Origin of the sequence: Brevibacterium sp. JSBI002 (genome assembly GCF_026013965.1) — a bacterium.
Taxonomy (GTDB): Bacteria; Actinomycetota; Actinomycetes; order Actinomycetales; family Brevibacteriaceae; genus Brevibacterium.
On the sequence record NZ_CP110341.1, the window covers coordinates 2,131,027 to 2,188,542 of the forward strand.

Sequence of the window (57,516 nt, forward strand, 5' to 3'; positions counted from 1 at the left end):
CGTGCGGTCATCACCAGGGCCTCGGCCGGGCCTCACGGCCTAGCGTGGACAGCACACTCAAAGCAGCAGCGCACTCGCCTGCCATCCCCGAGGAGATCCCATGGACCCGTTCACCCTAGGCGCCGGATTCGGCTTCGGCGCGCTGCTCGTCGGCATCATCTTCGCCGTGGTCTGCAGCTCATTCGCGAAGGAGAAGGGCCGGTCGGGCAGCTGGTGGGGACTGTGGGGCTTCCTCACGACGTTCATCGCCCTCATCGCGCTCGTCCTCCTCCCCCGCCGCTCGGTCACCGCCTGAGGACTGTCACCGTCTCCAGGTGCGAGGTCAGCGGGAAGAGGTCGAAGCCGGTGAGGCTCTCGATCCCGAATCCCCCGCCTGTGAGCGCCGCGAGGTCCCGAGCCAGCGTGGCCGGGTCACAGGACACGTAGACCACGGTCCTTGCCGCTGATTCGATGATCGCCGAGGTGGCTTTCCTCCCGGCGCCCGCCCGTGGCGGGTCGAGGATGATGACGTCCGAATCGGGCAGTCGGGCCCGATCCACGCTGAGAGCGAGGAACCTGGCCTCGAGATCGGCGGCATTGTCACGAGCATGAGCAATGGCGGTCTCGACCCCTTCGACTCCGAACAGAGGCGCTCCGGTGGCCCGGGCGGCAGTGATGCCGAGGAGTCCGACCCCGCAGTAGAGGTCGGTGATCGCTTCGACATCAGCAGGCAGTGCTCTGACGACCTCCGAGCTGAGCAGTGCGGCCGCATCCCGGTGGACCTGCCAGAAGCCGTCGGCGCCGACGGCGAACTCACCACCGTCGACCGTTTCGGTCAGAGTGCGGTCTCCACGGATCACGCGCAGGGCGGGAGCGGGCGCATGGGAACGACCGCGACCACGGGGACGACCTCCGCGACCACGACCATGACTCTGCTCCGGTCCGGCCGCCTCGGCGAGGAGGGAGAACGACGTCGGCAGCCAGGACTCGACCTCGTCGAGGACCTGCGCAGTGGGCCGACCACGGACGATGAGCGCGCCATGGTCGCCGGCCCACGCGAATTCGAGTCGGCGGACTCCCGGCACATGCAGTGTCGTCATGTCGAGGTCGTGCAGGGGCCCCGCGGCCAGAGGGGGCGTGGTCACAGGGATGACCGCGTGCGACCTGGGGGCGAGCATTCCGGCGCGGCCCTCATCGTCGACGGCCAGCTGCACACGGGTGCGCCAGTCCGTGCCGTCGGTCTCGCCCGGCGCGGGCAGCACCTCGGCGGCGCGGTCGATATGTCCGATGCGCTGAAGCTGGTCGCCCAACACCTCGGCCTTGAGCGTGCGGGAATGGGCGAGGTCGACGTGGGCGAATTCCATTCCGCCGAACCCGGCCGAATCCGGCACGGCCCCAGCACCGGGGCCCGCAGCGAACCCCGCACCGGAACCGTCGGCAGAATCACCGGGAACATAGTCGAGACGACGATCGGGGACGCGGTGAACCGTAGCCTCGATCACCTCGGTGACAGCGGCGCGGAGGAACCGGGCAGGCGGTCCCGCCTCGGTGCGGACTCGGACCTTCTCACCGGGCAGGGCCCCGGAGACGAAGACGACCTGACCGTCATGTCGGGCGATGGAGGTGCCGCCGGCCGCCGGTGCCTCGATGTCGAGGGTGAGTTCCCGGGCGGGAACCGAAGTGTCGCTCATGCGTGTTCTAGGCCTGTCTGTACAGCGAGGTGTCGGAATCGGGTCCGTCTCCGCCGTACTGTCGAGAGAAGGATTTCAGTCGCCAGGGCACGGACACCACGACGACATTGGGCACCAGCAGCAGTCGGGTGCGCAGTTTGAGAGCCACCTGGTTATGCAGGATGTGCTCCCACCAGCGACCGACGACGAACTGCGGGATGTAGACGATGACGAGGTCCCTGGGCGACCTGCGGCGGATGGCGAGGATATGGGCGAGCATCGGGCGGACGAGTTCGCGGTACGGCGAGCCGAGCACGGTCAGCGGCACCGGCAGCTCCATCTCGTTCCATCGTTTCTGCAGAGCGGCCGCAGCCTCTTCGTCCACGGCCACGGTGACGGCTTCGAGCTGGCTCGATCGGGTCACCCGGGCGTAGGAGAGGGCCCGCATCGTCGGTTTGTCGATTTCGCTGACGACGACGATGGCGTGGGTGTTCGACGGGATCGTCCGGGAGTTCACGTCCGCGTCGGGGGCGAGCTCGCGGGCCACGCGCGAATAGTGGCGGTGGATGGCGCCCATGACGAGGTAGAGCCCGGCCATGGCGGCGACCGCCAGCCAGGCGCCGGCGAGGAACTTCGAGACGATGACGACGATGAGGACGCCTGCGGCGAGCACGCAGCCGACGGCGTTGACGACCTGGTTGAAGTGCATCCGCATCCGGGCCTTCGAATCGATGACCAGGCGCAGCCGTTTGCGCCAGTGCAGGACCATTCCCGCTTGGCCGAGGACGAAGCTGGCGAAGACCCCGACGAGGTAGAGCTGGATGAGCACCGTCGCCGAAGCGGACGTGGCGACGACGAGGACGATCGCCGCCGCGGCCAGCAGCAGGATGCCGTTGGAGAAGGTGAGTCGGTCGCCCTTCGTCGCCAGCTGCCTTGGCAGGAATTCGTCGCGGGCCAGCCGAGAGGCCAGTCCGGGGAAGCCTTCGACCGCAGTATTCGCAGCGGCGATGAGCACGAGCGCGGTGATGAGGACGACGATGAAGAACATCGCCGGCGCATTGTCGAAGATCGCGTGCGCCAGCTGCGCGAGGACGGGCTCCTGTTCGTATTCGGCACTGACCGGGCTGCCGTCGCCGCGGACGAGATAGAGATGCGGGTCGTCGACGTATTTGATTCCAGTGACCGAAGCCAGATAGGTCAGCCCCGTGAGCATGAGGGCGGCGAGCAGTCCCGACAGCAGCAGGGTGTTGCCGGCGTTCTTGCCGCGCGGCTTCTTGAACGCCGGAACCGCCGTGGCCACGGTCTGCACACCGGCCAGTGCGACGGCTCCGGAGGAGAATGCGCGCAGGACGATGAGGACGGTGGCCAGACCGAGAGTCGCCTGATCGCCGATGTTGCTGTGCACGACCGTGTAGTCGGCGGTCTGGGCGTGCGGGGTGTCACCGAGCCCGACGCGGATGAGACCGACCGACATCGTGAGGAACACGGCACCGAGGAACAGGTAGGTCGGCACGGCCAGCAGCATCGGAGTGGCCCGGGAACCGCGCAGGCCGGCGAAGCAGATGAGCAGGATGCCGACGATGGCCACGGGCACACGGTAGGGCGCGAGTGCCGGGAACGCCGTGGTGATGTAGGCGGCGAACACCGTCATCGACACGGCCAGGGTGAGCACATAGTCGACGAGGAGGGCCGCGGCCACGATGAGCCCGCTCCGGAGCCGAGGTTCTTCGAGGCCACCTCGTAGTCTCCGCCGCCTGAGGGGTACGCACGCACGTTGATGCGGTAGCAGGCGACGATCACGAGGATGACGATGCCGACGGCCAAACCGATCCAGGGGGCGACGGTCAGGGCCACAAGTGAGGTCAGTGACAGTGCCAGCAGGATCTCATCGGGGGCGTAGGCCACCGAGGAGAGCATGTCGGAGGCGAAGACGGGCATCGCGATGCGCTTCTTCAGCGCAGGCGCACGCCTGTCCTCACTGCGGAAGGGCCGTCCAACGAGTAGTCTTTTGACGGCATCAGAAAAACTGCTGGCCACGGCAACCAATGGTAGATCACTGCGGGAAGGATTACCCATGCACTTCGTGATTATGGGCTGCGGTCGAGTCGGGGCCTCCTTGGCCAAAGCCCTTGATGCGAATGGGCACTCCGTCGCAGTCGTCGACCGAGACCCCGACGCATTCCTCAAGCTCGGTCGGGATTTCAGCGGTTCGACGATCACCGGAGTCGGTTTCGACCGCGAGACCCTGTCGCAAGCGAAAACTGCCGAGGCCTTCGCCTTCGCCGCCGTCTCCAGCGGTGACAATTCGAATATCCTCGCCGCGCGTGTCGCTCGTGAGACCTTCGGGGTGAGCAATGTCGCCGCCCGCATCTACGATCCCGACCGTGCGCAGGTCTTCGAACGTCTCGGCATCCCCACGGTGCCCACCGTGCGGTGGACGGCCGAGCAGGTGATGCGCAAGCTCGTCCCGCAGGGGTCGATCACCGAATACCGTGAGCCCTCCGGCAACCTCGTCCTGGCGGAGGTGCATCTGGACCCTGGCTGGGTGGCCCGTCCGATCAAGGAGATCGAAACACGGACCAAGGCGCGGGTCGCCTATGTCACCCGCCTGTCCGAGGGCATCGTCGCCCACGATGATCTGCTCCTCCAGGACGGCGACCTCGTTCATCTCATGACTCCGGTCGACCGCCTCGGCGAGATCGAACGGATCCTCGATCAGCCAGTGCGAACCGTGGAGGAAGAAATATGAGGGTCATCATCGCCGGAGCCGGCTCGTCGGACGTTCGGTGGCCAGGGAGCTGCTGGACAAGGACCATTCGGTCCTGCTCATCGACCAGAGCAAGGAGGCGCTGGGCCATGAGCGCATTCCGGGTGCCGAATGGCTGCTCTCCGATGCGTGTGAGCTCGCCGGTCTCGCCGAGGCGGGGCTGGAGGAGGCCGATGTCGTCGTGTCCGCGACGGGAGATGACAAGACCAATCTGGTGCTCTCCCTGTTGGCGAAGACCGAGTTCGGAGTGCCGCGGACGGTCTCGCGCGTGAACAATCCGAAGAACGAATGGCTCTTCGACGACAATTGGGGCGTCGATGTCGCCGTGTCCACTCCGCGCCTGATGACCGCGCTCGTCGAGGAGGCCGTGGAGGTCGGCGGCCTGGTCCACCTCATGAGCTTCGAACGCGGGCAGGCGGGACTGCTGGAGTTCACCGTGCACGAGAACGCCGAGCTCGTGGCCGAGCGCGTCGGTGGGATCACTTTCCCGCTGAATACGGTGCTGGTGGCGATCATCCGCAATTCGCGGGCGTTCGCTCCGAGCGCCGATGATGTCATCGAAGCCGGCGACGAACTGTTCTTCCTCTCCTCCCCCGATCAGAAACCGGCGCTGCTAGCGCTGCTGCAGGAGACGGCGATAGCCGACGGAAACGCTGAGGGCTGAGCACGGTCGTCCGCGGCCGAGATCGCCGGTTCCGCGGCGAACGGCTGCTCGGCCCGCTTCAGACGGTCAGTCGTCGGAGTCGTCGCGCGTCTGCAGGAGTTCGTAGACGGGGTTGTGTGCTGTGAGCACCCCGTCCTTGCCGCAGAACCGTCCTTCCAAGACGATGAGGGATCCGGGACGGATGCCGCTGATCTCCCGGCGCCCGAGGAATTGGGCACGGGCTTCGCCGGTGCCGTCGGCGACGGTGATGTCGAGCCTGGGGCTGTCGGCGCTGCACGACTGAGTGGTCGCTGAGACGACTCCGGCGATGCGTGAGGTCTTTCGCGCCTCTAACTCTTCGACCGGAATGACCCCGGGGATCTGGCTGACCAGTCGCAGATCGGCCCGGGCCTCAGCCTCACGGGATCCGAAGTCGCGCACGAGGCGGGGGATGAGGTTCCGCATCAGCGCTCAGCGGACCTCTGTGATCTCAGGGCCGCGTTCGAAGGGATTGAGTTCGTCCTCGTCGTTCTTCTCCTCTGCCTCGTCCTGGTCGACCTGCGGTGCGGTCAGTGCGATGAGCTCGCGGGGAGCCATCGCTTCCTCACCGCGATCGACGACGACTCCGCGGAAGAGCGCGGAGAGTTCGGCTCGCACCTCGTCATCGGTCACGGCCTTGCCGGAGAACACTGCGCGGACGAACCAGCGAGGTCCGTCGATGCCGGCGAAGCGCATGGCGCGTTTGCCGGGGCGACCGGACTCCGTCTTCGCCGGAACCTCGATTGCCAGTTCCTTGCCGAGAGAAGTGTGCAGTTCGGTCGATTCCCCACCCTGTTTGGTCACGGATTCGGCGAGCTGACCGCGCACCGTGTTCCACAGACCTTCGGAGCGTGGTGTCGCGAACGCCTGCAGCTGGATGCCTCCACCATCGTGGATGAGGGTGACGGCCAGCACTCGCTGCGAATCGTCGTCCGTGTCCAGGCGCACCTGCATGCCGTCGACGACGGGCACCTTGAGCGCGCCGAGGTCGAGGCGGTCATGCTCGGGGTACTCTTCCGAGATGTCGAAGGGGCCCTTCTCGGACCGGTCGAAGGGTGCGGACTTCTCGAGCAGCGCTTCTTCCTCGTCGACATCGTCATCAGTCTCGGTCGCCTCGGCGGACTCAGCCTCGTCAACATCGGCGTCGTCGTCGGCACGATCGGCCGCCTCGGTGTCGGCGTCCTGAGCGTCGAACTCATCGTCGTCGGTGAGTTCGTCGTCGGCACGGACGTCGTCATCGGTCGTCGGTGTGGATTTCTTGAACCGGGAGAACAGTCCCATGAGTCCTCACTTCTCCTTTTCGCTGAGGCCGGCGTCGATTCCGCCGGTGGATCCGAATCCCCCGGCGCCGCGGGCGCTGTCTTCGAGGGATTCGACGATGTCGAAGTCGGCGTGGGCGATCTTCTGGATCACGAGTTGGGCGATGCGGTCGCCGCGCACGACGCGCAGCGGGGTCTTCGCGTCGAGGTTGATCAGCGGCACCTTGATCTCGCCGCGGTAGCCGGCGTCGATGGTGCCCGGCGCATTGACGACCGTGACTCCGTGCTTGCTCGACAGGCCCGAACGCGGATGCACGAAGGCCGCATAGCCCTCTGGCAGGGCGATCGCGATTCCGGTCGGAACGACACGGCGCTCGAACGGTTCGAGCACGAAGTCGATCGCCGAATGCAGATCTGCACCGGCGTCGCTCGCATGCGCGTAGCCGGGCGCGCTCATGCCCGCGTCGAGGAGCTGGAGGTTGATCTTCACGGTTTCCGTCACAAAGATGCACTCTAACGCTCCAGCCTGAGCGTGGCCAAACTTCTCGCTATGGGACAATGGCCGCATGGCAGCAACTCAATCCGGAACCCATGTGGTCTATCAGGAGAAGGTCCGCCCCTCGGTCGGCATGTGGATCCTCGTCGTGGTGGCCGCTCTGTCCACGGCGCTCATGGTCATGCCCGTCTGGCAGCTCGGCACCATCATCCTTCCCGTCGTCAGCTTCGTCCTCTTCGCCTGGTGGCTGAATTCGCTGACGCTGACGATCATCGTCACCGAACGGCAGCTGTTCGTCGGCGAAGCTCATATCGATCGCACGTTCGTTCCGGGTGCGGTCGCCTTCGACGGCGAGGAAGCCCGGCAGGCCCGCGGAGTCGATCTCGATGCCCGCGCCTTCCTCAAGATCCGCCCGTGGGCGAAGTCCGTCGTCCGCATCGATCTCGACGATGAGACGGATCCGACCCCCTACTGGCTCGTCTCGAGCCGTCACCCCCACAAACTAGCCGCCGCCCTCACCCCCTGATTACTACCTGACGGCGGCCCAGCAACCTGGCGCGAGGTTGCTGGGCCGCCGTCAGGTAGTAAGGGGAGAAGAACGGACCGCGACCCTTACGAGGGCGCGGTCCGTTTTCGGGTTTTCGCGAAGAGAAGCGATTCAGCCTGCACAGTCCGTGCAGATGGGGACACCGCCTTCTTCGGTCGCAAGCTGAGAGCGATGGCGGACCAGGAAGCACTCCATGCAGGTGAACTCATCGTTCTGCTTCGGCAGGACCCGAACGGAGAGCTCTTCGTTCGACAGGTCCGCACCGGGAAGTTCGAAGCCTTCGGCTACTGCAGTCTCGTCTTCGTCGATCTTGCTCGCCTGATCCTGGGAACGCTGGGCCTTGAGCTGCTCGATCGAATCGCTTTTGATCTCATCGTCTTGCTTGCGAGGTGCGTCGTAGTCTGTTGCCATATGGCCTCATCGCTCTCTGTCCGGAGGGGGTGCCGAAGAGGAGCATTTTCTCCTCTTCCGAGATGTGTCCCCAGCATTGTGCACTGTATGCTTGCCGTTGGCAAGATGGAATGAGCACCTGATGCGGTGATTCTCGTCACCAGCTTGTCCGCATGGACAGAGCACACATAGAGTTCACGAAATGCTCTGCAAGAATGCTTGTGATGGACAGCACCGACAGCCCGCTCTGTCGGTCGAATACCGGGTTCGTCCCCTGTGGAGGCGGCCCGAGGAAGGACGGATCCACAATGAGTGAATTCGCTGATCAGCTCGACACCCGAATCGATGATGTCCGTCATCGCATTCACGAGGCCCGTTCTGCCGGTGACGACTTCCTCGTCGAAAATCTCATCGACGACCTGCAGAACCTGATGGAATTGGCCGGACGCAACGATGTCGACACCGGTCCCATCGCCGAGGTGATCCAGGCCGAGACGGGGGCCCTGCCGGTCATCCCGAGCCCCGAGGATCACTGAGAGAACGCACAGAGAAGAACCCTCCCCCACCGCTTCGGTGAGGGAGGGTTCATTCGTTTCCCGGGATCAGTTCGCAATGGCCCAATTCGGGTAGGTCGCGCGTTCGATGCGGCCGCGGCAGCAGTCGATGCTGCAGGCTCCGCTGCCGGGCACCAGGGCCTTCGTCCCGGGCAGGGCAGGAGCTTCGACGTCTTCTCCGCGCAGCTGAGCCGCGCGCTCCTCGACGAGGTCGACGAGTCCCCTGACGAAGGCGTCATGGGTGCCGACGGTGTCGACCCGGGTGAAGTCGAGACCGAGTTCTTCAGCGGTCTCCTTCGCTTCGGTGTCGAGGTCGAAGGCGACCTCCATATGGTCGGAGATGAAGCCGATGGGCACGAGCACGACACCGGTCACCCCCTGCTCGGCGAGTTCGGTCATCCGGTCGTTGACATCGGGTTCGAGCCAGGGAACCTCAGGTGAGCCGGAACGTGAGCAGTAGACGAGTTCGGACGGAACACGATCGGCCTCATCGATGCGCCTCATGAGGTGGTCGATGAGCTCTTCGTGCTGGGCCCGGTATCCGTTCGTGGTCACCTCTGAGGCGTCCTGCATGACGTTCGGGATCGAGTGGGTGACGAAGAGGATCCGGTGCTTGGCCGAATCGATCCGCCCGACCTTCGACCGGAAGTCCGCGAGACCCTGGTGCAGGCAGTCGGCGCAGGCGTCGGCGTAGCCGGGGTGATTGTAGAACTGACGGATCTTGTCGATCGAGACGGTGAGACCCTCGTCCTGGAGAGTGTCGATCGTCTTCGCGAAGTCCTCACGGTACTGCCGGCACGACGAGTAGGAGGAGTAGGCGGAGGTGTCGATCGAGAGGAACTGCGTGGCACCGTCCTGTGCCAGCTTGCGCACCTCATCGGTGAGATAGGGATCCCAGTTCCGGTTGCCCCAGATCAGCGGGGTCTCGATCCCACGGCGGTCAAGTTCACCGCGCAGCGCGGCCAGCAGCGCCTTGTTCTGATCGTTGATCGGAGACTTGCCTCCGAAACCGAAATAGTGCTCCCCCACCTCCTCGAGTCGTTCCTCGGGAATCCCGCGGCCGGCGGTGACGTTGCGAAGGAATGGAACCACTTCTTCTGGGGCCTCCGGTCCTCCGAATGACATGAGGATCAGGGCGTCGATGGGTGCAGTCGTATTCACCTTCCCGATTTTACAGACTGCAGAGCCGCTCGGCCCGCTGTCCGCACAGTGAGCCGCGACCACTCACGTTGCAGACGCCGACAGGACGGGCCATCGCCTGCCCTCGCCCGTGTCGTGGCGACGCCGGCGGCGTGGTGGCGACGCTGTCCGAGCCGACGCACGGGTTTCCCTCCCGCACATTTCTCGCACGTGCGTGGCCGGTCTCACAGAATCACTCCGCCGGCTCCCGATCCGCCCCGTGATTTCGCGACTCGCGCGGAAATCTGCCCGGCACGACGCGCCGAACGTGACACGATCTTTAAGAGACGCGACAAAGGAGCTTAAGGCAATGCGTGAACTGATCTTGAACGGAGTCAACGCAGACGGCACACATCTGCTGTTGAACGACGAGAACGGGCTTCAGTACCGAGTCGTCCTCGATGAGGCTCTCTTCGCCGCGGTCCGCAGGGACCGCTCCCACCCCAAGTCCGAGACTCCCGTGCGCCCGAAAGAGATCCAGGCCATGATCCGCGGCGGCATGGACGCCGAGGAGGTTGTGGCCGCCACCGGTGCCGACATCGAATACGTGCGCACCTACGAAGGTCCGGCGATGGCCGAACGCGAACGCACCGCCTACCTCGCCAGCCGCCATCCCATCTATTCCGATCATGATCCCAACGGCGAGCCGACTCCGCTCATCGAACTGTGTCAGGAACGCCTGGCGATGCGCGACGTCGATATCGAGACGATGGAGTGGGATTCCTGGAAGCAGCAGGACGGCAACTGGTACATCCAACTCAGCTTCACCGCCGCTGATCGTGTCCGCACCGCCAGCTGGCATTACTACCGCCGTTCGCTGACCCCGATCGACGACGAGGCGAAGTGGCTCGCCGATTCCGGTCCCACCGACACCGGACCGATCCCGAACTACGGCAGCGGTGCCGAACGTCAGAGGAACACCGAGGAGGTCGATGTCCTCCCGGCGACCGATCAGTCGTCCGCGTCGATCGCCGCAGACGGGCCCGTCCGTCCCACCGCCGGTTCGGCTCCGTCGCAGCAGGCCCGCGATCATCAGGCCGAGACCGGCCGGATTCTGGAGAACCTGCGCAAGCGCCGCCACGCCGAGGAGGAGCCGCGGACCCGTCTGCGTGCAGTCACCGAGGACCCCGAGACTCACCCGCAGGGAGCGCACACCGCTCCGGGCCAGCCCGAAGCCGCCACCGATGACGAAGTCTTCGCCTTCGAAGATGCGGCTGCCTCGGCTGAGGAACCGCAGGAGCCGACCGAGAAGGTCGGCGTCTTCGACGACGAGAATCAGCTCTCCCTGCTCAATGAGCCCGGAGTGAGCGATCACGACGACCAATTCAAGGACTCCGCCTCGGCGAAGGATCCGAAGCCGAAGTCGAAGAAGAACTCACGTGCCTCGATCCCGAGCTGGGACGAGATCATGTTCGGGTCGAAGCGGGACTGACCTCAGACTCTCGAGTGCTCGACCTCGGAATCGCGTGAGCCGAGGTCCGCTGCACCCGGTTCGCCTGTGCCGAGGTCGACGACCTCATCGCCGTCCGAGATCAGTCTCCTGTCATGGGTGACCATGACGACCGTGCGGTCGCCCAGGCTCCCACGGAGATCGTCGATGAGCAGCCGAGCCGTCTCATCGTCCAAGTGCGCCGTCGGTTCGTCGAGGACGATCACATCGGCTCCGGTCAGCAGGGTTCTGGCCACCGCCAATCGCTGTCGCTGACCGCCGGAGATCTCCGCTCCGTGGTCGCCGACCCACCGTTCGAGCCCCTCTGCATCGCCCCAGTCGCTCAGCCCTGCCGCTCTCAGCACGGAGATCATCTCGTCGTCCCCGGGGACCGACCGCCCGGCGAGTGCGAGATTGCCGCGCACGGTGGAGCGGAAGACGTGTGCCTCCTGAGGGCACCAGGCGATTCGGCCGACGAGGTCTTCGGGTGAGCAGGTGAGCATATCGTGGTCGGTCCCGCTCCGGTCACGAGCACGGTAGCTGCCGGACCAAGGGTCAAGGAACCGCAAGAGCACACTCAGGCTCGTCGTCTTACCGGTTCCACTGTCACCGCACAGCACGGTCCAACTACCGCGTTGAGCTCTCAGGTCGAGTCCTGCGACGACAGTCTGATCGTCCCATCCGACGGTGATCTCGTCGAATTCGAGGGCGTCGACGCCGACAAGCTCGGCCTCGGGGCCGGACCGGCGCGACGAGTCCTCGCTCTCGCCGGCCGTCGTTCCGGCAGCAGGAGCCTGCACTTCGAGGTCGTGTCCCGAGACCTCGGCTTCGCGGTCCGCCGCACTGTCTGCATCGGGCAGACAGTCCAGTGCCGATCCCAGGGCGGGCAGCTGGCGGAATGCGTCGAGTGCCGAAGCGAACACTTCGCCCAGGCCCAAGGCCATGAGGGAGAGCACCGCGACGATCTCTGTCGGAGCATCCGTGGACACCGCCAGGATCACTGCGGTGGTGAACGTGCTCAGCTGCAGCCACAGTTGGGCGAGCCCGAAGTTGCGGGCAGAGGCCTTCTGCTTCTTCTCGAGGTCGGCCTCCAAGCCGGCCAACAGGCCGAGGACTGCGAAGTCGACCCGGTTCGTGCGCAGATCGTCCTTGGCATGCAGAGCGCGAGTGAGCACGGACAGGATCCGGTTGCGGTCCTCCCTGATTCCGTGCGCCAACCTGCTCTCTGCCCGGATGACGAGAATCGGGACGATGACGAGGTTGATGGCGCCCACCAGGACGAACCAACCCAGTGACCTCACGTCGAGGACCGCCGCGGTGATGCTCACGCCGATGACGACCATGGTGGAGACGAAAGGCGGGAACAGAGTCCGGGGCACCAGGTCGCGGACGTCGTCGGCGTCGGCGACCATAGCGCGCAGCGCCGAATCCGAGGTCAGCAGACGCCGATCACTCATGCCGACGCGTTCGAAGTGCTCCCACAGCCGTATGCGCAGTCTCGTGAGCGCGGCGAAGATCGCCGAGTGGAGTCTCAGCCGGCTGACATAGAGCAGCACGGAGCGACTGAGCCCGAAGAAGCGCACTCCGACGATGGCGACCATGAGCAGCATGATCGGCGGCTGGTACGAGGCTTCGACGATGAGCCATGCGGAGACGGCAGTCAGGGCGATGGCCGCGAGGCTGGACGCGCAGGCGGTGAGCGCGGCCACCAGCATAGTCGGGGTGAACAGCGGCAGGCTCGAGCCCAGTATCGACCAGCGACGTCGCAGTGCAACTGTCCAGGACTCGCTCCCGGAGTCCTGCGTCGAGACATCCGGGTGCCGCTCGACGCCGGACCGATGCCCGGGCTCGCTGCCCGAACCCGTCCGTTCCGCCCAAGCCGGAGCTTCAGCCCTCGCCTGCGCGGCAGGAGCCTCGGCGGCGTCGGTTCGGGCATTTTCCGCGATCGCGGTCGCCTTCGAGCCCGCTGGTACACCGTTCTCTGCCGCTTCGACGTGCGTCTTCTCAGGGCGGATCTCTGTGTCGGCCAGCGCGCGAACCTGTTCGTCATGGCTGGCAAGGATCACGCGGTGGGTGGCGGCGGCCTCGGCGATCATGTCGATGACGATGGCGGCATTATCGGCGTCGAGGTGGGCAGTCGGTTCGTCGAGGACGAGCAGCTCGGCCCCGTCACCGAGGCGGTGCCGCACTCGCACGAGGGCCAGCCGACGCTGCTGGCCGGGGCTCAGCGCCGCCGTCTGCGCCCGCAGATCGGTGGGCAGTCCGGCAGCCGACAGCGCCGTCCGAGCCTGGTCGGCGTCGAGTCCGAAGAGTGCCAGTTCGGCGCCGATGGTCTCGGCGAACGTGCGTGGAGCCTGCGGCACATAGGCCGCGCCCACCGGGCCGACAGTGGTGTGTGCATCTGCCGGCAGACTGCCGACCAGCGCGCTGAGCACTGTCGTCTTGCCGGTTCCGGACCTGCCGCTGATCGTCGTCACTCCCGGCCGGGTGTCGATGTCGCCAGACCACGTGATGAGTGTGCCGTCGGCATAGCGAACCCACTGGTCCCCCGGACGGCCGGAGTCATCGAGTGCGCGTGACCTCGCAGCCGCCGACGGAGTCCCTGTATCCGCCGACGGCGTCTCCGACAGCAGCGCCCGAGCTCTCTCCCGAGCCTCACGCCCGTTCTCGCTCGCATGATAGCCGGCCCCGAGTTCCCGCAGGGGGATGAAGCATTCGGGTGCGATGAGCAGAACCAACAGGCCATCCCCGAGGTCCATCGACCCGTTGACCAGGCGCACACCGATGACCACGGCGACAAGCGCCACGGAGATCGTGGCGATGAGCTCAAGCGCCAGACTGGAGAGGAACGCGATGCGCAGCGTCGTGAGGTTCGCCTGATGGTAGCGCTCCCCCAGTTCCCGCAGCCGGCGCGCGTGATCGCGTGAACGGCCGAGACCGATGAGGACGGGCAGCCCCTCGGCGAGTTCGGCCAGGTGATCCGACAGCCGCTCCAGAGCAGCCAAGGTCTCCGAGGTCGACTCTGCCGTGTAGCGGCCGATGAGCACCATGAACATCGGCACCAGCGGCAGGCAGACCGCGATGATGACCGCCGAGAGGACATCGCTGAAGACGATGCGCACCAGCAGTACGATGGGCACCACCGCGGCCGCGGTCAGGGCCGGCACCACCGTGGTGAAGTAGTCGTCGAGATCGTCGATTCCGCGGGTGACCGTGACCGCCGCATTCGTCCGCGGGCGTCCCCGGCCGCGCAGCAGACCGGAGAGGATCGAGCGCCGCAGACTCTGTTTCGAAACGGCTGCCAGGCTGGTGCCCAGACTGCGGTCGAGCCAGAGACCGCCGCCGCGCAGCAGCGCACCGAGGGCTCCGAGGACCACCCACAGTCCGGGCGCGCTGTGGCCGATGATGGCTCTCACCAGGGCTTCGGCGATGAGCACGATTCCCACCGACCGGCACAGGGCGGAGAGCACGGACAGTGCCAACCCCCGCCGACCGGTGGGCAGCTCGAGCAGGATCGACAGGGGCGAGCTCACGATCGGATCGCCACCGGCAGCTTGTGAGCTTCGGGGATGTGGGTCTCGGCGATGCGGCCGAGGAACATCCGGTAGCTGAAGATCTGGTAGGCGATGATGATCGGCAGGATCACGATCGTCACGATGAGCATGACGTTCAAGGTGTAGTCCGACGAGGATGCCGCAGCGATCGTCAGCGAGTTCGCCGGGTCGATCGTCGAGGGCAGGACATTCGGGAAGACACCGGCGAAGACCGCGGCCAGACCGGCGATGAGGTAGATCCCGTGCAGGATGAATGCGCGCTTCTCGGCACCGGCGCGGACCGCGACGAACGCGAAGATGAGAGCGGCGATCGCGATGAGCACCGGAACGACGAGCCAGGTCCGCTGGGTGATCGAGAAGGCGAACCAGATGAGGAACGGAATCGCGGCCGGCAGCATGATCCGACCGGCCCAGCGCCGCGACCGCGCCCGGACCTCGCCCTGGGTCTTGAGACCGAGGAAGATGAGCCCGTGGGCCAGGGAGAAGCCGAGGCCGCCGAGTCCGCCGACGAGCGCCGGCCATGACATCCAGGCGAAGGCACCGCCGATCATGTCGCCATGATCATTGAGCGGCAGCCCGATGGTCGTGAGTGCGAGCATCGCACCGATGCAGAAGGCTGTTCCGGCCGATCCCACGGCCAGGGCCCAGGTCCAGAAGGCCTTCCACTTCTCCGAGTGCCCCTTTCCACGGTATTCGATGGCCACGGCGCGGAAGATCAGCGCGAGCAGGCAGATCGTCAGGGGAATGTAGAGCGCGGAGAACAGTGAGGCGTACCAGTGCGGGAAGGCCGCGAACATCGCTCCGGCAGCGGTGATCAGCCAGACCTCGTTGCCTTCCCAGACCGGACCGATCGAGTTGAGCAGAACGCGCTTGCCGCGTTCGCTGCGGCTGAGGAAGGGCATAATCATGCCCACCCCGAGGTCGAAGCCGTCGAGGAACAGGTATCCCATCCAGAGCACGACGATGAGGACGAACCAGATTGTGGCGAGGATTTCCATCGTGACCTTCCCTCAGTACGCGAACGACAGGACGTCGTCGCCGTTGTCGGTGATCGTGGGTTTCGTATTCGTCTGGTCGAGTTCGGGCATCGCCGCGGCGACTCCCCCCTTGACGTACTTCGTGATCAGCCGCAGTTCGACGACCATCAGAATTCCGTAGACGGAGGTGAGACTGATCAGTGAGAACAGCAGCATCGCCGGTGTCACCTCGGGTGACAGCGCCGCCTGGGTGTACATGTACACCCCGTCGAGCTGAGCCGGGTTCGGTGCGACGACGAAGGGCTGGCGTCCCATTTCGGTGAAGATCCATCCTGCCGAGTTCGCCAGGAACGGCGCCGTGATGGCCAGGACGAATCCGCGGCTGAGCCATTTCGACTCGGGCACCGTGCCCTTGCGGGCCAGCCACAGCCCGATGACGCAGACGCCGGCGGCCAGAACGCCGAACCCGATCATCATGCGGAAGCCCCAGTAGGTGACGATCATGATCGGCTGGTAGTCGATGGGTTCGCCGGCGTGGTCGCCGTACCGCGGGTCGTCGGGGATATGGGTGCCGTAGCGCTCCTGGTATTCAGGCAGCAGCGTCGTCACTCCGTGGACCGGGGTATCGAAGTCGCCGTTGGCCAGGAAGGACAGCAGACCGGGGATCTCGAAGATGTTCTGCACTCCGTCGCAGTCGTTCGACGACGGATCGGCGATCGTGAGGACGGAGAATTGGGTGCCGTCGTGGCAGGCCGCCTCGGCGGAGGCCATCTTCATGGGCTGCTGATCGAACATCAGCTTGGCTTGGACGTCGCCGGTGATCGAAACGCCGGCGAAGGCGAGGACGCCGACGATCGCGCCGATGCGCAGGGACTTGATCCACACCGCATGATCCGTCTTGTCCCGCCCGGGAAGCTCCTTCGAAGAGCCCACGACGACCTTGCCGTCGGCACCGACGGTGTCGATTCCGGCCTTGCGCCGGTGGTAGAGGTGGTACCAGGAGATGCCGAGGAGGAAGGATCCGCCCACTGCCAGGGCGCCGAAGATCGTGTGCGTGAAGGCGGCGACGGCGGTGTTGTTGCCGAGGACCGCCCAGACGTCGGTCATCACGGGCCGACCGTCGACCATCTCGACGCCGACGGGGTGCTGCATCCAGGAATTCGCGACGATGATGAAGTAGGCCGAGATCCATGTGCCGATGACGGCGAGCCACAGCGAGCCGAGATGAACCGCGCGAGGCAGTCGGCCCCAGCCGAAGATCCACAGGCCGAGGAACGTCGATTCGAGGAAGAATGCCAGCAGAGCCTCAAGCGCAAGGGGTGCGCCGAAGACGTCGCCGACGAAGCGGGAGTATTCGCTCCAAGCCATGCCGAATTGGAATTCCTGGACCAGTCCGGTAGCCACGCCCATGATGAAGTTGATGAGGAAGAGCTTGCCGAAGAACTTCGTGCTCCGCAGGTACACCTCGTTGCCGGTGCGATGATAGATCGTCTGCAGGACCGCCACGAGCATGCCGAGTCCCAGGGTCAACGGCACCATCCAGAAGTGGTAGACCGTTGTGATTCCGAATTGCCACCGTCCGATGAGGACCGGGTCCAGCTCCATGGATGCTCCATTCAGGTTTCACGCGAGCAATGTTTCTACGTCACGTAGAATTCCACAGTCCGTAGAAGCAATGCCCGAGTGGTTTCATCATTCAAGACTCCCGGTTCCAAGTATGCGCTCGGGCAAGCTCCCCTGACCAGAGCCGCCCCTCTGCCGATGCGCACGCGTCTATGTGGAATTCGACAGACTGTAGAGATATACTGGAGCGATCAGACCGGCAAAGAAATTGAGGGCGAAAGAACTGTGGGAACACTGGGTGAACTCGAACGCAGCGTCATGGACGCCATCTGGGTCCACGACGACGGGTTGAGCGCCGCCGAACTCCGCGAAGTCCTCTCGGATCGCGAGCTCGCGCTGACAACGGTCCATACCGTCCTGTCTCGACTCGAGAAGAAGGGCTTCGTCACTCGCGATCGCAGCGTCCGTCCGCATCGCTACGTCGCGGTATCGACACGTGAAGACCACGTGGTGGAGCTGATGACCGAGATGCTGTCTCAGGCACCGGATCGTCAGGCTGTCCTCGCTCGCTTCCTCGGCACCGTCTCTGAGGCCGATACCAAGGCGCTGCGCAATCTGCTCGGGCGCAATCACTCGACGCAGTCCTGACCCAGGCCGGTCACCTCAATGACCATCGTGGGAATCGTTCTGGCCGTGCTGGCTTTTCTGCTGGCATGGCCTATTCCTGCGGCACTCGCGCGTTTCCGCGGTGACCCGATCTCCGAGGTCGTCCTCTGGCAGGCAGTCGGACTCTCCGGAGGCCTCTCCCTCATCGGCGCCGCCCTCGCCTTCGCGGTCGCCCCGGGAACGACGAGTCTCCCGCAGGGACTCTTCGACCTTATCCGGGGCAAAGACCACACTCAGCTCTCACTCTCGGCCTGGATCTTCCTCATCATCGCCGTGCTCCTCATCGCTCGGCTGCTCGGTTGCCTGATCTTGACCCTCTATTCGGCGCGACAGACTCGCCTGCGCCACGACGAGATCCTGCATCTGCTCAGTGAACCGTCGATCGCCTATCCCGACACACGCATCATCACGACCGACGAAGCCGTCGCCTACTGCCTGCCCAAGGGGCCGCGGAAGGGCACTGCCGTACTGTCGACCGGTCTGCTCAAAGCCCTCGACGAGGATGAGCGCACCGCCGTCATCGCCCATGAGCGGGCGCATCTGGATTTCCGGCACGATGTGCTCGTCATCCCGTTCGCCGCATGGCATCGGGCCCTGCCGTACTTCTCGGCCACGGCGATCGGGCTGAACTCGGTGAATCGGCTCATCGAACTCATGGCCGACGATCAGGCCCGCGATCATGTCGATCCGCAGATCCTGGCTCAGGCGGTGAGATCGGCCGCCGCGATCAGTCCCGACCACCGCAGCGATCTGTCTCTGCAACGCATCCAGCGCCTGTCGCATCCCCTGGATCCGGCAAGGATCCCCGTGCGGCTGATGTCGATCGGACTGGCCGTACTGCTGCTGCTCCTGCCGACCCTGCTCATCGTCACACCGTCCGCATTCGGCATCTGAGCCCGGACCGAGAATCGGTCCGGGCTCAGTTGGGTTGGTGTTGAATCGGATCAGTTGGTGCTGACCCAGTCCGTCGATCTCAGCTGTCGATGCGTTCGGCATCGAGGACGGCGGCGCCGGAGACGATGAACTCCTTGCGCGGCCCGACCGAGGATCCCATGAGGAGTTCGAAGGTGTTCTCCGCCATCTCGGCATCGGCCATCGTCACGCGTCGCAGGGTGCGCATGCTCGGGTCCATGGTCGTCTCGGCCAACTGGTCGGCATCCATCTCACCGAGGCCCTTGTAGCGCTGGATCGGTTCCTTGTAGGTCTTCTTCTGCTTCTCGAGTTTCTTCAGCAGAGCGTGGAGCTCGGCCTCGGTGTAGGTGTAGATGACGTCGTTGGGCGTTCCGCGCTTCGTCACGACCTCCACCCGGTGCAGCGGAGGCACCGCGGCGAAGACGCGACCGGCTTCGACCAGCGGCTTCATGTAACGGAAGAACAGAGTCAGCAGGAGAGTGCGGATATGCGCTCCGTCGACATCGGCGTCGGTCATGATGATGACTCGACCGTACCGGGCAGCGTCGATATCGAAGCTGCGCCCGGAGCCGGCGCCGATGACCTGGATGAGCGCTGAGCATTCGACATTGGCGAGCATGTCGGCCAAGGTTGCCTTCTGCACGTTGAGGATCTTCCCGCGGATGGGGAACAGCGCCTGGTGGTCGGAGTTGCGGGCGGCCTTCGCCGTCCCCATCGCCGAGTCTCCCTCGACGATGAACAGCTCCGTGTTCTCCACCCCATTGTCGCGGCAGTCGTAGAGCTTCGCCGGCAGCGATGAGGCTTCCAGCGCGGTCTTGCGCCGTTGGTTCTCCTTGTGGGTGCGGGCGGAGATGCGCGACTTCATCTCGGCCACGACCTTCTCCATGAGCACCGCGGCCTGCTGCTTCTCTGCACGCTTGGTCGAGGCAAGCACCTCGCCGAGCTGAGACTCGACGGTCTTCGCCACGATCTGTCGCACTGCGGCGGTGCCGAGAACTTCCTTGGTCTGCCCCTCGAACTGGGGTTCGGCCAGCTGCACGGTGACGACGGCGGTGATGCCGGCGAGCACATCGTCCTTCTCGAGCTTGTCCTTGCCGACCTTGAGTTTGCGTGCGTTGACGTCGACTGCCTTGCGCATCGCCTTCAGGCAGGCCTGTTCGAACCCAGCGAGGTGTGTTCCGCCCTGTGGGGTGGCGACGACGTTGACGAAGGACTTCAGCTTCGTGTCGTAGCCCGTCCCCCAGCGCAGAGCGATATCGACGCCGACCTCGCGCTCGACTTCCTTGGACTCAAGATGACCCGAGGAGTTGAGGACCGGGACGGTCTCCTTGAAGGTGCCGGTGTTCTGCAGACGCCAGGTATCGGTGATCGGCGGATCGATGGAGAGGTGGTCGACGAATTCGGTGATTCCGCCGTCGAATTTGAAGACCTCTTCGCGCTCCTCGATGACGGCCCCGGTCTCGTCACGGGCGACGCCGCGACGGTCGACGATGCGCAGTTCGAGGCCGGGCACGAGGAAGGCGGTCTGACGGGCGCGTTCGACCAGATGCGAGTAGTCGAACTGGGCCTTGGACAGGAAGATCTGCGGATCGGCCCAGTACTGGACCCGAGTGCCGGTGGCGCCGCGCTTGGCCTTGCCGACGATGTCGAGACCGGTCGGCTCCTGGAAGGCCTCGAAGGGGTTGTCGGGGCTCGGTGTGCCGGAGGAGTCGTCGAAGCGGCCCGGCACGCCTCGGCGGAAGGACATCTTGTGCACCTTCGATCCGCGGGTGACCTCGACGTCGAGGCGAGCGGACAGGGCGTTGACGACTGAGGCGCCGACTCCGTGCAGTCCGCCCGAAGCGGCGTAGGAGGAGCCGCCGAACTTTCCGCCGGCATGGAGCTTGGTCATGACGACTTCGACGCCGGTCAGTCCGGTCTTCGGTTCGATGTCGACGGGGATGCCGCGGCCCTTATCGGTGACGGCCACCGATCCGTCAGCGGCGAGTTCGATGAGGATCTCGGAACCGTGTCCGCCGAGCGCCTCGTCGACGGAGTTGTCGATAACCTCCCACAGACAGTGCATGAGACCACGGGAATCGGTCGTGCCGATGTACATGCCGGGTCGCTTGCGAACCGCCTCAAGACCGGACAGGACGGACAGGTGCCTGGCGCCGTAGCTTTCGTCTTCCACACAATTCCTCTCGTTCGATTAAATTCTAATCGCTGCGCGCTCAGGACCCTATTCCCTCGGGCTCGTGTCGGGAATCCATCCGGTCGCCCCCGACCATGGGCACTCCTGAGCTGAAACAATGGAGTCATGCCGCATCGCCTCCTCGTCCCGAGTCTCATTCTCACCGCCGCTCTCAGCCTGCCCGGCTTGGCGGCCTGCTCCCAGGACGCAGGTGCCCCCGGACAAACGACTCAGGCGGCCGAGACCACCGGCAAGTCTCCGACTGCCGGCAACGGTGGAGACGGAGGCGACGATGCGAAGTCAGCGGCCGCCTCGGCGAAGGAGGAAGAGGCCGATCTCGAAGGGAAGGTCATTGCGATCGATCCGGGACACAACGGCGGAAATGCGGACCATCCGGAGAAGATCAACCGGCAGGTTCCGGACGGGCGCGGCGGGACGAAGGCCTGCAACACCACGGGCACCTCGACGAACTCCGACTACCCGGAAGCCGATTTCACCTGGGCGGTGGCGAAGAAGCTGGAGAAGTCGCTGACCGACGCGGGAGCCGAAGTCGTGCTCAGCCGCAAGGACAACAAGGGCGTCGGACCGTGTGTGGACGAGCGCGGGACGTTCGCCGACGATGCGGACCTGCTCGTGAGCATCCACGCCAACGGCAGCGAGTCGAGTTCGGTGAAGGGCTTCCACATCATCGTCGCCGATCCCGGCGAGGACGAGAAGACGGAGAAGAAATCGGTGGACCTGGCGAAGTCCGTGGGGAGTTCGATGGGTGAGGAGTTCACTCCGAACAAGGCCTATGGAAAGGACGCGATCAGCCGGCGCCCGGACCTGGCCGGGTTGAACAACGCATCGGTTCCCGCCGTCATCGTCGAATGCGGAGAGATGCGCAACCCGTCGGAGGCTAAGCTCATGGAGTCGAAGTCCGGCCAGAGGAGATACGCCGACGCCCTGTTCGACGGCATCGTCGACTGGTTCTGACCCGGATAAGCGAAACGCCCCTGGGACGATCCCAGGGGCGTTCGCATCAGACTGATCCGATCACGGACCGGCCGAAGTGAGACTCAGTCGAGGTAGTCGCGCAGCACCTGCGAGCGGGATGGGTGGCGCAGCTTGGCCATCGTCTTCGACTCGATCTGGCGGATGCGCTCACGGGTGACGCCGTAGACCTTGCCGATCTCGTCGAGGGTCTTCGGCTGACCGTCGTTGAGTCCGAAGCGCATGGACACCACTCCCGCTTCTCGTTCAGAGAGCGTGTCGAGCACGGAGTGCAGCTGCTCCTGGAGGAGGGTGAAGCTCACCGAGTCCGAAGGCACAACGGCTTCGGAGTCCTCGATGAGGTCGCCGAACTCCGAGTCGCCGTCTTCACCCAGCGGGGTGTGCAGAGAGATGGGCTCGCGGCCGTACTTCTGGACCTCGACGACACGCTCGGGTGTCATGTCGAGTTCCTTCGCGAGCTCTTCCGGAGTCGGTTCGCGACCGAGATCCTGCAGCATCTGGCGCTGCACGCGGGCGAGCTTGTTGATGACCTCGACCATGTGCACCGGGATGCGGATCGTCCGAGCCTGGTCGGCCATCGCGCGGGTAATGGCCTGGCGGATCCACCACGTGGCGTAGGTCGAGAACTTGAAGCCCTTCGTGTAGTCGAACTTCTCGACGGCGCGGATGAGGCCGAGGTTGCCTTCCTGGATGAGGTCGAGGAACAGCATTCCGCGGCCGGTGTAACGCTTGGCCAGGGACACGACGAGTCGGAGGTTGGCTTCCAACAGGTGGTTCTTCGCGATGCGGCCGTCGTGGATGATCCACTTGTAGTCCATCGTCTCGCGCGGGTCGGTCACCTCTCCGCCGTCGAGCAGGTGCTCGGCGTACATTCCGGCTTCGATGCGCTTGGCGAGATCGACCTCTTCGGCGGCGTTGAGCAGTGCCACCTTGCCGATCTGCTTGAGGTAGTCCTTGACCGGGTCTGCGGTCGCACCGGCGGAGACGACCTGCTGAGCGGGCGCGTCCTCCTCGTCGGCATCGGAGACGATGAAGCCACCGGCCTCGGCCACGGCGGCGTTCTTCTCCTTCTCTTCCGAGTTCTTCGTCTCGGTCGCCTCGGCGGGACTCTCCTCTGTGGCCAGAGCGTCCGCGGCCGGTTCGACCTCCTCGGTGGTGTCGATATCGTCGTCGGCCTTCTTCGCCTTGGTCGCCTTCTTGGCTTCCTCGGCGGCGGTGGCCTTCGTCGTGGTCTTCGCCGGAGCAGCCGTCGACTTCGCGGCGGCTGTCTTCTTCGCAGCAGTCGTCTTCTTCGACGCAGCCGTCTCGGTCTTTGCGGCAGCCGACTTCGCAGTCGCCGACTTCGCGGTCGCTGCCTTCTTGGTGCCGGCAGCGGTCGTCTTCTTCGCAGTGGACTTCGACGCCGCAGTGGTCTTGGATCCACCGGTCGAGGTCGTGCCGGCCGTTCCCTCCGACTTCTCCGTCACCGTTGTGGATTCCTTGTCGACTCTGGGCACGTGTTCACCTTTCGCGAGCGTTGAAACTTCCCCATGCATTCGGACAGTACTAAGACCCAAGTCAAGTGGTCCGCGCGCGTCCCGGGCGAACGCAGAGTCCGCCCATCATGCAATGACTGGGTCAACGCTTAATTTTCTCACGTTATTCCCCGCTTTGCGAATCGGCCGTCGATGACTCCGGGACGATCCGTCCGGCCTGTCCCCGACAACAACCTGACCCGCGGATCTGTTCCTCCCGCCTCCTTCTCACGTCGATCTCGCCGAGGCGACCGACCGATCTCGGCGAGGCGGCCGACTGCCCACCCCGATCACGTGGCCCCGGCCCATCTGCGGCGGACCAGCCCTATCAATGACGGCCCCGACCCCTCGTCGCTGGCACCGAACAATAGGACAGCGCCACATCCCGGCGCGATCAGATGTTCGAACGCTGAGTCTCCGTCAGCCAGCGGGGCAGGCATCCCATATTGACCGCGCTGACGATGAGCTCGGCCAGCCCGTGTCCGACTTCGAGCCCGAGGGCGGCGCGCGCATAGTTCAGCGCCATCGTCGACCCGCCCAGAGACCATTCGAACCAGGCGATGACGGCATAGGTGTTGGCTCTGGCCCGTGGGTGGCCGGCCTGCAGGTAGTCCTTAAGGAAGGCGATCGTGAGCATGATGTCGCGCGGCCTGGGCGCTCGTGCTGAGAGCCCGACGAGCTGCTGAGCCGCCCGCGCTTGGGAGACCACACGGCGGCTCATCACGATGAGTTCGTCACCGTCGAGTCCCTTGACCAGGGAGGGTGGGAAGTCTGGGTGGTCGAAGCTGAGGATCATCTCTAGGACGTCGCGCGACCATTTCTCGGCGAGCAGGGTATCGAGCGCCATCACGGTGGGCAGATCCATGAGGTCGTGGATGCGCGCCTCGTCGATTGCTTCCTCATCGCACCGCATGGCGTCCAGGCGCGGGTAGACCTCGGCGAGGATCGCGAACGCTTCGTCCGTGCCCATCCACTCCTCGGCGTGTCCGCGGCGACTGTCGGCGAAGGCTTCGGCGGGCATCGGGGCGATGACGAGGTCCTCCGGATCGGCGACGGGGTTGGAGCCGCCGGCGACGAGTTCCGTGGCACACGCCGAGGTGGTGGCCTCGATCAGCGGCGTGCAGTCATAGCCGTCCTCGTCGATGCGGCCGAAGTGCTCTTGGTTGACCCACCAGGCGCTGAGAGTATCGACGCTTCTGGCGGCGAAGGTGATGGCCAGTTCGTCGATCGCCGCTCGGATGAGACCACGGTGGACCTCCGCGTATTCGGCGTCTGCACCGGCGCCGAAAGCGCTGACCGGCTGATAGTCGTCATCGTAGAGAACGAGGAAGACCCCGGTGACCGTACCGGAGCGCATGACGAGGTCGGCGTACCAGCCGCCGCCCTCGGACAGCGTCTGCGCCGCGCTCTCACGGTCGAAGTCGATGCGCAACGTGGTCGAACTGGTCTGTGAGCCGTTGTGCTCGGTGCCGACGATGACAGCGACGAGGCTGCGACGCGGGGTGTACCCGAGAGTGTGGGGGATGATCCCGATGATGTCCTCGGGTGTGCGGGCCGGTGTCTTCACTGCGTCCTCCTTGAGCGGTTCGGAACCGGCCGTCTGGAGCGGTTCCCGTGCTTGCGGCGAGGCCCATGCCTGGGATGAGCCGCCTGTCTGGGTACCCACTCCAACTGATCAGGCAGCCGCTCCTCCAGGTTCCGGTCTGTGCCTGTGGACGGACCGCACGGGTCCACAGCGCTCTGATGGGCGAGTCGGGCCCGTCATCCCCACGAGAATCTGGGCCGAATTGCCTCAATCGCCTTACTGGCATACAAGTGAGGGGTGGCGAAGAGACGGATATACACAGCTCCTGGTTCTCAAGTGGTCGACATCTCGACGGGGGAAGCCCGGCTGGAGAAGCTCGACGGTGAGGCAGATTCCTATGTGCTCCACGTCAATGGGGTCCCTTCGTCGTCGATCACGCTCAGCGATCCGCGGCGACTGGACTTCGAGTACCTGGACTGGATGCGACGCATCATCGACGTTCAGCTCCCTGACCGGACGCTGCGGGCCGCACACATCGGTGCCGCCGGCTGTGCTCTGGCCCGGGCGCTGAACTCGGCACGACCGGGATCGAAGCAGACGGCGATCGACATCGATGCCAAGCTGCTCGACTTCGCCCGCGACTGGTTCGACCTGCCCCGCTCCCCCGCCCTGGCGCTGCGTGCCGGAGACGGAGCGGTGGAGATCGGCAAGTTCCGGCCCGATACCCTTGACGTCCTCGTCCGCGACGCCTTCGACCACGACTCGGTTCCCGCGTCTCTGCAGAGTTCGGAGTTCTTCGCCGCCTGCGCCGAGGCGGTCAAGGACTCCGGCATCTACGTCGCCAATGTGCCTGACTCCGGTGACCACCACGTCCTCCGGGCAGAACTCCGCAGCCTCGGCGACCGCTTCGCCCATCTTGCCGCCGCCACGGAACCGGCGATCCTCAAGGGCCGTCGACGCGGCAACGTCGTCGTCCTCGCCTCCAATACTCCCCTCGACACGGGTGGGCTCGACCGCACTCTGCGCACCGCCGCCTCCTCCGCGACCTTCCTGGCGGGAGCAGATCTGCGCTCCCGGTTGGGTCTCTGACCTTCCCGCCGGTCCGGGCTGGCTCTGCAGTCCCAAGCTCCTGCACCTTCCGACCCGGCTGGTTCTCTGCTCTCGTGCCTCCTGACCCGGCTGGCTCTCTGCCCTCGCATCTCCCGACCCAGATGCCTCTGCCTACCGTCGTCAGAGCCGGAATGTGAGGTACGCCCCGGTCCGAAATGACGATGCGACTACAGACGCCGGGGAAAGTTCGGCATAATTGAATGCCGACCCAAGAAGGTGAGATGACCGAAACTTCAGAAATTCGTGTCGAGCAGACCAAGCTCGACGAGCTCTATGCCCGCCTCGATGAGCTCCGGGAGGAGACGACGGCCCGCCTGGGCACGGTGAGGGTCTCCGAGGTCGGAGGCAACCACCAGCACCGCACCGAACGCGATGCCTTCGCGACGATGTACGAAGATCAGCTCATCCGTCTCGACGGCGCCGAGGAGGGACTGTGCTTCGGTCGCCTCGACATCATCGACGAAGACGACCCCACCTACATCGGCCGCATCGGACTCACCGACGAACAGCGTCAGCAGATCCTCATCGACTGGAGGGCGCCGGCCGCCGAGCGCTTCTACCAGTCGACTGCCGCCAATCCCGACGGGATCGCCCGCCGCCGTCACCTCGTCACCGCGAACCGGAAGGTCACCGCCATCGAAGACGATGTGCTCGACATCGACGCGCTCGATGACGCTCAGCGATCGAACCTCCAGGGCGAAGGCGCACTCCTCGCCGCCCTCACCACACATCGCACCGGACGGATGGGCGATATCGTCGCGACCATCCAGGCCGAACAGGATGCGATCATCCGCCGCCCGCTCTCCGGCGTGCTCGTCGTCCAGGGCGGACCCGGCACCGGCAAGACAGCCGTTGCGCTCCACCGTGCCGCTTTCCTGCTCTATCGTCACCGAGAGCGCATTGCGAAGTCCGGTGTCCTCCTCGTCGGCCCGTCGACGGTGTTCCTCAAGTACATCGAGAAGGTTCTGCCCAGCCTCGGCGAAACCGGGGCCGTCCTGCTCACTCCCGGTCAGCTGTATCCGGGGCTCGATACGGATGCCGCAGATGCTCCGGCTGTCGCCGAGATCAAGGGTCGCTCCGTCATGGCGCGGGTGCTGAAGAACCATGTTGCGAACTACCAGCGCATTCCCGATCACGATGTCGAGATGCGGGTGCGTTCGCACACGATCGTGCTGCGTCGCAAGGACGTTCAGTCCGCGCGCGATCGGGCTCGTCGCAGCGGGGACCCGCACAATGCTGCCCGCACCGGATTCGTCACCGGTCTGCTGAAGATCCTCGCCGAGGATCTCGCCCGGGAGATGGGGATGGATGCGGCCGGCGAGCGACTGCCCGAGCTGCTCGAGGACCTGCGCTCCTCTGTCGACGTTCGTCGCGCCCTCAACCTCGCGTGGTTCCCCATCGGCCCAGCCGCCGCGCTGCGTTCTCTGCTGGGCAGGCCGCACAAGCTGCGGGCCGCAGCCCGCAAGCTCCTCACTCCTGTCGAGCAGTTGACTCTGCTCGAGCAGCGTCGGGATGAGTTCACGGTCGATGATGTGCCGCTGCTCGACGAGTTGGCCGAGCTTCTCGGTTCCGCCCCGCAGCAGACCCAGGCGCGGGATGACTCGGCACGCGAATACGCCGAAGCCGTCGTCGATATGACCGAGACCGGTGGAATGGTCTCCGCCGAGACCCTCGCTGCCCGCTGGGAGGAGCAGGGACCGACGATGACTCTGGCCGAACGTGCTCTTGAGGATCGGGAGTGGACGTACGGCCACCTCGTCGTCGATGAGGCGCAGGAGCTCTCCCCCATGCAGTGGCGGGTGCTCTTCCGCCGCGTGCCGTCGAAGTCGGCCACCGTCGTCGGCGACCTCGCCCAGTCTTCGCAGGTCGACAATGCCCGCACCTGGTCCTCGATCCTCAGCGAGTTCGTCGGCGATCGCTTCGCTCTCCAGGTGCTCACGGTCTCGTACCGCACTCCTCAGTCGGTGATGGATCTGGCCAACCGCTACCTGCATCGGCATTTCCCGCAGCTCGAGCTCGTAGAGTCGGTGCGCCAGGGAGGATCGGATCCGCGCCTGGATTCCTTCGCCGACGAATCGGAGATGTTGGCAGCCCTCCCCGAAACGGTTGCGGCAGAGGCGTCTGCCGCCGAAGGCGGGAAGATCGCTGTCATCGCTGATGAGAAGCTCATCGAGTCCATCGCCGAGGCGATCGCGGACTTCGATTTCGGACGGTCGGTCACGGGCTTGGACCACCAGATCGCCCTCATCACCCCGCAGCAGGCCAAAGGCCTCGAGTTCGATGCGGTGGTCATCGTCGAGCCCGGCCGCATCGCCCCGCTCGGCGGCGAGGAAGGCGTCGGCAGCCTCTATGTGGCGCTGACCCGCACGACGGAACGTCTCCGCGTCCTGGCGTCCGTGTCGACGGAGCTCACCGAGCTCTTCTCCGCCGCCACGATCCGCCAAGCCGGCTGACCCAAACCCAATTACTACCTGACGGCGGCCCAGCAACCTGGCGCGAGGTTGCTGGGCCGCCGTCAGGTAGTAATTGAGGGGTGAATGTGAAAGGCCGCTTGGGTTCGGCTTCCCCTCCGAACCGCAAGCGGCCGCGCGCCGTAGCGCGCACGTTCAATACTACACAACTATTTCTGTACCGCGGTACTCGAAACGAAGATTTCTGACAGAAATCTCAGCAGTCTCAGGATCCGGTCGGCCGAACCCCCGAGCAGCTCAGTCGGCGAAGTCGTCGGGGGTGGGTTCCCGAGTCTGACCGGACTGCAGCAGCGCATCTGCGCGCAGCGAATCGATCGCCGCCTCGAAGTCCTCGAGCGAATCGAACCCCTGGTAGACGCTGGCAAATCGCAGGTAGGCGACCTGGTCGAGTTCGCGCAGCGGTTCGAGGATCGACAGTCCCACCTCGTCGGCGTCGATCTCAGCGATTCCGCGCGACCGGATGTTCTCCTCCACCCGCTGAGCGAGCTTCGCGAGATCATCGTCGCTGACCGGACGTCCCTGGCAGGCCTTGCGCACACCCGACATGATCTTCTGACGGGAGAACTCCTCGGTGACTCCGGAGCGTTTGATCACCGACAGGCTCGTGGCCTCCATCGTGGTGAAGCGGCGACCGCAATGACGGCACTGACGGCGCCGGCGGATCGCAGCGCCGTCTTCGCTGGTCCTCGAATCGACGACCCGCGAATCGGACTCACGGCAGAACGGACAGCGCATCTCTACTCCTCGAACCTGATGTCGACAGCCCGGCCGTGGGCCGGCAGCTGTTCGCCGGCGGCGAGAACACCGATGTGCTCTGCCACCGCAGACAGTGCTTGTCGGTCATAGTCGATGACCTGGCTGACCTTGATGAATGAGTGCACACCCAGTCCCGAGCCGTGAGCTGCGGTGCCCATCGTGGGCAGCACGTGGTTCGACCCGGCACAGTAGTCACCGAGTGACACCGGAGCCCAGTCGCCGAGGAAGACCGCTCCCCCGTTCGTGATCCGTGCCCCGACCGCTGCAGCATCGGCCGTGTGGACCTCGACGTGCTCACCGGCATAGCCGTTGACGACGGTGATCCCGGCGTCGAGGTCGTCGACGAGAACGATCGCCGACTGCCGTCCGGCCAGAGCCGCCCCGATCCGCTCGGTGTGCATCGCCTCCGGCACCTGCACGTCCAACTCCTTCTGCACCCCTTCGGCGAGATCGACGGAGTCGGTGACCAGCACCGAGGCGGCCAGTTCGTCGTGTTCGGCCTGACTGATGAGGTCGGCGGCGACGAAGCGCGGATCCGCCTGTTCGTCGGCGAGGATGATGATCTCTGTGGGGCCGGCGACCGCGTCGATGCCGACCCGGGAGCGGACGAGCGACTTCGCCGCAGCCACATATGCGTTTCCGGGACCGGTGATGAGGTCGACGGGCTCGAGTTCCTCACCGTCGTCGAAGCCGTAGGCCAGAGCGCCGATCGCCTGTGCTCCGCCCATCGCCCAGACCTCGTCGATGCCGAGGATGTGTGCGGTGGCGAGCACGATCGGGTGCGGCAGACCATTGCTCTGCGGCGGGCTGGCGATCGCCAGCGAGTGTGCTCCGGCCGTCTGTGCAGGCACGACGTTCATGATCACCGTCGACGGGTAGACGGCCAGTCCGCCGGGCACATAGAGTCCGACTCGTTCGACCGGCAGATGCCGGGTGGTGACGAAGGCGCCTGAGGCCAGTTCGGTGCGGACATCGACGGGACGCTGATCGGCGGCGACCTTCCGGGCGCGGGCGATCGATTCTTCGAGCGCGGCCCTGACCGCGGGATCGAGTTCCGCCGTGGCCTCGGCCAGCGCGGATTCCGGTACCCGCAGCGTTTCGGGGCGCACTCCGTCGAAGCGCTCGGTGAAGTCCTTCACCGCGGCCGCTCCCCCACCGGCGACGGTGTCGAGGAGTTCAGCCACCCGTCGTTCGATATCGGCATGGGTCTCGGCGGCCCGAGGCAGCTTCTGCGCCAGGAATCGCTTGTTGAGGGTCTCACCACGGAAGTCCAGAATGTTCACCCGCACCATTCTAGTCTCCACAGCAGCACCGCTCTCCTCCGGCCCGAAGTGCGGACGGGAGGCGGGATCGTCGTTCGCGCCTCAGACGCTCAGGCAGCGGGATCCCAGCAGCGCCTTGAGGTCTCCGTAGAGGCTCGGGTTCGGGTCGACCCGGATCGACCGGTCGAGACGCATCACCGTCTGCCGCCCCGGCTGGGACAGAGTGATGTGGACATCGGTCTGGCCCTTGTTGGACTCGAGGATCTGCTTGAGTTTCGTCGCCATCTCCTCGGTCGCCTTCTCCATCGGCATGATGAGGTTGAGCGGCCGATCGTTGGGGTCGGTGACATCGGGAATCGTCATCGACATCGCCATCAGCGAGGTCGGACGATCATCGGAGGTGCGGATGCGACCGGTCAGGGAGATCACGAGGTCGGTCGCCAGGAGGCTCGCCACCGGTTCGTAGGTGTCGCCGAAGAACATCACTTCGATCTCGGCTTCGAGGTCCTCCAAGGTCACGATCGCATAGGGGCGCCCGGAGTTCTTCGACACCTTGCGGGTGACCTGTGTGATCATTCCGCAGACCTTGATCTGGGATCCGTCATGACGGTGCGACTCCGGATCGACCACCTCGGCGATGGAGGCATCGGATTCGGCGGCCAGCACGCCTTCGAGTCCGTTGAGCGGGTGATCGGAGACGTAGAGGCCGATCATGTCGCGCTCGAAGGACAGCTTCTCCTTCTTCTCCCACTCCGGACGATCGGGAATGGTCACGGAGAAGCCCGGTGAGTCGTCTCCCCCACCGAGTCCGGCGAAGAGGTCGAACTGACCGTTGGCTTCCTGCCTCTTGATGCCGATGACCGAGTCGACGGCCTCCTCGTGGACTTCGACGAGTGAGCGGCGGCTGTGGCCGAGCGAGTCGAAGCCGCCGGCCTTGATGAGCGATTCGATCGTGCGCTTGTTGCACACATGGCTGGGCACCTTGTCGAGGAAGTCCGTGAACGAGGTGTAGGAGCCTTTCTCTCCGCGGGCCTCGACGATGCCCTCGACGACGTGGGCGCCGACGTTGCGCACCGCTCCCATGCCGAAGCGGATGTCCGTACCGACTGGGGTGAAGTGGAGGGCGGATTCGTTGACGTCCGGAGGCAGCACGGTGATTCCGAGCCGGCGGCACTCGTTGAGGTAGATCGCGAGCTTGTCCTTGTTGTCACCGACCGAGGTGAGCAGGGCCGCCATGTATTCGGCCGTGTAATGCGCCTTGAGGTAGGCGGTCCAGTAGGACACGACGCCGTAGGCTGCCGAGTGCGCCTTGTTGAACGCGTAGTCCGAGAACGGCAGCAGGATGTCCCACAGAGCTTGAGCGGCGGCTTCGGAGAAGCCGCGTTCCTTCATTCCGCCGAAGAAGCCGACCTGCTGCTTGTCGAGCTCGGACTTCTTCTTCTTGCCCATCGCGCGGCGGAGGATATCGGCCTGGCCCAGCGAGTAGCCGGCGACCTTCTGCGCGATCGCCATCACCTGCTCCTGGTAGATGATGAGGCCGTAGGTGGTGTCGAGGATCTCTTTGAGCGGCTCCTCGAGCTCCGGGTGGATCGGGGTGACCTCCTGCAGGCCGTTCTTGCGCAGGGCATAGTTCGTATGCGAATCCGCACCCATCGGACCGGGGCGGTACAGCGCCAGGGTCGCGGAGATATCCTCGAAGTTATCCGGCTTCATCATCCGCAGCAGGGCACGCAGACCGCCGCCGTCGAGCTGGAACACGCCGAGGGTGTCACCGCGGGTCAGCAGCTCGTACGCCGCCGGATCGTCGAGGGCGAGGTGCTCGAGGTCGAGATCGAAGTCCCGGTTGGCTTTGATGTTCTCCACCGCGTCGGAGATGATCGTGAGGTTCCGCAGCCCCAGGAAGTCCATCTTGATGAGCCCGAGGCCCTCAGATGTCGGGTAGTCGAACTGGGTGATGACCTGACCGTCCTGGAACCGACGCATGATCGGGATGACGTCGATGATCGGGTCCGAGGACATGATGACACCGGCGGCATGGACGCCCCACTGACGCTTCAGTCCTTCCAGGCCCTTCGCGGTCTCGAAGGTCTCTCGAGCCTCCGGATCGGTGTCGACGAGTTCGCGGAACTCCCCGGCTTCCTTGTACCGCTTGGACTCCGGGTCCTCGATGTCCTTGAGCGGAATATCCTTGGCCATCTCTGCCGGCGGCAGCGCCTTCGTCAGCCGCTCACCCATCGAGAAGGGTTTGCCGAGCACACGTGCGGAGTCCTTCAGCGCCATCTTCGTCTTGATCGTGCCGTAGGTGACGATCATCGCCACACGCTCATCGCCGTACTTCTCGGTCACATAGTCGATGACCTCGCTGCGGCGACGATCATCGAAGTCGACGTCGAAGTCGGGCATGGACACACGGTCCGGGTTGAGGAAGCGCTCGAAGAAGAGTCCGTGCTGCAGCGGATCGAGGTCGGTGATGCGCATGGCGTAGGCGACCATGGAGCCGGCTCCCGAACCACGGCCGGGTCCGACGCGGATGCCGTTGTCCTTCGACCAGTTGATGAAGTCGGCGACGACGAGGAAGTAGCCGGGGAAGCCCATCGAGATGATGATGTCGAGTTCGTAGTCGGCCTGCCGGCGGACGTCGTCGGGAACGCCGTTCGGGTACCGGTAGTCGAGCCCCTTCGCGACTTCCTTGATCAGCCACGAAGTCTCGTCCTCACCGGGAGGGCACGGGAACTTCGGCATGTAGTTCGCCGAGGTGTCGAAGGAGACTTCGCACTTCTCGGCGATTTCGAGGGTGTTGTCGCAGGCTTCGGGGAATTCCTTGAACAGGGTCCGCATCTCTGCGGGGGTCTTGAGGTAGTAGCCGGAGCCGGAGAAGGCGAATCGCGAACCGCCCTGATCGTAGGTGGGTTCGATGAGCTTGGAGCCGGACTGGATGGCCAGCAGCGCTTCGTGCGCCTTCGCATCTGATTCGTGCGTGTAGTGGAGGTCGTTGGTGGCGACCAGCGGAATGTCGAGTTCCTTCGACAGCCGGATGAGGTCCTTCGTCACTCGCTTCTCGATGGACAGACCGTGGTCCATGAGTTCGACGTAGTAGTTGTCCTTGCCGAAGATCTCACGGTATTTCCCGGCGGCCGCCTTGGCCTCTTCGTACTGTCCCAGGCGCAGCCGCACCTGCACCTCTCCCGACGGGCAGCCGGTGGTGCCGAGGAGTCCGTCGGAGTAGTTCTCGAGCAGATCCTGGTCAAGTCGGGGCCATTTCGCCGTCACCGAGTCCAGGGAGGCATACGACGATGCCTTGAACAGGTTGCGCATACCCGTGTTGTTCCGTGACAGCAGGGTCATGTGCGTGTAGAGACCACCGCCGGACAGGTCGTCGCTCTTCTGCGATTCGTCGGTGCGCCACTTCACGCGGGTCTTGTCCCGGCGATCCGTGCCGGGAGTGACATAGGCTTCGACGCCGATGATGGGTTTGATTCCGGCGGCTGTCGCCTGCGACCAGAAGTCGAAGGCGCCGAACAGGTATCCGTGGTCGGTCGTGGCGATCGCGGACATCCCCGATGCCTTCGTCGCCGCCATCAGATCGGCGAGGCGGGCCGCACCGTCCAACATGGAGTATTCGGTATGGACGTGGAGGTGGACGAAGTCCTCGTTCGGCACTGGGCGCCGCCTTCCTGAAGTTGCCGGTGTTGCCGTTCCAGCTTAGTCCATCGGCACCCGCGGCGAGGGGTCCCGAGACTGTTGTTCCTGGCACTTCACGACGAGCCTCAGGTTTGCGCAGGTCCCCTCGGCGCGGCGCTCAGCAGTCAGTCTCCGACACCGTCGGGCAGCGGCAGCGCGCGGGCGCGGCGTCAGTTCGGCCGGATGCGGTCGAGCGCGGTCTGCAGGTCCTCGGGGTACCCGCTTTCGAATTCGACCCACTTCTGCGTGTCGGGGTGGTGGAAGCCGAGTTTGACTGCATGCAGCCATTGGCGTTCCAGACCGAGTTCCTTCGCCAGCACCGGATCGGCGCCGTAGGGCAGGTCGCCGACGCACGGGTGTTTGGTAGCGGAGAAGTGGACGCGGATCTGGTGGGTGCGTCCGGTCTCCAGGTGGACCTCGACGAGCGCGGCACGGCGGTGGGCTTCGATCACCTCGTAGTGGGTGATCGCGTTCTTGCCTTCGGTGCGCACCGCGTAGAGTCCATCGTGTTTGGGGTGTCGGGCGATCGGGGCGTCGATGGTGCCGAGCACTGGATCGGGCAGACCTTGTACGACCGCATGGTAGGTCTTCTCCACCGTGCGTTCCTTGAATGCGCGTTTGAGCACGCTGTAGGCGTATTCGCGCTTCGCCACGACCATGAGCCCCGAAGTTCCGACGTCGAGTCGCTGCACGATGCCCTGACGTTCGGGGGCGCCGGAAGTCGCGATGCGGAATCCCGCGGCGGCGAGCCCGCCGACGACGGTGCGTCCGGTCCAGCCGAGAGCCGGGTGTGCTGCCACACCGACGGGCTTGTCGACGACGACGAATGCGTCTTCGTCGTGGACGATGCGCATTCCCGGCACGGGGTCGGGAACGACCTCCAGAGGCTTCTTCGGTTCGGGCATCATGATGTCGAGCCGTTCGCCGGCGATGACGCGATCGGACTTGATGACCGGACGCCCGGACATCTCCACTCCCCCGTCGGCACAGATGTCGGCGGCGGCGGTTCGGGAGAGGCCGAGCAGCTTCGACATCGCAGCGTCCACGCGCTGACCGTCGAGTCCCTCAGGGACGAGGATGGAGCGTTCAGTCATGAGAGTCCTCTTTCACGCGGGTGGAGTCCGATCCGTCGATGTCGATGCCTCTGAGGCTGACGATGACCAAGGTCACTGCGGCGGCGGAGATCGCGATGTCCGCGACGTTGCAGATGAACAGCGACAGATCGATGAAGTCGACGACGGCTCCGTGCAGGAATGAGGGTTCACGGAAGAGCCTGTCGACGAGGTTGCCGAAGAGTCCGCCCAAAAGCAGACCGAGACCGATCGCCCAGGCTCTCGATCCGAGCTTGCGCGAGATCACGAGGATCGCCACGAAGACGCCGATGGCGATGATCGGGAAGATCCACGTCACGCTCGACCCGAGACCGAGAGCGGCTCCGGGATTGCGGTAGAAGGTGAATCCGGCCAGCGATCCGATCACAGCAACCGGAGGTTGGTCTTCAAGGAGACTTACGGCGAGGAATTTGGTGAACTGATCGATCACGAGCACGACTGCCGCGATTGTGAACAGCAGGGCCATCATGGCGGCGCGAGGTCGTTTCACCCGTGAGGCAGGATCGTTCATTTGGTTCATTCTAGACCACCGCCGAGGCTGCGGGATTCAACCGCCCGACGATGCAGTGTCCGAACACGACGGAGGCCCGGGTACTCCGCAGAGTTCCCGGACCTCGGTCGGTGATGCGCTGAGATCAGAGCTTGTGGTTCGAGGAACCGCCCAGTGGGCCGTTTCCGTCGAGGGTCTCCGGAGCCAGGCTCGTGGAGTTCTCGAGGTCACGCAGCTGATCGTTGAGGTAGCTCTTGAGTCGAGTGCGGTACTGGCGCTCGAAGTTCGAGAGCTGGTCGATCGAGCGCTCGAGGGTCGACTTCTGCGATTCGAGGGTCGACAGCGTTTCGTCGCGCTTGGCTTCGGCCTTGCCGACGATGTCGGCGGCTTCCTTCTCGGCGCCCTTGATGAGCTCGTCGCGCTTGCGCTCACCTTCGGCAACATGCTCGTCGTGGACGCGCTGGGCCAGAGCGATGAGACCATGAGCGTCTCCGTCGCCGCCGACCGCGGCAGCACCGAGACCGGCACCCGCGGCTCCACCGGCGGCCATCGCTGGTGCAGCGGAGTTGTCCTGGGGTGCGGGAGCGGCTTCCTTGACGACCGGTGCCGGGGTCTCTTCGACCGGTGCCGGAGCGGCAGGCGCCTCGGCCGGAGCCGGAGCCTCTTCCTTCTCTTCGGGAGCAGCAACAGCGGCAGGCATCGCCTGAGTAGCGTCGATGTCCTGTGCCGGTGCGGCGGAGGCGCCGCCGGCTTCGAGTTCCTTCACGCGCTGTTCGGCGGTGGAGAGCTTCTGACGCAGTTCGTCGTTCTCCTGATAGAGACGGCGAATCTCAACGACGACCTCATCAAGGAAATCGTCGACTTCGTCCTGGTCGTACCCGTCGCGGAACTTCACATGCTGGAACCGCTTGTTTACTACGTCTTCAGGCGTGAGCGCCATGAGGTCACCTTCGGTCGATCTACATTCATTACGCTGCCGCCCAGAAGGACGGCTTCAACGTCACATTAGCGTAACACCTGCAGTTTTGTCCCGCAGTAATGGCGTGTCTCGCATTCAATGACGAAGTCTTCCGCGTTCGAGGCTAACAACTCGAGCGCACTGACAGCCAATTCCGGTGAGCATATTCACCATTATCCGGTATTCGATCAATCGAATACCCTTCATCGACCGGCACATTCTTCACGCCGTTCCCCATATCCATTCACAGTGGTTCTGCAGCGGAGAACACTGTGATGGCGGGTATCAGGCGGTGGTATGCGAAAGGTTGAAGAACACCGACGCGATGATCTGGATGCCGATGAGCAGGACGATGAATCCCAGGTCGAGCGACACCTGTCCCAGACGGAGCGGCGGAATGATCTTGCGCAGCAGCTTCAGCGGCGGATCGGTGAGTGTGTACACGATCTCGGCGAGGACGAGGAGGAACCCCGTGGGCCTCCAATCGCGGGAGAACACCTGGACCAGATCGAGCACGACTCGCGCCAGGAGCACGTAGACGTAGAGGCTCAGTGCAGTACCGAGGATGTAGAAGATGATGGCCACGTGGGTCCCCCGCGCCTTTCGTTGTTGCTTGAGTTCTGAGGCTTCAGCCTATCGGCTCCAGCTGAGGACGAGTTGAGAGATTCCTCCAGCGCACTCAGCTCTGGTTGAAGAAGCTGGCCTGAGTATCCGAATCGGCTTCGCTCTCGCCGGCGACTTCGATGTTCTCGGGGGTGAGCAGGAAGACCTTGTTCGTCACGCGCTCGATCGACCCGTGGAGGCCGAAGATGAGACCGGCGGAGAAGTCGACGAGGCGCTTGGAGTTGTTCTCGTCCATCTCCGAGAGGTTCATGATCACAGGGGTGCCCTCACGGAAGGCGGCACCGATGACCATGGCGTCGTTGTAGCTGCGGGGGTGGATGGTCCTGATGCGGTTCATTGAGGTTCCTGGCGCCGGGGTGTCTACGGGACGGATCGGTGACGGGTGGATCGGTGTCACCGGAGCCGGAGTCCGTTCCTCGGCTGCGGCCGGTTCGTCGTACTGGTCGTCCTCGTCGAAGGTCTCGACGACCTCGCGATCCCGGCGGGCGGGTTCACGACGGTCGGTGTGCTGGGTGGTCTCGTCCTCTTCTTCGACGAAACCCAGGTATTCCAGCGTCTTCTTGATTGCTGACATGTCTAAAGCTCCTCGGACTTCGGCACTTGCTCACCTGTCGCCCAAACTATCGCACGCGAGCATCTGGGCCGGTGAGTCCTATGGGTGTGTCGCAGTGTTTTCTTCCTGCAGCCAGATGATCCCTGCGAAACGGCCCGTGCGCTTCTGCCTGCGGTAGGAGTAGAGGTCCTCGGATTCCTTCGTGCAGGTGCGCGAGAAATGATCGATGGTCACATCGTTCCGGCGCAGCTGTTCGGCCACGGCCCCGGCGACGTCGAGCGCCGGTGTTCCGGTCACCGACACCGAGGCGGCTGTCGGCTCGATCGCCGCGACCTCGCTCCTCAGCTCGGCTGGGACTTCATAGCAGCGCGGACACACCGAGGGACCGATGACCGCGTGGATGTCCCGTGCACCGGCGTCGTGCATCGCAGCCACCGTTCTGCCGACGATTCCTGCGGCCATTCCCGGGCGCCCGCGTGGACGGCGGCGATGACTCCGGCGTCGGCATCGGCGAGCATGACCGGGGTGCAGTCGGCGACCATGATCGCCAGTCCGAGTCCCGGGACGGTCGTCAGCTGGGCATCGGCCTCCACCGGAGTGTGCCGCAGCTGTGCTTCGTCGTCGATGATGTGCACATCGGTGCCGTGGACTTGGGAGACGAACGAGAGCCGCTCGCCGCTCAGGCCGATGACCTGAGCGAGAGCGGCTCGGTTGGCTGCGACGAGTTCGTCATCGTCTCCGACGTGGCGGGCGAGGTTGAACGAGGAGAAGTCCCCGCTCGAGTATCCGCCGTGCCGGTCGGTGAAGGCGATGTGGGCGGTGCGCCCGCCCGGGATGACGAACCTCGAGCGCAGCATATTACTTGAGGAAGTCCGGGATATCGAGGTCGGAGTCGAAGTTCGAGCTGCTGCGTTCGCCCGGCAGCGAAGCGGGAATCTGGTGTTCCTCGCTGCGGCGCGGGGCAGGTGCAGGCTCGTCGGCTTCGGGGGCCTCGGGCTCGGATTCGGCGATGACGGGCGACTCGGATTCGGTCTCGGCCGGAGCGGCGGCCGGAATCGGCGCGGGGATCTGGTCGGATCCGGCGACCTCCGCATTCGGGGAGGTGTTGTCGAATCCGGCGGCGATGACGGTCACTCGGCATTCGTCGCCGATGTTGTCGTCGATGACGGCGCCGAAGATGATGTTCGCCTCGGGGTGCGCCGCTTCCTGGACCAGGCGTGCGGCCTCGTTGACCTCGAAGAGCCCGAGGTCGCCGCCGCCGGTGATGCAGAAGAGCACTCCGTGGGCGCCGTCGATGCTGGCTTCCAGCAGCGGGGACGCGATCGCAGATTCGGCGGCCTGCACGGCACGGTCGTCGCCGGTTGCCGCACCGATGCCCATGAGCGCGGTCCCGGCATCCTGCATGACCGACTTGACGTCGGCGAAGTCGAGGTTGATCAGACCCGGGACCGAGATGAGGTCGGTGATGCCCTGGACACCGGAGCGCAGGACCTCATCGGCGGAGCGGAATGCTTCGACGACGGAGACGCTGCGATCGGAGATCGAGAGCAGACGGTCGTTGGGGATGACGATGAGGGTGTCGACCTCTTCGCGCAGCGCCGCGATTCCGGCTTCTGCCTGCGCGGAACGACGGCGTCCCTCGAAGGTGAAGGGGCGGGTCACGACGCCGATGGTCAGAGCGCCGAGCGACCGGGCCACGCGGGCCACGACCGGGGCGGCACCGGTTCCCGTGCCGCCGCCTTCGCCGGCGGTGACGAAGACCATGTCCGCGCCCTCGAGGGCGTCGCGGATGGCGTCCTCGGAGGATTCGGCGGCCTTCTTGCCGATCTCCGGATCTGCGCCGGCGCCGAGGCCTCGGGTCTGGTCACGGCCGATCTCGAGCTTGACATCGGCGTCGGAAAGGACGAGAGCCTGCGCGTCGGTGTTGATCGCGATGAACTCCACGCCGCGCAGGCCGACGTCGATCATCCTCTGTACAGCGTTGACACCGCCGCCGCCGGTTCCGGCAACTTTGATGTCCGCTCCGGATTGTGGGAATTCAGCCAAGTCGGTTCCTCGTCTCAAGCGCTTGCGCTCCGCAGGGTCTGCGTGCGCATTCGGTCTGTGTTCTCTGCCCTGAGGCTATTGGGCGGGGCAATCTCACTGCAACCATTCTCGCCGGAGTGTCGGGGTTCGGCCAAACTTCACACCCGGTGTGTCGGGGCCAAACGGAGGCAATCGCGGCGGCTGGACCGTACAGGGCAGCTCACGGCGGCCCGGACCGGTCGCGGCGGAGTGTTCGAGACCGGTTCGGGCCGACGACTGGTCGGGCGGATCTCAGTCGGTCACGGGCACCGAGGGCACGGAGACATCGATCTCGGTGCGTCCCTCGGCGGCCAACTGGGCGGCGGTGCGCACTTTGAGGCTGGAGTCCGAGGAATCGCCGAAGACGACCGTGGCCTTCTGCTTTCCGGTGTCGAGCCGTCCCTTCAGGCTCATGGCGTCTTTGGCCTCGATCGTCACCAGCTGACGCCTGAGCTCCGGTCGCAGTTCGCCCATGAAGCGGATGACCGCGGAGACGGTCTCTCTGTCCGGCTGGTGTCCGCCGCCGCTGAGCACAGTGAGCTTCTTCGGTGCTGTGTCGACAGTGCCGAGGTCGACGGCTTCGGAGTCGTAGAGGCGATAGCCGGATTCGCCTCTGATGGCGATGACGGGCGTGCGGTCGGTGATCTCGATCTTCAGTGCTCGGGGGCCCGCGTAGTGGACTGAGGCCGCTTCGGTCTTCGGGAATTCCTTCAGCACGGCGTCCTCGACGCTGCCGGGGCGCACCTGAGGCAGCGGTCGGCCACCCTGGTCGTCTAGCACGAAATCGCTGACCTTGTCGGTGTCGAGCAGTCGACTGCCGCTCACCTGCACCTTCTGCAGGGACAGCAGGGGTGAGAACCAACCGACGGCAACGAGGGCGATGAGGGCGGCCACGATGCCGATGGCGATGAGGCGTCGACGCCAGGTCCTGAGGCGGCGGGCCCGGATGACTCCGGTGAGGTCCGCGGTGGAGTTGTCACCGGTCCGGGCCGGGGGAAGCGGCACCATGGGCGTCAGCCCTCCAGCGCGCTCAGCAGCTCGGGCCCGAGGATGGTCACGTCACCGGCTCCGACAGTGAGCACGAGATCTCCGGGCTTCACGCGGGCGGCGACGAAGGGGACCGCCTCGGCGAAGGACTCCAGGAAGGTCACGTTCTCGTGTGGGACCCGGTCGGCGATGAGCGCGCCGGTGACTCCGGGCACGGGGTCTTCGCGCGCGGGGAAGACATCGAGGACGACGACCTCATCGGCCAGCCCGAGGGCCTGTCCGAATTCCTCCCGGAATTCCATCGTCCGCGAGTACAGGTGGGGTTGGAAGACGGCCCAGACCCGTCCCCCGTCGGTGACGACTCCGCGGGCTGCGCTGAGCACTGCGCGCACCTCGGTCGGGTGATGGGCGTAGTCGTCGATGACGCGCACGCCGGCGGCGATTCCGCGTTCTTCGAATCGGCGCCGGGTGCCTCCGTAGCCGGCGAGACCCGTTGCCGCGCGTTCGACATCGGCGCCGAGGCTGTGCGCCACGGCGATGGCGGCGGTGGCGTTGAGTGCATTGTGCATTCCCGGCTGCCGCAGTTCGACTTGCAGCTCGCCGTCCCGGCCGGGCAGGTCGAGGACGAAGCTCGAGCCGATCCCGGAGTCGAGGTCACGCAGCACGATATCGGCATCCTCGGACGTGCCGTAGAGGACGACATCGGCTCCCTGGCTGCGGGAGTGCAGGGCGACGTCGTGGGAGCCGGGGTCGTCGGCGCAGGCGATGATCGTTCCGCCCCGGGTCTGGATGCCGTCGCAGAACTCGATGAAGGCTTCGCGCACCTTCTCCGGGGTTCCGTAGTGATCGAGGTGGTCGGCTTCGACGTTCGTGAGGATGCCGATGGCCGGTTCGTAGAGGAGGAACGATCCGTCGGATTCGTCTGCTTCGGCGACGAAGACGTCTCCGGTGCCCAGATGGGCGTTCGTGCCCGTCGTCGACAGCACTCCCCCGATGACGAAGGACGGGTCGACTCCGCAGGCCTGCAGCGCCACGGTGGTCATCGACGTGGTCGTGGTCTTCCCGTGAGTGCCCGCCACAGCCACGGCCCGCCGGTCGACCATGAGCGAAGCGAGTGCTCCGGAGCGATGGAGGATGCGCAGTCCCCGGCGCTGTGCTTCGACGAGTTCGGGGTTGTCCTTGCGGATGGCCGAGGAGATGACGAGGGTATCGGCCTCGCCGAGGTTGTCGGCCGAATGCCCGATCGTGACCGTGGCGCCCAGGGTCCGGAGAACGTCGACGACGTTGGATTCCTTCGCGTCCGAACCGGAGACGGTGACTCCGTTCATGACCATGATCCGGGCGATTCCGGACATTCCCGATCCGCCGATGCCGATGAAGTGGACGGCTCCGAGTTCGCCTACGGGAACGATGTTCGCGGGGCTCGTATTCGCAGAGGTCATGATCAGCCTTCCAGCGCGCGGTTGACGATGCCGGCCATGCGGGCCGCGGCATCGGTGGGGTAGTTGAGATGCAGAGCCGCCTGGCTCATCTGCGTCAGACGGGACTCGTCGGCCAGCAGCGGCAGAACGGTGTCGACGACCGTCGACGGTGAGAATTCGGCATTGTCGACCATGAGCGAGGCACCGGCCGAGACGCTTCCGGAGGCGTTGAGGCGCTGTTCTCCGTTGCCGATCGCCAGGGGCACGTAGACTGCCGGGACTCCGGCGACGGTGGCTTCGGAGACCGTGGCGGCACCGGAGCGGGCGACGAGCAGATCGGCGACCGCATAGGCCCGATGCATTCCGTCGACGTAGTCCACGACGTGGTAGTCCGGCAGTTCGGCCGCTGCCTCCCGCAGGGCCTCGCCCTTCCCGGCTCCAGTGATGTGGAGGACTTGGATGCCGGCCGCCTGGCACGCGGTCGCGGTGGCCAGGAACGCTTCGTTGATCTTCTGCGCACCGGAGGATCCGCCGGTCACGACGAGGACCGGACGGTCGTCGCGCAGCCCGAGATCGGCACGGAAGCCGGCACGCTGATCCTCGTCGCTGCGGTCGAGATCCGTGATCTCTGTGGGCATGGGCATGCCGACGAGGGTCGAATTGCGCAGCTCGGTGTCCGGGAAGGTGATCCCGACCCGCCCGGTGGTGGTCAGTCGGGCGCCGAGGCGGTTGGCCATTCCCGGCTTCGCATTGGCTTCGTGGACGATCAGCGGGATCTTCGCCTGTTTGGCGGCGAGGAAAGCCGGCGGGCAGACGTAGCCGCCGACGCCGACGACGGCATCGATGCTGCGGGAGGCGATGATCTGCTTGACGGCGGAGATGTTGCCGCGGAAGCGTCCCGGGAATTTCAGCAGGGCGGGACTGATCGACCGCGGCATGGGCACCTTGTCGATGGTGAGCAGTTCGAACCCGGAGCGTGGAACGATTTCGGCTTCGAGTCCGTCTGGGGTGCCCAACGCCACGACGTCCCAGTCGGGGTGCTGCCGGCGCAGCTCACGGCCGATCGCCAGCATCGGCGAGATATGGCCGGTGGTGCCTCCACCGGCGAGGAGGATACTCGTCATCTCATTTCCTTTTCTTGCGGGCAAGCACGGCGAGTGAGGATCGCAGGCGATCCTTGTTGGCGGCTATGGCCGCCTCGGCGCCCGGTTCGGTGCGAGCGAACGACAACACCACTCCCACGGCGAGGAGAGAGGCGATGATCGAGGAGCCGCCGTAGGACACGAACGGCAGCGGCAGACCGATGACCGGCAGCAGTCCGGTGACGACGCCGATATTGATTCCGGCCTGCCCGATGATGAGTGCGAAGAAGCCGGCAGTGGCGACCTGGACCATGAGACTCTTCGAACGCATCACCACGCGTACCATGGCGAAGCCGAGGACGGCGAAGATGAGGATGACGACGAGGGTGCCGACGAGGCCCAGCTCCTCTCCGATGATGGCGAAGATGAAGTCGTTGTGGGCTTCGGGCAGCCAGGACCATTTCTCACGGCTGGCGCCGAGCCCGACCCCCAGCCATCCGCCGGAGGCCAGCGAGAACAATCCGTGGTTGGACTGCCAGGCTTGGCCCATGGTGTCAGCGGCGCTCTGATCCGCGTGACCGGTGAGCATCGCCTGGATGCGGTCGAGCCGGTTCTGGGAGCTGAGCACGAAGAAGGTGACCGCCGCGGCCAGCACGCCGCCCAGGAGGATGAAGTACTTCGTCGGGAATCCGCCGACGAACAGGCACACGATGGCCATGGCCATGATGACGAGGCCGGTGCCAAGGTCGTTGCCGGCCACGACGAGTCCGGCGGCGCCGAGGACTCCGGGCACGACGGGGATCATGGCGTGGCCGAAGGTGGTCATCTTCCCCGCCTTCTGGGCGAGGATGAAGCCGAGCCACAGGGCGAGGGCGACCTTGAGGAACTCCGAGGGCTGGATCTGGAATCCGCCGAACCCGATCCAGTTCGCATTGCCCTTCGTCTCTTTGCCGAGCCCGGGGACGAAGACCGCCGCCTGCATGAGGAGTCCGCCGATGATGGCGAACCAGGCGATCCGCTTCCAGAACTGCAGCGGCATCCGGCTGGCGATGTACATGAGGACGAGACCGACCCCGGCGAACATCGCCTGCTTGTTGAAGTAGGCGAATGAGGAGCCTGCTCCCCCGTCGTAGGAGGTGATCGATGAGGCGGAGAGCACCATGACCAGGCCGAGTCCTGTGAGCAGGACGACGGAGGCGAGGATGAGGAAGTAGGTCGTCAGCGGGTGCGCGGAGAGGCTGGAGATGTCACCGCGCAGATGGGTCCATGCATTCTTGAGCACCGAGGCGGTCTTGTTCTTCCCCGCGGCCTTCGCAGGCTTCTTCGAGGCGGCCTTCCCAGCACTCTTCCCAACGGACTTCGCCGGTTTCTTCGCGGTCCCCGCCTTCGGCGCGGAGCCGCGTGTGGCAGATGTCGACGTGCCGGCTCCTCCCGGACGTCTGCCAGCGGTCGTCGTCGGCGCCGTCTTCGCGGCAGATGCCGTCTTCGAGCCAGTCGCTGTCTTCGCGGCAGACGCTGTGCCGGCAGACTTTGCGGTCCGCGCCTGCGAAGCGGTCTTCACGCTCGAGGACCTCGTCGTGGTCGTCGACCGTGAAGTCGTCGACACCGTCGGAGCGGATGCGGAGACAGAGGTCTTCGCAAGCTTGCGGCGGCGGCGTTCATCCGCCTTCGCGGTGGTCTGCCGTCCCATCTCAGTGCTCCAGGTGCGAGTTGACGGCCTCGGCGAAGAGTTCGCCGCGAGTGTTGTAGTTGAGGAACTGGTCCATGCTCGCAGCCGCCGGTGCCAGGAGAACGGTGTCTCCGGCTTCGGCCAACCGTGCGGCCTCGTCGACGGCGGCTGCGGCGACGGCCTCGCCGCGGCGCTTCGGGACTCCGGAGTCCACGGCCAGGGCGGGTTCGATCCGGACGACTTCGAGGTCGGGGATGGTCGCGGCGATGGCCTCTCGGTAGGCCGAATCGTCCGAGCCGATGAGCACGAGTGCCTTCAGCCGTTCGCGGTGGTCGGAGAACAGCGAGGTGAAGTCGGCGCCTTTGGGCAGTCCGCCGGCGATCCAGATGATCGAGTCGAAGGCGGCCAGAGAGGCATTCGCCGCGTGGGTGTTCGTCGCTTTGGAATCGTCGACCCAGCGGATGCCGTCCGCCTCGGCGACGGTGACCATACGGTGGGCGCCGAGCGAATGGTTCTGCAGTCCCGCGGCGATCGCCTGACCGGGCACGTCGATGGCCCGGGCCAGGCAGGCTGCGGCCAGAGCGTTGGCGACCTGGTGCGGGGCGGGCCGCGAACCCGCGACCCCGGAGGCCGTCGCCACGTCGTCGAGCGAGGCGAGTTCGGCGGCCGATGAGTAGCGCTGCGGAATGAAGGCTCGGTCGACCAGCAGGTCCTCGACGACACCGAGCTCGCCGGGGCGAGGCACACCGGTGGTGAAGCCGATGGCCTTGGCCCCTTCGATGACGTCGGCGTCCTCGACCATGTGCAGAGTCACCTCGTCGGCGCAGTTGTATACGCAGGCGAGCTGCGCATTGTGGAAGATCTTCGCTTTGTCTGCCGCATAGGCCTCGGCGCTGCCGTGCCAGTCGAGGTGATCAGGAGCGATGTTGAGCACGGCTGCGGCGTCGGCGCTCATCGACTCCTGCCAGTGCAGTTGGAAGCTCGAGAGTTCGATCGCGAGGACCTCGAGCCCGGGTTCGAGCACGGCTTCGAGCAGCGGGGTGCCGATATTGCCGCAGGCCTTGGCCTTGAGCCCGGCGGCCAGCAGCATCGATTCGAGCATCGTCGTGGTCGTCGTCTTGCCGTTGGTGCCGGTGATGGCGAGCCATTTGGCGTCGTTGGTGCCGCGGATCCGCCACGCGAGTTCGACTTCGCCGATGACCGGGATGCCGGCCTTCGCTGCGGCCGCGAGCACCGGCTGGTCCGGACGCCATCCGGGTGAGGTGACGACGAGGTCGAGTTCGCCCTCGGGCAGCGCTTCGACGTGTTCGGGACCCCGTCGGATGTCGACGTCGAAGACCTCGAGGATCTGCGCCTTCTCGCTCACATCGGCGGTGGCATCGCCGTCGATGACGATGACATCGGCTCCGCGTTCGCCGAGGTGGACGGCAGCGGGGAATCCCGTCACCCCGAGACCGGTGACGAGGATGCGCAGTCCTGCCAGGGATGAACTCGGCCCGTGCAGTGCGGCCGGGATCTCCTTGGTGGTCGGTTCATCAGCCAATGCGCGCCACCCAATCGGCGTAGAACAGGCAGATTCCGGCGATGACGAAGAGTGCCGCGATGATCCAGAACCTCACCACGATCGTCACTTCGGCCCAGCCCTTGAGTTCGAAGTGGTGCTGCAGGGGCGCCATGCGGAACACGCGTTTGCCGGTGGTCTTGAAGGAAGCGACCTGGATGATCACCGACAGGGTGATGATGACGAAGAGTCCGCCGAGGACGATGAGGAGCAGCTCGGTGCGCGACATGATCGCCAGTCCGGCGAAGGCACCGCCGATGGCCAGCGAACCGGTGTCGCCCATGAAGATCTTCGCCGGCGAGGTGTTGAACCACAGGAAGCCGAAGCAGGCCGCAGCCATGGCGCCGGCGACCATGGCGAGGTCGCGGGGGTCGCGCATGTAGTAGCAGGCGTTCGTGGCCTCGGACATGAGGTTGCAGTTCTGGGTCGACTGCCAGGTGCCGATGACGACATAGGCGGCGAACACGACCACCGAGGCGCCGGCGGCCAGTCCGTCGAGACCGTCGGTGAGGTTCACCGCGTTCGAGACGGCGGTGACGATGAGGTTCGCCCAGATGACGAACAGGATGAGGCCGAGGATCGCCGAGCCGAAGGCGAGATCGAGGTTCGTGTCGCGGATGAACGACACCTTCGTCGACGCCGGGGTCTCGCCGAAGGAGTTCGGGAACTGCAGCGCGAACACGGCGAACGAGATTCCGACGAAGGCCTGGCCGATGAGCTTCGGCATCGGGCGCAGACCCAGTGACCGCTGCTTCTTGATCTTGATGAAGTCGTCGAGGAATCCGACGACCGCCAGTCCCGCAGCCAGCCACAGCACGAGCAGGCCGGACGCCGTGGGCACGGAACCGGTGAACAGGTGTCCGAGCAGGTAGGCGAGCACTGCGGCGCCGATGATGACGACTCCGCCCATGGTCGGGGTTCCGCGCTTCGTCGCGTGCGAGGTCGGACCGTCGTCACGGACGAACTGGCCGTACCCCTTCTTGACGAGCACCCGGATGAACAGCGGGGTCCCGACGAGGGCGAAGATGAGAGCCAGGCAGGCTGCGAGCAGTACGGCAATCATTGGGCCCCCGATACTCCGGCGATTTCGTCTCCCAGGTAGCGCAGACCGGCGTCGCGGGAGGATTTGAACAGAACGATGTCGCCGGGAGCGAGTTCGGCGTTGAGCAAGTCCTTCGCCTCGGCCGCGGTGGCGACCCAGGCCGCCTCGTTGCCCCAGGAGCCTTCGAGGTTCGCGGCGTTGAAGATCGGCTTCGCGCCTTCTCCCACGACGATGGTGCGAGTGATGTTGAGGCGCACGACGAGTTCGCCGATGTCCGAGTGCGCGGACACCGATTCGGACCCGAGTTCGAGCATCTCGCCGAGCACGGCGAAGGTGCGTCGCGGGCTGGTCTCCTCATCACCGCGGCCCATCGAGGCCAGGGTCTTCAGCGAGGCCCGCATGGATTCGGGGTTCGCATTGTAGGCGTCGTTGAGCACGGTCACTCCCGAAGGCGAATCGATGAGCTCCATCCGCCAGCGGCTGGCCGCCGAGGAGGTCGACAGGGTGGTGACGATCGACCTGGCCGCGACGCCGCAGGCGTGCGCGATGGCGGCTGCCGCGAGAGCGTTGCCGACGTGGTGCTCGCCGATGAGTGCCAGACGCACATCGCGGGGCTCCTCACCGGGCAGGGTGAGGGTGAACGTCGGATGACCGGAGGAATCCGTGGACACCGAGGTGCCGCGCACGACGAGGTCGTCGCCGCCGACCCATTCGGGCAGGGACTCACGCTGTGAGAACCACAGGGTGGTGACATCTGGAGCGAGCACCTCGCGCATCGCCGACACGCGGGTGTCGTCGGCATTGAGCACGGCGGTGGATCCGGCTGTCAGGGACTCGACGAGTTCGGCCTTGGCCCGTGCGGTGTTCTCGATCGAACCGAAGACTCCGGAGTGGGCGGTGCCCACGGCCAGTTCGACCGCGATGTCGGGGCGGATGAGGCTCGTCAGATAGGCGAGGTTGCCGATCGACCGAGCCCCCATCTCGAGGACGAGGAAACGGGTGGATTCGACCGCCCGCAGAGCCGTCAGCGGGACTCCGACCTCGTTGTTGTAGGAGTTCGGCGGCCACACGGTCTCCGCCTCACCCGAGAGCAGATCCGCGGCGAGGTCCTTCACCGTGGTCTTGCCGACGGATCCGGTGATCGCGATGACAGTGAGTTCGCCATCTGTGCGCAGGCCTTCGATGCTGTGCTTGGCCAGCTGGCCGAGCGCTTCGGTGGCATCGGCGACGACGACGACCGGCAGAGGTTCGTCGTCGATGGTGGGGACGGATTCGCCGATGATCAGGGCCGCTCCCGCCTCGACGGCGGCGGCGGCGAATTCGATGCCGTCGAAGCTCTCGCCTCGGCGGGCGACGTAGATATCGCCGGGTCCGACTTCTCTCGAGTCGGTCACCACACCGGCGGTCAATGGGGTCTCGGGGTCGATGCCGTACAACTCGCCGCCCAGGGCGGTTGCGATTTCGGCTGCAGTCAGTCGCTTCATATCATCTGTGAACTTTACCTGGTTGTGCGCCGCCCAGTCGCATGGACAGCGCTGAGCGTGTCCTGGCCCGGTCGTCGAAATCGGTGACCGTGGTGCCCACGGTCTGGCCTGTCTCATGCCCCTTGCCCGCGATGAGCACGGTCGCCGAGGCGTCTGCTTCGGCAATCGCCTCATCGATGGCGGCACCGCGGTCGGGGACCTCGATGATCTTTTTCACACGGGCCCGTCCCGCATCCACCTCGGCGTCGATTCCCTGCCTGATAGCGTCCCGGATCGTGTCGGGATCCTCGGTGCGCGGATTGTCGTCGGTGAGAACGATCACATCGGCCTCACGCGCCGCTGCCTGGCCCATGCCGAAGCGTTTGCCGCGGTCGCGGTCGCCGCCGGCACCGAAGACGATGATGAGCTCATCGGAGTCGGCGTGGAGCGTCGCCAGCGCCTTCGCGATCGCGTCGGGGGTGTGCGAATAGTCGACGATGGCCCGCGGCAGGATCTCCGGGTGGGATTCGCCCAGCGCCCGCGGTCCGGAGACGTCGATGATCTCCATCCGTCCGGGCACCGTGGCCGCGAAGCTGCGACCGATCGCATCGATCTCTTCGGCACTGATGCCGGCCTCGATGAGCATCGAGGCCGCCAGGGCCGTATTCGTGACGTTGAAATCGCCCGGCAGCGGTGAGCGGAGTCTGATGCTCTCACCGGCGCCGAGGTGGAGCACGAAGTCCGCTTCGCCCGGAGTGTGTTCGATGCGCCACTGGCTGCGTTCGTCGCGTCCCAGAGTGCGCACGGGCACCTGCGCGGCCTCTGTCATCCGCTCGCCCCATTCGTCTTCGACGACGATGACGGCCTTGTCGGAGAATGTGCGGGTGAACAGTTGGGCCTTCGCCTCGAAGTACTCCTCCATCGTGTTGTGGAAGTCGAGGTGATCCTGGGACAGATTCGTGAACCCTGCCACGCTGAAGTGGGCCCCGTCGACGCGGTGCTGGCTGAGCGCGTGGGAGGAGACCTCCATCGCACAGGTGTCGACCTCGGCCGCACGCATCTTCGCAAACAGGGCGTGCAGTTCGGGGGCTTCCGGAGTCGTGCGCACGCTGGGCACCGTATCGCCGGCGATGAGGATGGCGACCGTGCCGATGACGGCGGTGCGATGGCCCAGTGCCGCGAGCATCCCGTCGGCCAGATAGGTCGTCGTCGTCTTCCCGTTCGTTCCCGTGACTCCGATGAGCTCCGGCACCGAGGTGGTCCCGTAGACGGCGGCGGAGACGAACCCGAGCACGGCGCGGGGTGCTTCGACGATGAGAGCTGTGACTCCGGCGAGCAGGTCCCGGTCCGCTTCGTCCGTGCTCAGCGCTTCGGTGATGAGCTGCCAGCCGGCGTCGTCGGTGAGGATGGCGTCGACCCCGCCGCGGATCAGCTCGGGGGCGAATTTCGCACCGTGGACGTTCGCTCCAGGCAGGGCAGCGTAGAGCTGACCCGGTGAGACCGCTCGCGAGTCGTGGGAGACTCCGGTGACCTCTGTGTCGGGGTCACCGTGGAGGGTGCCGGGTGCGATCGGCAGCAGCTGTGAAAAGCGCATCATTTCCATTCTCGAGCGGGCAGGTCGGGCTTCTGCGTCGACGGTGGGATCTTGAGATGCCGCATGGCGAAGCCCGCGACATCGGAGAAGACGGGGGCTGCGGCCTGTCCACCGTAGTAGCCGTTCCGAGGACGTTGCAATGTCACGGAGATCGCGAGTTCGGGATCTTCGGCGGGCAGGACGCCGACGAAGGAGGCGGTGTATCCGTCATAGCCTCCGCCCTCGGCTGCCGGTGCCTGCGCGGTGCCGGTCTTTCCGGCGACTCTGTAGCCGGAGACCTGGGCGGACTTTCCTGTGCCTTCGGCGACGACGCCTTCGAGCATCCGCAGGGTCTCGTCGGCAGCTTTCTTGCTGACGACGCGTTCCTTCTCTCCTGCGGGGGTGGAGATGGTGCGTCCGTTCGGGGAGATCATTCCGTCGACGAGGCGGGAAGGCACGTGGACTCCCCCGTTGGCGATGGTGGAGATGACATCGGTCGTCTGGATCGCGTTCGCGGCCACACCCTGACCGAACATCACGGTGTACTTCGTGCGTCCGTCCCACTCCTCGTACGGATGCAGGATGCCCGAGGTCTCGGCGGGGAAGTCGATTCCCGAGCTGGTGCCGAAGCCGAACTTCTTCATGTATTCGTAGCGCTGGGCCTCGGTGAGTTCCTTGCCCGCCAGCACGGTGCCGGTGTTCGAGGACTCGGCGAGGATTCCGGCGAAGGTGAGCTTCTCATCGGGGTGCTCGTGGGAGTCGCGGAACTCCTCGTCGTTCGGCGCCTTCCACTTGTCAGGGACGGTGAACTCCTGTTCGGGAGTGACGAGTCCCTTGTCGAGCAGCGCTGCGGCGGTGACCATCTTCGCGGTCGAACCGGGTTCGAACATGTCGGTGAAGATGCGCGATCCGCGGTCGGGGCCGTCGACCTTGCCCGGAGAGTTCGGGTCGACGGTGGGAGCATCCGCGGCGGTGATGATGCGTCCCGTCTTGATCTCCTTGATGACGATCGACGCGGATTCGGCTTCGTGCTTCTTCCTCTGCTCTTCGATCGCCTGCTGAGCGTAGTACTGCATCGCCGGGTCGATCGTCGTCTGCAGACCCTGGCCGTCGACGGCGTCCTTCATGTTGTTGTCGCCGAGCGGGATGATCTCTCCGCGTGCTCCGCGTTCGTACTGCTGCTGGCCGTCCTTGCCCGACAGCTGTTCGTCATAGGCCGATTCGAGACCGGCCTGGGCCGTGCCGTCGGAGCTGAGGAACCCGACGAGGTTGCCGGCGACGCCTCCGGCCGGGTACGAGCGCACCGAGTACTCCTCGGCGGAGATGCCGAGGACCTCGAGCTTCTTCACTGCACGCCAGGTCTCCGCGGTCAGCCCCTTGGCGACGGGGTTCCAGCGTTTGTCGCCGACGAGCTTCGGATAGAGCACACCGGGGTCGGTCTTCAGCGGCTTCGACAGCGCTTCGGCCGCGCCCCAGGCTCCGACGAGTTTGCCGTCGACTTCGTACTGGGCGACATTCTGCTGATCGACGACGAGCTGGTAGCGGGAGACGCTGTCGGCGAGCACGGTGCCGTCGGCAGCCAGGATCTGTCCGCGATCGGCAGGCAGAGTCCGGGTGACGAGTCGATTCGACAGCGCCTTCTCCGCCAGCTTCATCGAGTCCATACCCTGGATCGAGACGAGGCGGACGGAGGTGATGAGGAGGACGAGGACCGACACCGCGGCGATGAAGCCCATCCGCCAACGCAGATTGGGGCCACCGCCCTTGCGCTTCTTCTTCAGTCGGGTCTTGGCTGAGCCCATAGCTGGAGTCCTCGGTCCTTGGTGTGGTCGGCGAATGTTTCGGTCAGGCCGTTCCCTGGTCCCGGTGAGCTCGGACTACTTCGGCGCCTCCTGGCTGGGAGCCGCCACGTCCTGGCTCGGGCTGCCCCCGACGACCGGGAGCTTCTCATCCGATCGTAGATTGGGTCGGATGTCATCGCGTGTATCGGCGCGCGGGCCGGGCACGACTGTGGGCTCTTTCTCACCGCTGACGTCGATTCCGGGGGCGTCGATCATCTTCCCGGCCTCCGCGTCGAGGAATTCCGGTGAGGAATCACGGACGAGGCCGAGTTCTTCGGCGGCCAAGGCGATGTTCTGCGGGGACTCGCGGTACGAGTTGTCCTCGACGAGGCGGTCCTTCTGCTCGGCCAGGGCTTCCTTCTCGCTCGTCAGCTGGTCGACCTTGTAGGAGGTGTTGGCGACGAAGATATTGAGCAGCAGCACGGCCACGAGGGTGGCCAGCAGGATCCCCACGCACAGCATGGAGAAGGGCAGACGGGACTTCGGCAGTTCGAACTTGAGCAGCCGCAGCTTGGCTCCGCCCTGCTGACCACCGGCCTCTTCGAGCCGGCGGGAGCGTTCGGTGAAGTGGGGCTGACCCGCGGTCGCCTGGGAATTCCTCACGATCGTGCCTCCCTGGTCTTCTGCACTGCCCGCAGTCGGACGCTTGCCGCCCGCGGGTTGGTCTCTGCTTCTTGCTCATCAGCCATTTCGGCGCCCCGGATGATCTCGGTCAGCCAGGGCTGGTGCTCTTCGGGCACGACCGGCAGATCCGGCGGCGCCGAGGAGGTCGTGGCCGCTCGGAAGGTCTTCTTCACGATCGTGTCCTCCAATGACTGGTAGGACTCGATGACGGCCACTCCCCCGATGTGCAGCGCTTCCAGTGCCGCCGGCAGTGCGGTACGCAGCACCCCGAGCTCGTCGTTGACCTCGATGCGCAGGGCCTGAAAGGTGCGTTTGGCGGGATGCGACTTCTTTTTCGTCTGCGGGATCACTCGGGAGAGCATGGCCGCGAGCTGGTCCGAGGTCTCCCACGGGGTGTCGACTCGGTCGGTGACGATGATCTTCGCGATCTTGCCGGCCAGCTTCTCCTCTCCGTATTCGCGGAGGATGCGGCGCAGCTCGGATTCCGAGTAGGTGGCCAGCACTTTCTCCGCCGTGAGCTCTTGGGTGCGGTCCATGCGCATGTCCAGGGGCGCCGGCCGGGAGTAGGAGAATCCGCGTTCGTCCTCGTCGAGCTGCAGTGAGGACACTCCCAGGTCGAGCAGGATCGCACTGATCTCTGAGATGCCGAGGTCGTCGAGGACGTCGGGCAGCTCGTCGTCGACTGCGTGGACGATATCGATGCGGTCAGCGAAGCGAGCCAGGCGTTTCGTGGCGATGTCGATGGCCTGCAGATCACGGTCGATGCCGACGAGGTGGACATCGTCGAAGGCCGTGAGGACGGCTTCGGCGTGACCGCCCATTCCGAGTGTGCCGTCGACGACGACCGGGGTGAGTCCGGCCTCTCTGGCGGCTCCGACTCCGACGCCGATGAGTTCGACCACGCGCGTCAGGAGCACCGGTACGTGCTGAGCTGTCATTCGTGGGTCCTTCATACGAGGGTGGTCGGGGTTGCGCTGCTGGAGCCAGAACCTTGACCGCCGTGGCCCTGCCACCGGGGAAGTGTGTCAGGACGTCCGAGCTTCGGAAACGGGGAAGTTCCCCGAAACTCGAGCACGGCGGGCAAGGATCAAACCCGAGCAGAATCAGATCACTCCGGGGATCACCTCCTCCTCGCGTTCGGCGAAGGCCTGCTGAGCGCCGACGAGGTAGTCCTCCCAGGTCGGTGCATCCCAGATCTCGACCCGGTTGCCCATGCCGATCACTGCGACTTCCCGATCAAGTGATGCGTACTGCCGCAATATGTTCGGGACCGTGATGCGTCCCTGTTTGTCCGGTTGTTCCGCAGATGCCGCCGACAGGAACACACGCTGGTAATCGCGGGCTTCCTTATTCGTCTTCGGCGCATTCTGGATTCGCGCGTGCTCGGCTTCGAACTCCGTGGTGGGGAACAGGGTGAGGCAGTTCTCCTGGCCACGGGTCAGAACGAGTCCGGGCGACAGCTCCTCGCGGAACTTTGCGGGCAGGATGAGGCGACCTTTGTCGTCGAGCTTCTGCATATGAGTGCCCAAGAACATGTCGTCTCACCCCTTTCGAAACCCATCGGCTCCGATAGCAACCACAGTACTCCACTTCCCTCCACAGATTCCAGCTCTTCGCCCTATCGATGCTCCGGATCCATCGTTTTCCCAGGTCAGATAGGTGGAGGAAAGTGGGGAAAATTTCTCGAGAGCGCGTCGCGGGAGTGTCGGACGCGGGAAGAACGGCGGGCCCGCGAAGGCGGTGGGCCGCCTCGGCGAGGACGATGAGGACGGCACAGAAGCGCGAGAATCCGGGGATCACGGGCGAGACCCGCGCCGAGGTGGAGGCGAGTGGGGAGGAAAGTGGAGGGTCCGCGTGGAGGAAAGTGGGGAGAGTGGTGGGGAGTGGGGTGGGGCGCCTCGGGGAGGGCGTGGGAGTGGGGAGGAGAAGGCAGTGACGAAGCTGAAAGAAACTCGTGTGGCTGGGGTGCGGGCTTTAAGGGACAATGGAGGGTATGTCGACCAGCCAAGAAGGTACACAGACCAATTCCGTGATCGGCGCCGAACACATCGAGTGGGTGCAGAATCTGACCTCGCGGGCACGCACCGCGATGAACTCGGTGCTCGAGGGCAAGGATGAGGCCGTCGGGCTCTCGCTCATCGCACTGCTCGCCGGCGGACACGTCCTCCTCGAAGACGTCCCCGGCGTCGGCAAGACCCTGTTGGCCCGTGCCATGGGCAAGGTCGTCGACGGTTCCGTACGCCGCATCCAGTTCACTCCGGACCTGCTGCCCACCGACGTCGTGGGCGTGAACCTGTTCAACCAGGAGACTCGTCACTTCGAGTTCCGACAGGGACCGGTGTTCGCGAACATCGTCATCGCCGACGAGATCAACCGCGCGTCTCCGAAGACGCAGTCGGCGATGCTCGAGTGCATGGCGGAGGGCCAGGCGACGATCGACGGGCAGACCTATCCGATGCCCACGCCGTTCATCGTCGTCGCCACTCAGAACCCGATCGACATGGAGGGCACCTACGCTCTGCCCGAGGCCCAGCGCGACCGCTTCCTCACCCGCATCTCTCTGGGATATCCGGCAACGTCCGATGAGGTCGATCTGCTGGACAACCAGATCCAGAACGATCCCCTCGAGACCGCTGCCGCGGTGACGAACCTCGAACAGATCACTCAGGCCCGCACCATCGTCCGCCATGTCTCCGCGAGCAGGCAGCTGCGCGAGTACATCGTGGCGATCCTCCACGCCACCCGCAACGATCAGGCGATCCTGCTCGGCAGCTCCCCGCGCGGCGGCGTCCATCTGCTGCGGGCGGCGAAGGCTCGCGCGGCCCTGTCGGGTCGCACCTTCGTCACCCCCGACGATGTGCAGGCCCTGGCCCCGTACATCCTCGCCCACCGCATCATCCCCCGCGACGGAGACGACGCAGACCTGGCTGCCGACCTGATCGGTCGGGTGCTGTCTCGCGTGCCCGTCTCGGCGAACCAGTGACCGCATGCGACTGAGCACTTCGGGCATCATCTTCGTCCTGGCCGGGGCGGCCCTGATCATCACGGCCTACCGCTTCGCGCTGCCCGGCCTGCTGCCGGCCGGTCTGCTGCTGCTCGGCCTGGTCCTGCTCTCGGCGCTGCTCATCCTGTGGGGCACCCGTCGGGTGTCGATCGCGATGAGCACGAACCTCCACGAAGTGGCGCTGTCTCCTTCGGGAGACCGCTACCCGCTGGCCGCCGAAGGCAAAGAGGTCGAAGTCCAGGCGCGCGTGACCAATATCGGCCAGCTCGCGATTCCCGCCGCGACGATCGATTTCACTCCGGCCGAGGGATTCGGCGACTCCACCTCCGGTGATGTTCCGGCTCTGGCCCACGGGGCATCGCAGACAGTGCTGACGTCGTTCACCCCCAATCGCCGCGGTGTCTCCGGAATCGACTCGGTCCTCATCACCGTGTTCGGCCCCTTCGGCCTGGTGAAGATGAAGAAGAAGGTCCACGGGGCCTTCCCCGTGGCCGTATCCGTGCCGATCCTGCCCGCGCGCATCCCGCAGGATTCGTCGATCCGGCCCGCCCGCCTCGACGACGGGAAGGTCCGCACCGGTCATACCACTCGGGACTTCCACACACGTGAGTACGTGCCCGGCGATGACCTCCGGCACGTGCATTGGCCTTCGACGGCGAAGTCCGGCGAGCTCATGGTCCGACACGAAGCCGATGAGGAGACGCTCCATTCGCTCATCCTCATCGACCTCGTCGCCGATGAGGGCGCCGAGGAGCCGAGTGATCTCGAGATCGAGTTCCTGCTGGCCGCGGCGACCGCGGCCGGAACCGCGTTCCTCAAGGCCGACTACGAGGTCAACGTCGTCGCTCCCGGACACCAGATCAGATTCAAAGGAGCCCGCGAGATCGACAAGCTGCGTCTGCTCTCCGCCCTTGTGCGCCCGGGCCGGGTCGAACTGCCCTCGCACGACAACCCCAACCACATCGTCATCTGCTCCGTCGGCGATCAGCGCGGGCAGGAACTCGCCTCGCACTTCTCCCGCCGCGTGCCGGTGACTCTGCGCACCCTCAGCGAGATCGACGATCTGACGATGCTCGGTCTCAGCGAGGACCTGCCGGAGTCGTGGACGACGTTCGAGTCCAAGCGCTCTCGCAGCGGCACCGGACGGACCTCGGCCGAGCCCGGACCGGGAACTGCCGGCGCCGGCAGCGCGTCCGCGGCCCCGGGTGGCGCGAGCTCGACTCCGCAGGGGGTGCGCCGATGAGTCTGAATACTCCTGACACACGTCCGCGCGGAGCCGATTCCGAGTCTGCGGCGAACGACTATTCGGCACCCGTGTCGACGGGCGATGAGCGTCCCA

At 65.3% G+C, this 57,516-nt stretch carries 48 protein-coding genes and 2 pseudogenes (1 of these 50 only partly in view); 14 read left to right on the forward strand and 36 right to left on the reverse strand.

Annotated features, from left to right (window positions below; all coding sequences use genetic code 11):
• Positions 1–100 precede the first annotated feature (100 nt).
• A complete protein-coding gene (locus LJ362_RS09785) occupies positions 101–295 on the forward strand; it encodes a hypothetical protein (RefSeq protein WP_173152908.1) in 195 nt (64 codons plus the stop codon).
• On the opposite strand, the gene LJ362_RS09790 is transcribed toward LJ362_RS09785, so the two are convergent.
• The 3 genes from LJ362_RS09790 to LJ362_RS16935 are packed head-to-tail and all read right to left on the reverse strand — an operon-like array spanning position 285 to position 3,587.
• Positions 285–1,670, reverse strand: a complete 1,386-nt coding sequence (locus LJ362_RS09790) for a class I SAM-dependent RNA methyltransferase (RefSeq protein WP_264798858.1) — start codon at positions 1,668–1,670, stop codon at positions 285–287. The genes LJ362_RS09785 and LJ362_RS09790 overlap by 11 nt on opposite strands.
• Positions 1,671–1,677: 7 nt before the next feature.
• Positions 1,678–3,348, reverse strand: coding sequence for an APC family permease (locus tag LJ362_RS09795; RefSeq protein ID WP_320109111.1), 1,671 nt, complete (start codon positions 3,346–3,348; stop codon positions 1,678–1,680).
• Entirely contained in the window at positions 3,297–3,587 is a 291-nt protein-coding gene (locus LJ362_RS16935) for a hypothetical protein (RefSeq protein ID WP_320109112.1), read from the reverse strand. The genes LJ362_RS09795 and LJ362_RS16935 overlap by 52 nt, the downstream gene beginning before the upstream one ends.
• Before the next feature lie 136 nt (positions 3,588–3,723).
• Between LJ362_RS16935 and LJ362_RS09800 the strand changes: the two genes are divergently transcribed.
• Together LJ362_RS09800 and LJ362_RS09805 are read left to right on the forward strand one after the other, a co-directional pair.
• The gene (locus tag LJ362_RS09800) at positions 3,724–4,398 is read left to right on the forward strand and encodes a potassium channel family protein (protein WP_264798859.1); all 675 of its coding nucleotides are present in this window, start codon (positions 3,724–3,726) and stop codon (positions 4,396–4,398) included.
• Positions 4,395–5,080 (forward strand): annotated as a pseudogene (locus LJ362_RS09805) (potassium channel family protein). The gene LJ362_RS09800 and the pseudogene LJ362_RS09805 overlap by 4 nt, the downstream one beginning before the upstream one ends.
• 66 nt (positions 5,081–5,146) lie before the next feature.
• Here LJ362_RS09805 and LJ362_RS09810 read toward each other — a convergent pair.
• Genes LJ362_RS09810 through dut form a run of 3 tightly spaced genes read right to left on the reverse strand, consistent with a single transcriptional unit; the run spans position 5,147 to position 6,859 of the window.
• The gene (locus LJ362_RS09810; protein WP_139469793.1) at positions 5,147–5,524 is read right to left on the reverse strand and encodes an OB-fold nucleic acid binding domain-containing protein; all 378 of its coding nucleotides are present in this window, start codon (positions 5,522–5,524) and stop codon (positions 5,147–5,149) included.
• 6 nt (positions 5,525–5,530) lie between these two features.
• Entirely contained in the window at positions 5,531–6,379 is an 849-nt protein-coding gene (locus LJ362_RS09815) for a DUF3710 domain-containing protein (RefSeq protein ID WP_264798860.1), read from the reverse strand.
• 6 nt (positions 6,380–6,385) lie between these two features.
• Complete coding sequence (gene dut / locus LJ362_RS09820) at positions 6,386–6,859, reverse strand: dUTP diphosphatase (RefSeq protein WP_264798861.1); 474 nt, start codon at positions 6,857–6,859, stop codon at positions 6,386–6,388.
• A gap of 64 nt (positions 6,860–6,923) precedes the next feature.
• Between dut and LJ362_RS09825 the strand changes: the two genes are divergently transcribed.
• Positions 6,924–7,379 (forward strand): DUF3093 domain-containing protein, encoded by a 456-nt coding sequence (locus LJ362_RS09825; RefSeq protein WP_264798862.1) that lies wholly within the window; start codon positions 6,924–6,926, stop codon positions 7,377–7,379.
• Positions 7,380–7,511: 132 nt separating this feature from the next.
• Here the strand turns inward: LJ362_RS09825 and LJ362_RS09830 are convergent, their stop codons facing one another.
• Complete coding sequence (locus LJ362_RS09830; protein WP_101546971.1) at positions 7,512–7,811, reverse strand: DUF4193 domain-containing protein; 300 nt, start codon at positions 7,809–7,811, stop codon at positions 7,512–7,514.
• Positions 7,812–8,098: 287 nt separating this feature from the next.
• Here LJ362_RS09830 and LJ362_RS09835 point away from each other — a divergent pair, with 287 nt between their 5' ends.
• Positions 8,099–8,326, forward strand: coding sequence for a hypothetical protein (locus LJ362_RS09835; RefSeq protein WP_173152927.1), 228 nt, complete (start codon positions 8,099–8,101; stop codon positions 8,324–8,326).
• Positions 8,327–8,392: 66 nt separating this feature from the next.
• Here LJ362_RS09835 and LJ362_RS09840 read toward each other — a convergent pair whose 3' ends face one another.
• A complete protein-coding gene (locus tag LJ362_RS09840) occupies positions 8,393–9,505 on the reverse strand; it encodes a ferrochelatase (protein WP_264798863.1) in 1,113 nt (370 codons plus the stop codon).
• Between the two features lie 328 nt (positions 9,506–9,833).
• On the opposite strand from LJ362_RS09840, the gene sepH reads away from it, so the two are divergent.
• Complete coding sequence (sepH, locus tag LJ362_RS09845; RefSeq protein WP_264798864.1) at positions 9,834–10,955, forward strand: septation protein SepH; 1,122 nt, start codon at positions 9,834–9,836, stop codon at positions 10,953–10,955.
• A gap of 2 nt (positions 10,956–10,957) precedes the next feature.
• Here sepH and cydC read toward each other — a convergent pair whose 3' ends face one another.
• Genes cydC through LJ362_RS09860 form a run of 3 tightly spaced genes read right to left on the reverse strand, consistent with a single transcriptional unit; the run spans position 10,958 to position 17,088 of the window.
• Positions 10,958–14,485: a thiol reductant ABC exporter subunit CydC gene (gene cydC, locus LJ362_RS09850; protein WP_264798865.1), complete on the reverse strand. Its 3,528-nt coding sequence runs from the start codon at positions 14,483–14,485 to the stop codon at positions 10,958–10,960.
• Positions 14,482–15,504 carry a cytochrome d ubiquinol oxidase subunit II gene (cydB, locus tag LJ362_RS09855; RefSeq protein ID WP_264798866.1) on the reverse strand — a complete coding sequence of 341 codons (1,023 nt, stop codon included), beginning with the start codon at positions 15,502–15,504 and terminating at the stop codon, positions 14,482–14,484. The genes cydC and cydB overlap by 4 nt, the downstream gene beginning before the upstream one ends.
• A gap of 12 nt (positions 15,505–15,516) precedes the next feature.
• Positions 15,517–17,088, reverse strand: coding sequence for a cytochrome ubiquinol oxidase subunit I (locus LJ362_RS09860; protein WP_264798867.1), 1,572 nt, complete (start codon positions 17,086–17,088; stop codon positions 15,517–15,519).
• 243 nt (positions 17,089–17,331) lie between these two features.
• Between LJ362_RS09860 and LJ362_RS09865 the strand changes: the two genes are divergently transcribed.
• Together LJ362_RS09865 and LJ362_RS09870 are read left to right on the forward strand one after the other, a co-directional pair.
• A complete protein-coding gene (locus tag LJ362_RS09865) occupies positions 17,332–17,694 on the forward strand; it encodes a BlaI/MecI/CopY family transcriptional regulator (protein WP_264798868.1) in 363 nt (120 codons plus the stop codon).
• Between the two features lie 18 nt (positions 17,695–17,712).
• The gene (locus LJ362_RS09870) at positions 17,713–18,606 is read left to right on the forward strand and encodes a M56 family metallopeptidase (RefSeq protein ID WP_264798869.1); all 894 of its coding nucleotides are present in this window, start codon (positions 17,713–17,715) and stop codon (positions 18,604–18,606) included.
• Between the two features lie 79 nt (positions 18,607–18,685).
• Here the strand turns inward: LJ362_RS09870 and LJ362_RS09875 are convergent, their stop codons facing one another.
• The gene (locus LJ362_RS09875; RefSeq protein ID WP_264798870.1) at positions 18,686–20,797 is read right to left on the reverse strand and encodes a DNA gyrase/topoisomerase IV subunit B; all 2,112 of its coding nucleotides are present in this window, start codon (positions 20,795–20,797) and stop codon (positions 18,686–18,688) included.
• A 126-nt stretch (positions 20,798–20,923) separates the two neighbouring features.
• On the opposite strand from LJ362_RS09875, the gene LJ362_RS09880 reads away from it, so the two are divergent.
• The gene (locus LJ362_RS09880) at positions 20,924–21,772 is read left to right on the forward strand and encodes an N-acetylmuramoyl-L-alanine amidase (protein ID WP_264798871.1); all 849 of its coding nucleotides are present in this window, start codon (positions 20,924–20,926) and stop codon (positions 21,770–21,772) included.
• Positions 21,773–21,855: 83 nt separating this feature from the next.
• Here the strand turns inward: LJ362_RS09880 and LJ362_RS09885 are convergent, their stop codons facing one another.
• Together LJ362_RS09885 and LJ362_RS09890 are read right to left on the reverse strand one after the other, a co-directional pair.
• The gene (locus LJ362_RS09885; RefSeq protein ID WP_413774204.1) at positions 21,856–23,325 is read right to left on the reverse strand and encodes an RNA polymerase sigma factor; all 1,470 of its coding nucleotides are present in this window, start codon (positions 23,323–23,325) and stop codon (positions 21,856–21,858) included.
• Between the two features lie 373 nt (positions 23,326–23,698).
• Positions 23,699–24,871 carry a DUF4192 domain-containing protein gene (locus LJ362_RS09890; protein WP_264798873.1) on the reverse strand — a complete coding sequence of 391 codons (1,173 nt, stop codon included), beginning with the start codon at positions 24,869–24,871 and terminating at the stop codon, positions 23,699–23,701.
• 294 nt (positions 24,872–25,165) lie between these two features.
• On the opposite strand from LJ362_RS09890, the gene LJ362_RS09895 reads away from it, so the two are divergent.
• Complete coding sequence (locus LJ362_RS09895) at positions 25,166–25,918, forward strand: spermidine synthase (RefSeq protein ID WP_264798874.1); 753 nt, start codon at positions 25,166–25,168, stop codon at positions 25,916–25,918.
• A gap of 242 nt (positions 25,919–26,160) precedes the next feature.
• The gene (locus tag LJ362_RS09900; RefSeq protein ID WP_264798875.1) at positions 26,161–28,392 is read left to right on the forward strand and encodes a HelD family protein; all 2,232 of its coding nucleotides are present in this window, start codon (positions 26,161–26,163) and stop codon (positions 28,390–28,392) included.
• Positions 28,393–28,647: 255 nt separating this feature from the next.
• On the opposite strand, the gene nrdR is transcribed toward LJ362_RS09900, so the two are convergent.
• The 22 genes and pseudogenes from nrdR to mraZ all read right to left on the reverse strand — a co-directional run bounded on the left by nrdR (position 28,648) and on the right by mraZ (position 54,708).
• Positions 28,648–29,145, reverse strand: coding sequence for a transcriptional regulator NrdR (nrdR, locus tag LJ362_RS09905; RefSeq protein WP_025777954.1), 498 nt, complete (start codon positions 29,143–29,145; stop codon positions 28,648–28,650).
• A gap of 2 nt (positions 29,146–29,147) precedes the next feature.
• Positions 29,148–30,458 (reverse strand): histidinol dehydrogenase, encoded by a 1,311-nt coding sequence (gene hisD / locus LJ362_RS09910; RefSeq protein WP_264798876.1) that lies wholly within the window; start codon positions 30,456–30,458, stop codon positions 29,148–29,150.
• Positions 30,459–30,530: 72 nt separating this feature from the next.
• The gene (gene dnaE / locus LJ362_RS09915; RefSeq protein ID WP_413774251.1) at positions 30,531–34,040 is read right to left on the reverse strand and encodes a DNA polymerase III subunit alpha; all 3,510 of its coding nucleotides are present in this window, start codon (positions 34,038–34,040) and stop codon (positions 30,531–30,533) included.
• A gap of 239 nt (positions 34,041–34,279) precedes the next feature.
• Positions 34,280–35,203 carry an RluA family pseudouridine synthase gene (locus tag LJ362_RS09920; RefSeq protein ID WP_264798878.1) on the reverse strand — a complete coding sequence of 308 codons (924 nt, stop codon included), beginning with the start codon at positions 35,201–35,203 and terminating at the stop codon, positions 34,280–34,282.
• Positions 35,196–35,732, reverse strand: coding sequence for a signal peptidase II (locus tag LJ362_RS09925; protein ID WP_264798879.1), 537 nt, complete (start codon positions 35,730–35,732; stop codon positions 35,196–35,198). The genes LJ362_RS09920 and LJ362_RS09925 overlap by 8 nt, the downstream gene beginning before the upstream one ends.
• A gap of 124 nt (positions 35,733–35,856) precedes the next feature.
• Complete coding sequence (locus LJ362_RS09930) at positions 35,857–36,651, reverse strand: DivIVA domain-containing protein (RefSeq protein WP_264798880.1); 795 nt, start codon at positions 36,649–36,651, stop codon at positions 35,857–35,859.
• A gap of 303 nt (positions 36,652–36,954) precedes the next feature.
• Positions 36,955–37,254: a YggT family protein gene (locus LJ362_RS09935; RefSeq protein ID WP_264798881.1), complete on the reverse strand. Its 300-nt coding sequence runs from the start codon at positions 37,252–37,254 to the stop codon at positions 36,955–36,957.
• 94 nt (positions 37,255–37,348) lie between these two features.
• Positions 37,349–37,867, reverse strand: coding sequence for a cell division protein SepF (locus tag LJ362_RS09940; RefSeq protein WP_101546293.1), 519 nt, complete (start codon positions 37,865–37,867; stop codon positions 37,349–37,351).
• A gap of 78 nt (positions 37,868–37,945) precedes the next feature.
• Positions 37,946–38,703, reverse strand: a pseudogene (gene pgeF / locus LJ362_RS09945) (peptidoglycan editing factor PgeF).
• Position 38,704: 1 nt separating this feature from the next.
• Positions 38,705–39,892 carry a cell division protein FtsZ gene (gene ftsZ / locus LJ362_RS09950; RefSeq protein WP_139469770.1) on the reverse strand — a complete coding sequence of 396 codons (1,188 nt, stop codon included), beginning with the start codon at positions 39,890–39,892 and terminating at the stop codon, positions 38,705–38,707.
• Between the two features lie 270 nt (positions 39,893–40,162).
• On the reverse strand, positions 40,163–40,918 hold the full coding sequence (locus LJ362_RS09955) for a cell division protein FtsQ/DivIB (protein WP_264798882.1): 756 nt from the start codon (positions 40,916–40,918) through the stop codon (positions 40,163–40,165).
• A 5-nt stretch (positions 40,919–40,923) separates the two neighbouring features.
• A complete protein-coding gene (gene murC, locus LJ362_RS09960) occupies positions 40,924–42,339 on the reverse strand; it encodes a UDP-N-acetylmuramate--L-alanine ligase (RefSeq protein WP_264798883.1) in 1,416 nt (471 codons plus the stop codon).
• A 2-nt stretch (positions 42,340–42,341) separates the two neighbouring features.
• Complete coding sequence (gene murG / locus LJ362_RS09965) at positions 42,342–43,442, reverse strand: undecaprenyldiphospho-muramoylpentapeptide beta-N-acetylglucosaminyltransferase (protein ID WP_264798884.1); 1,101 nt, start codon at positions 43,440–43,442, stop codon at positions 42,342–42,344.
• Between the two features lies 1 nt (position 43,443).
• Positions 43,444–45,090, reverse strand: coding sequence for a putative lipid II flippase FtsW (ftsW, locus tag LJ362_RS09970; RefSeq protein ID WP_264798885.1), 1,647 nt, complete (start codon positions 45,088–45,090; stop codon positions 43,444–43,446).
• A gap of 1 nt (position 45,091) precedes the next feature.
• A complete protein-coding gene (gene murD / locus LJ362_RS09975) occupies positions 45,092–46,612 on the reverse strand; it encodes a UDP-N-acetylmuramoyl-L-alanine--D-glutamate ligase (protein WP_264798886.1) in 1,521 nt (506 codons plus the stop codon).
• Positions 46,605–47,693: a phospho-N-acetylmuramoyl-pentapeptide-transferase gene (gene mraY / locus LJ362_RS09980; protein WP_264798887.1), complete on the reverse strand. Its 1,089-nt coding sequence runs from the start codon at positions 47,691–47,693 to the stop codon at positions 46,605–46,607. Before mraY ends, murD begins: the two co-directional genes overlap by 8 nt.
• Entirely contained in the window at positions 47,690–49,156 is a 1,467-nt protein-coding gene (locus tag LJ362_RS09985; protein ID WP_264798888.1) for a UDP-N-acetylmuramoyl-tripeptide--D-alanyl-D-alanine ligase, read from the reverse strand. Before LJ362_RS09985 ends, mraY begins: the two co-directional genes overlap by 4 nt.
• A 1-nt stretch (position 49,157) precedes the next feature.
• On the reverse strand, positions 49,158–50,732 hold the full coding sequence (locus LJ362_RS09990) for a UDP-N-acetylmuramoyl-L-alanyl-D-glutamate--2,6-diaminopimelate ligase (protein ID WP_264798890.1): 1,575 nt from the start codon (positions 50,730–50,732) through the stop codon (positions 49,158–49,160).
• Positions 50,729–52,510, reverse strand: coding sequence for a peptidoglycan D,D-transpeptidase FtsI family protein (locus LJ362_RS09995; RefSeq protein WP_264798891.1), 1,782 nt, complete (start codon positions 52,508–52,510; stop codon positions 50,729–50,731). Before LJ362_RS09995 ends, LJ362_RS09990 begins: the two co-directional genes overlap by 4 nt.
• A 75-nt stretch (positions 52,511–52,585) precedes the next feature.
• Positions 52,586–53,152 (reverse strand): hypothetical protein, encoded by a 567-nt coding sequence (locus tag LJ362_RS10000; protein ID WP_264798893.1) that lies wholly within the window; start codon positions 53,150–53,152, stop codon positions 52,586–52,588.
• Positions 53,149–54,111: a 16S rRNA (cytosine(1402)-N(4))-methyltransferase RsmH gene (gene rsmH / locus LJ362_RS10005; protein ID WP_264798895.1), complete on the reverse strand. Its 963-nt coding sequence runs from the start codon at positions 54,109–54,111 to the stop codon at positions 53,149–53,151. The genes LJ362_RS10000 and rsmH overlap by 4 nt, the downstream gene beginning before the upstream one ends.
• Before the next feature lie 165 nt (positions 54,112–54,276).
• Positions 54,277–54,708: a division/cell wall cluster transcriptional repressor MraZ gene (gene mraZ, locus LJ362_RS10010; RefSeq protein ID WP_025777975.1), complete on the reverse strand. Its 432-nt coding sequence runs from the start codon at positions 54,706–54,708 to the stop codon at positions 54,277–54,279.
• Positions 54,709–55,166: 458 nt separating this feature from the next.
• On the opposite strand from mraZ, the gene LJ362_RS10015 reads away from it, so the two are divergent.
• The 3 genes in view from LJ362_RS10015 to LJ362_RS10025 are tightly spaced (at most 4 nt apart) and all read left to right on the forward strand, a layout consistent with a single transcriptional unit that may run on beyond the window.
• Complete coding sequence (locus tag LJ362_RS10015) at positions 55,167–56,156, forward strand: AAA family ATPase (protein WP_101546280.1); 990 nt, start codon at positions 55,167–55,169, stop codon at positions 56,154–56,156.
• A 4-nt stretch (positions 56,157–56,160) separates the two neighbouring features.
• Positions 56,161–57,420 carry a DUF58 domain-containing protein gene (locus tag LJ362_RS10020; RefSeq protein WP_264798898.1) on the forward strand — a complete coding sequence of 420 codons (1,260 nt, stop codon included), beginning with the start codon at positions 56,161–56,163 and terminating at the stop codon, positions 57,418–57,420.
• Positions 57,417–57,516, forward strand: the beginning of a protein-coding gene (locus LJ362_RS10025; protein ID WP_264798900.1) for a DUF3488 and transglutaminase-like domain-containing protein. The gene runs 2,432 nt beyond the window's last position; the window shows 100 of its 2,532 coding nt (coding positions 1–100); it begins with the start codon at positions 57,417–57,419; its stop codon lies off the right edge, out of view. Before LJ362_RS10020 ends, LJ362_RS10025 begins: the two co-directional genes overlap by 4 nt.

What these genes read in the sequence shown, in the direction of transcription:
- LJ362_RS09785 (WP_173152908.1), top strand. Translation starts at nt 101, where the DNA reads ATGGACCCGTTCACCCTAGGCGCCGGATTCGGCTTCGGCGCGCTGCTC.
- LJ362_RS09790 (WP_264798858.1), bottom strand. Translation starts at nt 1,670, where the DNA reads ATGAGCGACACTTCGGTTCCCGCCCGGGAACTCACCCTCGACATCGAG.
- LJ362_RS16935 (WP_320109112.1), bottom strand. Translation starts at nt 3,587, where the DNA reads ATGCCCGTCTTCGCCTCCGACATGCTCTCCTCGGTGGCCTACGCCCCC.
- LJ362_RS09800 (WP_264798859.1), top strand. Translation starts at nt 3,724, where the DNA reads ATGCACTTCGTGATTATGGGCTGCGGTCGAGTCGGGGCCTCCTTGGCC.
- LJ362_RS09810 (WP_139469793.1), bottom strand. Translation starts at nt 5,524, where the DNA reads ATGCGGAACCTCATCCCCCGCCTCGTGCGCGACTTCGGATCCCGTGAG.
- LJ362_RS09815 (WP_264798860.1), bottom strand. Translation starts at nt 6,379, where the DNA reads ATGGGACTGTTCTCCCGGTTCAAGAAATCCACACCGACGACCGATGAC.
- LJ362_RS09825 (WP_264798862.1), top strand. Translation starts at nt 6,924, where the DNA reads ATGGCAGCAACTCAATCCGGAACCCATGTGGTCTATCAGGAGAAGGTC.
- LJ362_RS09830 (WP_101546971.1), bottom strand. Translation starts at nt 7,811, where the DNA reads ATGGCAACAGACTACGACGCACCTCGCAAGCAAGACGATGAGATCAAA.
- LJ362_RS09835 (WP_173152927.1), top strand. Translation starts at nt 8,099, where the DNA reads ATGAGTGAATTCGCTGATCAGCTCGACACCCGAATCGATGATGTCCGT.
- sepH (WP_264798864.1), top strand. Translation starts at nt 9,834, where the DNA reads ATGCGTGAACTGATCTTGAACGGAGTCAACGCAGACGGCACACATCTG.
- cydB (WP_264798866.1), bottom strand. Translation starts at nt 15,504, where the DNA reads ATGGAAATCCTCGCCACAATCTGGTTCGTCCTCATCGTCGTGCTCTGG.
- LJ362_RS09860 (WP_264798867.1), bottom strand. Translation starts at nt 17,088, where the DNA reads ATGGAGCTGGACCCGGTCCTCATCGGACGGTGGCAATTCGGAATCACA.
- LJ362_RS09870 (WP_264798869.1), top strand. Translation starts at nt 17,713, where the DNA reads ATGACCATCGTGGGAATCGTTCTGGCCGTGCTGGCTTTTCTGCTGGCA.
- LJ362_RS09880 (WP_264798871.1), top strand. Translation starts at nt 20,924, where the DNA reads ATGCCGCATCGCCTCCTCGTCCCGAGTCTCATTCTCACCGCCGCTCTC.
- LJ362_RS09885 (WP_413774204.1), bottom strand. Translation starts at nt 23,325, where the DNA reads ATGCATGGGGAAGTTTCAACGCTCGCGAAAGGTGAACACGTGCCCAGA.
- LJ362_RS09900 (WP_264798875.1), top strand. Translation starts at nt 26,161, where the DNA reads ATGACCGAAACTTCAGAAATTCGTGTCGAGCAGACCAAGCTCGACGAG.
- nrdR (WP_025777954.1), bottom strand. Translation starts at nt 29,145, where the DNA reads ATGCGCTGTCCGTTCTGCCGTGAGTCCGATTCGCGGGTCGTCGATTCG.
- hisD (WP_264798876.1), bottom strand. Translation starts at nt 30,458, where the DNA reads ATGGTGCGGGTGAACATTCTGGACTTCCGTGGTGAGACCCTCAACAAG.
- dnaE (WP_413774251.1), bottom strand. Translation starts at nt 34,040, where the DNA reads ATGTTGGACGGTGCGGCCCGCCTCGCCGATCTGATGGCGGCGACGAAG.
- LJ362_RS09920 (WP_264798878.1), bottom strand. Translation starts at nt 35,203, where the DNA reads ATGACTGAACGCTCCATCCTCGTCCCTGAGGGACTCGACGGTCAGCGC.
- LJ362_RS09925 (WP_264798879.1), bottom strand. Translation starts at nt 35,732, where the DNA reads ATGAACGATCCTGCCTCACGGGTGAAACGACCTCGCGCCGCCATGATG.
- LJ362_RS09930 (WP_264798880.1), bottom strand. Translation starts at nt 36,651, where the DNA reads ATGGCGCTCACGCCTGAAGACGTAGTAAACAAGCGGTTCCAGCATGTG.
- LJ362_RS09940 (WP_101546293.1), bottom strand. Translation starts at nt 37,867, where the DNA reads ATGTCAGCAATCAAGAAGACGCTGGAATACCTGGGTTTCGTCGAAGAA.
- LJ362_RS09955 (WP_264798882.1), bottom strand. Translation starts at nt 40,918, where the DNA reads ATGGTGCCGCTTCCCCCGGCCCGGACCGGTGACAACTCCACCGCGGAC.
- murC (WP_264798883.1), bottom strand. Translation starts at nt 42,339, where the DNA reads ATGACCTCTGCGAATACGAGCCCCGCGAACATCGTTCCCGTAGGCGAA.
- murG (WP_264798884.1), bottom strand. Translation starts at nt 43,442, where the DNA reads ATGACGAGTATCCTCCTCGCCGGTGGAGGCACCACCGGCCATATCTCG.
- ftsW (WP_264798885.1), bottom strand. Translation starts at nt 45,090, where the DNA reads ATGGGACGGCAGACCACCGCGAAGGCGGATGAACGCCGCCGCCGCAAG.
- mraY (WP_264798887.1), bottom strand. Translation starts at nt 47,693, where the DNA reads ATGATTGCCGTACTGCTCGCAGCCTGCCTGGCTCTCATCTTCGCCCTC.
- LJ362_RS09985 (WP_264798888.1), bottom strand. Translation starts at nt 49,156, where the DNA reads ATGAAGCGACTGACTGCAGCCGAAATCGCAACCGCCCTGGGCGGCGAG.
- LJ362_RS09990 (WP_264798890.1), bottom strand. Translation starts at nt 50,732, where the DNA reads ATGATGCGCTTTTCACAGCTGCTGCCGATCGCACCCGGCACCCTCCAC.
- LJ362_RS09995 (WP_264798891.1), bottom strand. Translation starts at nt 52,510, where the DNA reads ATGGGCTCAGCCAAGACCCGACTGAAGAAGAAGCGCAAGGGCGGTGGC.
- rsmH (WP_264798895.1), bottom strand. Translation starts at nt 54,111, where the DNA reads ATGACAGCTCAGCACGTACCGGTGCTCCTGACGCGCGTGGTCGAACTC.
- mraZ (WP_025777975.1), bottom strand. Translation starts at nt 54,708, where the DNA reads ATGTTCTTGGGCACTCATATGCAGAAGCTCGACGACAAAGGTCGCCTC.
- LJ362_RS10015 (WP_101546280.1), top strand. Translation starts at nt 55,167, where the DNA reads ATGTCGACCAGCCAAGAAGGTACACAGACCAATTCCGTGATCGGCGCC.
- LJ362_RS10020 (WP_264798898.1), top strand. Translation starts at nt 56,161, where the DNA reads ATGCGACTGAGCACTTCGGGCATCATCTTCGTCCTGGCCGGGGCGGCC.